Annotated in this window: 53 protein-coding genes and 2 tRNA genes (2 of these 55 cut by a window edge); 31 read left to right on the top strand and 24 right to left on the bottom strand. The window is 44.7% G+C overall.

Going from position 1 to position 57,671, the window contains the following annotated elements; all coding sequences use genetic code 11:
* Positions 1-81 carry the beginning of a serine protease gene (locus L0U89_RS07915; protein WP_234861043.1) on the bottom strand. 486 nt of this gene lie to the left of the window's left edge, so only the first 81 of its 567 coding nucleotides appear in the window; the start codon lies at positions 79-81; its stop codon lies off the left edge, out of view.
* A gap of 402 nt (positions 82-483) precedes the next feature.
* Between L0U89_RS07915 and L0U89_RS07910 the strand changes: the two genes are divergently transcribed.
* The 9 genes from L0U89_RS07910 (at position 484) to L0U89_RS07870 (ending at position 11,673) form a co-directional block, all read left to right on the top strand.
* Positions 484-3,612, top strand: coding sequence for a PKD domain-containing protein (locus L0U89_RS07910; protein ID WP_234861042.1), 3,129 nt, complete (start codon positions 484-486; stop codon positions 3,610-3,612).
* A gap of 126 nt (positions 3,613-3,738) precedes the next feature.
* The gene (locus L0U89_RS07905) at positions 3,739-6,876 is read left to right on the top strand and encodes a PKD-like domain-containing protein (RefSeq protein WP_234861041.1); all 3,138 of its coding nucleotides are present in this window, start codon (positions 3,739-3,741) and stop codon (positions 6,874-6,876) included.
* A gap of 80 nt (positions 6,877-6,956) precedes the next feature.
* Positions 6,957-7,979 (top strand): UDP-glucose 4-epimerase GalE, encoded by a 1,023-nt coding sequence (galE, locus tag L0U89_RS07900; protein WP_234861040.1) that lies wholly within the window; start codon positions 6,957-6,959, stop codon positions 7,977-7,979.
* Between the two features lie 118 nt (positions 7,980-8,097).
* Positions 8,098-8,171 (top strand) — tRNA-Asp (locus L0U89_RS07895).
* 25 nt (positions 8,172-8,196) lie between these two features.
* A tRNA-Asp gene (locus L0U89_RS07890) sits at positions 8,197-8,270 on the top strand.
* Positions 8,271-8,454: 184 nt separating this feature from the next.
* Positions 8,455-9,402, top strand: coding sequence for an acetyl-CoA carboxylase carboxyltransferase subunit alpha (locus L0U89_RS07885; RefSeq protein ID WP_234861039.1), 948 nt, complete (start codon positions 8,455-8,457; stop codon positions 9,400-9,402).
* Positions 9,403-9,483: 81 nt separating this feature from the next.
* Positions 9,484-10,323 (top strand): MBL fold metallo-hydrolase, encoded by an 840-nt coding sequence (locus tag L0U89_RS07880; RefSeq protein ID WP_234861038.1) that lies wholly within the window; start codon positions 9,484-9,486, stop codon positions 10,321-10,323.
* On the top strand, positions 10,313-11,116 hold the full coding sequence (locus L0U89_RS07875; protein WP_234861037.1) for a patatin-like phospholipase family protein: 804 nt from the start codon (positions 10,313-10,315) through the stop codon (positions 11,114-11,116). Before L0U89_RS07880 ends, L0U89_RS07875 begins: the two co-directional genes overlap by 11 nt.
* A complete protein-coding gene (locus tag L0U89_RS07870) occupies positions 11,113-11,673 on the top strand; it encodes a 1-acyl-sn-glycerol-3-phosphate acyltransferase (protein WP_234861036.1) in 561 nt (186 codons plus the stop codon). The genes L0U89_RS07875 and L0U89_RS07870 overlap by 4 nt, the downstream gene beginning before the upstream one ends.
* Here the strand turns inward: L0U89_RS07870 and L0U89_RS07865 are convergent.
* Complete coding sequence (locus L0U89_RS07865) at positions 11,670-12,251, bottom strand: hypothetical protein (protein ID WP_234861035.1); 582 nt, start codon at positions 12,249-12,251, stop codon at positions 11,670-11,672. The genes L0U89_RS07870 and L0U89_RS07865 overlap by 4 nt on opposite strands.
* Positions 12,252-12,382: 131 nt before the next feature.
* On the opposite strand from L0U89_RS07865, the gene L0U89_RS07860 reads away from it, so the two are divergent.
* Positions 12,383-13,252 (top strand): bile acid:sodium symporter family protein, encoded by an 870-nt coding sequence (locus L0U89_RS07860; RefSeq protein ID WP_234861034.1) that lies wholly within the window; start codon positions 12,383-12,385, stop codon positions 13,250-13,252.
* Here the strand turns inward: L0U89_RS07860 and L0U89_RS07855 are convergent.
* Positions 13,239-13,952, bottom strand: a complete 714-nt coding sequence (locus L0U89_RS07855) for a pseudouridine synthase (RefSeq protein WP_234861033.1) — start codon at positions 13,950-13,952, stop codon at positions 13,239-13,241. The two genes, L0U89_RS07860 and L0U89_RS07855, sit on opposite strands and share 14 nt — an antisense overlap.
* Positions 13,953-14,147: 195 nt before the next feature.
* On the opposite strand from L0U89_RS07855, the gene L0U89_RS07850 reads away from it, so the two are divergent.
* On the top strand, positions 14,148-15,629 hold the full coding sequence (locus L0U89_RS07850) for a S10 family peptidase (protein WP_234861032.1): 1,482 nt from the start codon (positions 14,148-14,150) through the stop codon (positions 15,627-15,629).
* Positions 15,630-15,722: 93 nt separating this feature from the next.
* Here the strand turns inward: L0U89_RS07850 and L0U89_RS07845 are convergent, their stop codons facing one another.
* Both L0U89_RS07845 and L0U89_RS07840 read right to left on the bottom strand, forming a co-directional pair.
* On the bottom strand, positions 15,723-16,724 hold the full coding sequence (locus tag L0U89_RS07845) for a helix-turn-helix domain-containing protein (protein WP_234861031.1): 1,002 nt from the start codon (positions 16,722-16,724) through the stop codon (positions 15,723-15,725).
* Between the two features lie 409 nt (positions 16,725-17,133).
* Complete coding sequence (locus L0U89_RS07840; protein WP_008629849.1) at positions 17,134-17,679, bottom strand: ferritin; 546 nt, start codon at positions 17,677-17,679, stop codon at positions 17,134-17,136.
* Between the two features lie 258 nt (positions 17,680-17,937).
* Here L0U89_RS07840 and L0U89_RS07835 point away from each other — a divergent pair, with 258 nt between their 5' ends.
* Complete coding sequence (locus tag L0U89_RS07835; protein WP_234861030.1) at positions 17,938-19,278, top strand: Gfo/Idh/MocA family protein; 1,341 nt, start codon at positions 17,938-17,940, stop codon at positions 19,276-19,278.
* Between the two features lie 3 nt (positions 19,279-19,281).
* On the opposite strand, the gene L0U89_RS07830 is transcribed toward L0U89_RS07835, so the two are convergent.
* From L0U89_RS07830 to L0U89_RS07820, 3 genes are read right to left on the bottom strand one after another with little or no spacing between them, the layout of a single operon-like run.
* Positions 19,282-19,890 carry a hypothetical protein gene (locus L0U89_RS07830; protein ID WP_234861029.1) on the bottom strand — a complete coding sequence of 203 codons (609 nt, stop codon included), beginning with the start codon at positions 19,888-19,890 and terminating at the stop codon, positions 19,282-19,284.
* Between the two features lie 17 nt (positions 19,891-19,907).
* Positions 19,908-20,468: a GNAT family N-acetyltransferase gene (locus L0U89_RS07825; protein ID WP_234861028.1), complete on the bottom strand. Its 561-nt coding sequence runs from the start codon at positions 20,466-20,468 to the stop codon at positions 19,908-19,910.
* 1 nt (position 20,469) lies between these two features.
* Positions 20,470-21,594 carry a pyridoxal phosphate-dependent aminotransferase gene (locus L0U89_RS07820; RefSeq protein ID WP_234861027.1) on the bottom strand — a complete coding sequence of 375 codons (1,125 nt, stop codon included), beginning with the start codon at positions 21,592-21,594 and terminating at the stop codon, positions 20,470-20,472.
* A 225-nt stretch (positions 21,595-21,819) separates the two neighbouring features.
* On the opposite strand from L0U89_RS07820, the gene L0U89_RS07815 reads away from it, so the two are divergent.
* Complete coding sequence (locus tag L0U89_RS07815) at positions 21,820-22,611, top strand: hypothetical protein (protein WP_040481021.1); 792 nt, start codon at positions 21,820-21,822, stop codon at positions 22,609-22,611.
* A gap of 64 nt (positions 22,612-22,675) precedes the next feature.
* Here L0U89_RS07815 and mgrA read toward each other — a convergent pair whose 3' ends face one another.
* The 5 genes from mgrA to topA all read right to left on the bottom strand — a co-directional run bounded on the left by mgrA (position 22,676) and on the right by topA (position 29,609).
* Complete coding sequence (gene mgrA / locus L0U89_RS07810) at positions 22,676-23,695, bottom strand: L-glyceraldehyde 3-phosphate reductase (RefSeq protein WP_234861026.1); 1,020 nt, start codon at positions 23,693-23,695, stop codon at positions 22,676-22,678.
* A 52-nt stretch (positions 23,696-23,747) separates the two neighbouring features.
* A complete protein-coding gene (locus L0U89_RS07805) occupies positions 23,748-25,088 on the bottom strand; it encodes a YfcC family protein (RefSeq protein ID WP_234861025.1) in 1,341 nt (446 codons plus the stop codon).
* Positions 25,089-25,113: 25 nt separating this feature from the next.
* Positions 25,114-26,448, bottom strand: coding sequence for a flavin-containing monooxygenase (locus L0U89_RS07800; protein ID WP_234861024.1), 1,335 nt, complete (start codon positions 26,446-26,448; stop codon positions 25,114-25,116).
* Positions 26,441-27,133: an SIR2 family NAD-dependent protein deacylase gene (locus tag L0U89_RS07795; RefSeq protein WP_234861023.1), complete on the bottom strand. Its 693-nt coding sequence runs from the start codon at positions 27,131-27,133 to the stop codon at positions 26,441-26,443. The genes L0U89_RS07800 and L0U89_RS07795 overlap by 8 nt, the downstream gene beginning before the upstream one ends.
* A gap of 148 nt (positions 27,134-27,281) precedes the next feature.
* Complete coding sequence (gene topA / locus L0U89_RS07790) at positions 27,282-29,609, bottom strand: type I DNA topoisomerase (RefSeq protein WP_234861022.1); 2,328 nt, start codon at positions 29,607-29,609, stop codon at positions 27,282-27,284.
* 151 nt (positions 29,610-29,760) lie between these two features.
* On the opposite strand from topA, the gene L0U89_RS07785 reads away from it, so the two are divergent.
* Positions 29,761-30,234, top strand: a complete 474-nt coding sequence (locus L0U89_RS07785; protein ID WP_234861021.1) for a SixA phosphatase family protein — start codon at positions 29,761-29,763, stop codon at positions 30,232-30,234.
* 26 nt (positions 30,235-30,260) lie between these two features.
* Here L0U89_RS07785 and L0U89_RS07780 read toward each other — a convergent pair whose 3' ends face one another.
* The 3 genes from L0U89_RS07780 to L0U89_RS07770 form a co-directional block, all read right to left on the bottom strand.
* The gene (locus tag L0U89_RS07780) at positions 30,261-31,799 is read right to left on the bottom strand and encodes a M56 family metallopeptidase (protein WP_234861020.1); all 1,539 of its coding nucleotides are present in this window, start codon (positions 31,797-31,799) and stop codon (positions 30,261-30,263) included.
* A 4-nt stretch (positions 31,800-31,803) separates the two neighbouring features.
* On the bottom strand, positions 31,804-32,169 hold the full coding sequence (locus L0U89_RS07775) for a BlaI/MecI/CopY family transcriptional regulator (protein WP_008629829.1): 366 nt from the start codon (positions 32,167-32,169) through the stop codon (positions 31,804-31,806).
* A gap of 298 nt (positions 32,170-32,467) precedes the next feature.
* Positions 32,468-33,217, bottom strand: coding sequence for an acyl-CoA desaturase (locus L0U89_RS07770; RefSeq protein ID WP_234861019.1), 750 nt, complete (start codon positions 33,215-33,217; stop codon positions 32,468-32,470).
* Between the two features lie 306 nt (positions 33,218-33,523).
* Between L0U89_RS07770 and L0U89_RS07765 the strand changes: the two genes are divergently transcribed.
* Positions 33,524-33,868 (top strand): phage holin family protein, encoded by a 345-nt coding sequence (locus tag L0U89_RS07765; RefSeq protein ID WP_234861018.1) that lies wholly within the window; start codon positions 33,524-33,526, stop codon positions 33,866-33,868.
* Here the strand turns inward: L0U89_RS07765 and L0U89_RS07760 are convergent.
* Positions 33,828-34,289, bottom strand: coding sequence for an AlbA family DNA-binding domain-containing protein (locus L0U89_RS07760; protein WP_234861017.1), 462 nt, complete (start codon positions 34,287-34,289; stop codon positions 33,828-33,830). The genes L0U89_RS07765 and L0U89_RS07760 overlap by 41 nt on opposite strands.
* A gap of 128 nt (positions 34,290-34,417) precedes the next feature.
* On the opposite strand from L0U89_RS07760, the gene L0U89_RS07755 reads away from it, so the two are divergent.
* From L0U89_RS07755 to L0U89_RS07720, 8 genes are all read left to right on the top strand, one after another.
* Complete coding sequence (locus L0U89_RS07755; protein WP_008629822.1) at positions 34,418-34,978, top strand: hypothetical protein; 561 nt, start codon at positions 34,418-34,420, stop codon at positions 34,976-34,978.
* Positions 34,979-35,043: 65 nt separating this feature from the next.
* Positions 35,044-35,946, top strand: coding sequence for a histone deacetylase family protein (locus L0U89_RS07750; RefSeq protein ID WP_234861016.1), 903 nt, complete (start codon positions 35,044-35,046; stop codon positions 35,944-35,946).
* Positions 35,947-36,107: 161 nt separating this feature from the next.
* A complete protein-coding gene (locus L0U89_RS07745; protein ID WP_234861015.1) occupies positions 36,108-36,731 on the top strand; it encodes an OmpH/Skp family outer membrane protein in 624 nt (207 codons plus the stop codon).
* 98 nt (positions 36,732-36,829) lie between these two features.
* Positions 36,830-37,801 (top strand): deoxyhypusine synthase family protein, encoded by a 972-nt coding sequence (locus L0U89_RS07740; RefSeq protein ID WP_234861014.1) that lies wholly within the window; start codon positions 36,830-36,832, stop codon positions 37,799-37,801.
* A gap of 2 nt (positions 37,802-37,803) precedes the next feature.
* Positions 37,804-39,528 (top strand): OmpA family protein, encoded by a 1,725-nt coding sequence (locus tag L0U89_RS07735; protein WP_234861013.1) that lies wholly within the window; start codon positions 37,804-37,806, stop codon positions 39,526-39,528.
* Between the two features lie 193 nt (positions 39,529-39,721).
* Positions 39,722-40,747, top strand: coding sequence for a LacI family DNA-binding transcriptional regulator (locus L0U89_RS07730; protein WP_234861012.1), 1,026 nt, complete (start codon positions 39,722-39,724; stop codon positions 40,745-40,747).
* Positions 40,748-41,141: 394 nt separating this feature from the next.
* Complete coding sequence (locus L0U89_RS07725; RefSeq protein WP_008629807.1) at positions 41,142-41,267, top strand: 30S ribosomal protein THX; 126 nt, start codon at positions 41,142-41,144, stop codon at positions 41,265-41,267.
* 172 nt (positions 41,268-41,439) lie between these two features.
* Positions 41,440-43,449: an alpha amylase C-terminal domain-containing protein gene (locus L0U89_RS07720; protein WP_234861011.1), complete on the top strand. Its 2,010-nt coding sequence runs from the start codon at positions 41,440-41,442 to the stop codon at positions 43,447-43,449.
* A gap of 274 nt (positions 43,450-43,723) precedes the next feature.
* Here the strand turns inward: L0U89_RS07720 and uxuA are convergent, their stop codons facing one another.
* The 3 genes from uxuA to uxaC form a co-directional block, all read right to left on the bottom strand.
* Positions 43,724-44,902 carry a mannonate dehydratase gene (gene uxuA / locus L0U89_RS07715; RefSeq protein WP_234861010.1) on the bottom strand — a complete coding sequence of 393 codons (1,179 nt, stop codon included), beginning with the start codon at positions 44,900-44,902 and terminating at the stop codon, positions 43,724-43,726.
* A 229-nt stretch (positions 44,903-45,131) separates the two neighbouring features.
* On the bottom strand, positions 45,132-45,944 hold the full coding sequence (locus tag L0U89_RS07710) for an SDR family oxidoreductase (RefSeq protein WP_234861009.1): 813 nt from the start codon (positions 45,942-45,944) through the stop codon (positions 45,132-45,134).
* A gap of 2 nt (positions 45,945-45,946) precedes the next feature.
* Entirely contained in the window at positions 45,947-47,368 is a 1,422-nt protein-coding gene (gene uxaC, locus L0U89_RS07705; RefSeq protein ID WP_234861008.1) for a glucuronate isomerase, read from the bottom strand.
* Between the two features lie 191 nt (positions 47,369-47,559).
* Between uxaC and L0U89_RS07700 the strand changes: the two genes are divergently transcribed.
* Positions 47,560-48,576: a LacI family DNA-binding transcriptional regulator gene (locus L0U89_RS07700; RefSeq protein WP_255777851.1), complete on the top strand. Its 1,017-nt coding sequence runs from the start codon at positions 47,560-47,562 to the stop codon at positions 48,574-48,576.
* A 24-nt stretch (positions 48,577-48,600) separates the two neighbouring features.
* Here L0U89_RS07700 and L0U89_RS07695 read toward each other — a convergent pair whose 3' ends face one another.
* Together L0U89_RS07695 and L0U89_RS07690 are read right to left on the bottom strand one after the other, a co-directional pair.
* The gene (locus L0U89_RS07695; RefSeq protein ID WP_234861006.1) at positions 48,601-49,257 is read right to left on the bottom strand and encodes a metal-dependent transcriptional regulator; all 657 of its coding nucleotides are present in this window, start codon (positions 49,255-49,257) and stop codon (positions 48,601-48,603) included.
* 386 nt (positions 49,258-49,643) lie between these two features.
* The gene (locus tag L0U89_RS07690) at positions 49,644-50,759 is read right to left on the bottom strand and encodes a glycosyltransferase (RefSeq protein WP_234861005.1); all 1,116 of its coding nucleotides are present in this window, start codon (positions 50,757-50,759) and stop codon (positions 49,644-49,646) included.
* Positions 50,760-50,785: 26 nt separating this feature from the next.
* Between L0U89_RS07690 and L0U89_RS07685 the strand changes: the two genes are divergently transcribed.
* Both L0U89_RS07685 and L0U89_RS07680 read left to right on the top strand, forming a co-directional pair.
* Positions 50,786-51,601: a 2,3,4,5-tetrahydropyridine-2,6-dicarboxylate N-succinyltransferase gene (locus L0U89_RS07685; protein WP_234861004.1), complete on the top strand. Its 816-nt coding sequence runs from the start codon at positions 50,786-50,788 to the stop codon at positions 51,599-51,601.
* A 10-nt stretch (positions 51,602-51,611) separates the two neighbouring features.
* The gene (locus L0U89_RS07680; RefSeq protein WP_234861003.1) at positions 51,612-52,214 is read left to right on the top strand and encodes a tetratricopeptide repeat protein; all 603 of its coding nucleotides are present in this window, start codon (positions 51,612-51,614) and stop codon (positions 52,212-52,214) included.
* A gap of 82 nt (positions 52,215-52,296) precedes the next feature.
* On the opposite strand, the gene L0U89_RS07675 is transcribed toward L0U89_RS07680, so the two are convergent.
* Positions 52,297-53,046, bottom strand: coding sequence for a tetratricopeptide repeat protein (locus L0U89_RS07675; protein ID WP_234861002.1), 750 nt, complete (start codon positions 53,044-53,046; stop codon positions 52,297-52,299).
* A 193-nt stretch (positions 53,047-53,239) separates the two neighbouring features.
* On the opposite strand from L0U89_RS07675, the gene L0U89_RS07670 reads away from it, so the two are divergent.
* The 5 genes from L0U89_RS07670 to L0U89_RS07650 all read left to right on the top strand — a co-directional run bounded on the left by L0U89_RS07670 (position 53,240) and on the right by L0U89_RS07650 (position 57,347).
* A complete protein-coding gene (locus L0U89_RS07670) occupies positions 53,240-53,692 on the top strand; it encodes a hypothetical protein (protein ID WP_234861001.1) in 453 nt (150 codons plus the stop codon).
* A gap of 26 nt (positions 53,693-53,718) precedes the next feature.
* The gene (locus tag L0U89_RS07665) at positions 53,719-54,126 is read left to right on the top strand and encodes a DUF4332 domain-containing protein (RefSeq protein WP_234861000.1); all 408 of its coding nucleotides are present in this window, start codon (positions 53,719-53,721) and stop codon (positions 54,124-54,126) included.
* 96 nt (positions 54,127-54,222) lie between these two features.
* Entirely contained in the window at positions 54,223-55,758 is a 1,536-nt protein-coding gene (locus L0U89_RS07660; RefSeq protein WP_234860999.1) for a helicase HerA-like domain-containing protein, read from the top strand.
* Positions 55,759-55,770: 12 nt separating this feature from the next.
* Complete coding sequence (locus L0U89_RS07655; protein WP_439651550.1) at positions 55,771-56,979, top strand: BaiN/RdsA family NAD(P)/FAD-dependent oxidoreductase; 1,209 nt, start codon at positions 55,771-55,773, stop codon at positions 56,977-56,979.
* 2 nt (positions 56,980-56,981) lie between these two features.
* The gene (locus tag L0U89_RS07650) at positions 56,982-57,347 is read left to right on the top strand and encodes a hypothetical protein (protein WP_234860997.1); all 366 of its coding nucleotides are present in this window, start codon (positions 56,982-56,984) and stop codon (positions 57,345-57,347) included.
* On the opposite strand, the gene gap is transcribed toward L0U89_RS07650, so the two are convergent.
* Positions 57,348-57,671, bottom strand: partial view of a type I glyceraldehyde-3-phosphate dehydrogenase gene (gap, locus tag L0U89_RS07645; protein ID WP_234860996.1) — the 3' end only. It continues 672 nt past the right edge of the window; only the last 324 of its 996 coding nucleotides appear in the window; the start codon falls outside the window, past its right edge — the gene reads right to left on this strand; its stop codon occupies positions 57,348-57,350.

Genomic DNA, 57,671 nt, shown 5'->3' with positions numbered 1-57,671 from the left:
GATTAGGAATACAAGCGAACTCGGGATCGCGATGTACCAGAACACTTTGAGCAAGGGCTCCATTTCATTGAACATTTCCATATCTCAAATTTTAGTTTTCTAAACTAGGTAAATTACCTTTTGACGCAAAAAGTCTTCGAGAATTTTTTTTCCGACAGGCCAATCCCCGAACTATTTTCCTATGAATCCAAACTCTAAAGGGTGCTTAAACAAGAATCCAATTTTTGCTCTTGACAAGTTGTAGGTTCCAAATCAATTGATCCTAAAAAATTACGATTCGGGAAAGGGAAAACCGTCAAATTGTTTTAAACATAAATAGCTGAAAATCAGTATTTAAAATACTAAATGTAATTCAATTTATAGCTTTTATTTATTTTTTATCATTAAAGACAAGCTTCTTGTATGTTAAAAACTGTATTTCATAAAAGAAAAAGTTTTTATAGCAAATCCAAAAGCTTATATTAACCTCGAATTTGGAGTATTATGGTTAGTTTTTATCGTCCCGGAAAAGTCAGTGCAGTAGCTTTTTTGCTTCTCCTCATTTTTTTTAATGCTCAGGGACAAGTCACGACGATGGGCAAAGAGTTTTGGTTTGGCTTCATGGAAAACAACGGCGTTCCTCCTGACGCGCCGGATAGGGGAGTCGTGGTTATCACTGCTGCAGAAGCTGCTACCGGGACGCTAGAATATGATGGAAGGACGGTCAACTTTTCATTGAATGCCGGTCAGCAGTTCATGTACCAAATCAACGATTCTGACATGCTGCACAGAATCTCGGGGATGGTCCAAAACAAGGGTTTGTACATCCAATCCTCTGGAAATGTATCCGTGTATGCCTTCAATGAGCGATTTCGCTCGGCTGATGGCACGGTTGTGCTACCGGTTCCGACATTGGGGAAGGAATACCTCGTGACATCCCATTTTGAAACGATGACCTACCCAGTCAATTACAATGCCAATGCCAATAATGAAAGTCTGCTGCTCGTAGCGGGAGTGGAAGACAATACCAAAATAGAGATCATACCCTCAGTGTGGACATGGACCGGCCAAGCTCCGAATGTTCCCTTCACCATTTCCCTCAATCGGGGACAAAGCTACCAAGTCAAGGCAAGAGGCGACCTTACCGGTACCCGAGTAAGGGTAATCGGCGAAAACGTGGAAGAATGTAAAAATATTGCGGTGTTTGGAGGCAACAAATGGACCAGTGTAGGGGACTGCGGTCAGGCAAACGACCACCTTTTTCAACAAGCCTATCCGATCAATACTTGGGGTTCTGAGTTTTTTCATATCCCCTTGGCCGGAAGAAGCTCAGGTGAGCTTGTTAAAGTCCTTGCTTCTGAAGACCAAACCCAGGTATGGGTCAACGGGGTAAATCGGGGCACATTGAATGCGGGTAAGTTCATGACCTTGAATTTCCAGCAAGATGAGGTAGCTTCCATCAAGACAGATAAGCCATCCGCTGTGACGGTTTTTGCAAAGAGCCAAAACTGTAATGACCGAAATCAGCCCTTTTTCGACCAAGGTGATCCTTTTATGATCACCTACAGCCCAAATCAACAGCTACTCACCAGTATCACGTTCAATGCACTCCAGTTGCCGTCAATTGTAAATCACTATGTCAACGTGATCGTCAAGACAGCCGAAGTGGATGCCACCCGGCTAGATGGCAACAACATTGGAAATCGGTTTTCTCCGATTCCCGGAAGTTCCGAGTATTCTTATGCAAGAATCAACATAGGCGCGGGTGTACATTCTTTGAATAATAGGGGAGGTTTGATAGCCTATGTGTACGGCTTTGGATATATTGAGTCTTATGGATTTGCTGTGGGCGCGAGTTTGGACAATTTGAATTTCCTAACGGACAGCGAATATGAGTTTGATGTCGTTGGAGAGCGTGTAGCCTGCCTTGGACAGGAAGCAGCCTGGCAAATCGTACCTGACAACGAACTTTTTACGTTTTTTACCTGGGATTTTGGTGACGGTACCGCTGAGAAAAAAGGGAAGGAAGTGGATCATGTTTTTTCCACTCCAGGTGAATATGAAGTAAAAGTAATAGCGGCAGTCAGCGAAAATTCCTGCGATCAACAACAGGAAGTCATCTTCAAGGTGAAAGTCGAAGAAGTAACCGGTGAAATAAGAGGCATTGCCAAGGTTTGTCCCAATGTCGAGGAAATCACCTACGGACTGCTGACCGAAGCTGAGATTTCAAAAGTCGATTGGGAGGCAATAGGAGGAGAGATCATTTCAGAAGACCCGGCCAATAATCGTGTTACGGTACTTTGGGGACCAGCAAATCCGGCAGCCCAGATCATTGCGAAACCTTACAATATTGAAGGTTGTCCAGTAGCCCCGATTGCCATGACTGTAGTTATCAATCCATTGATTGAGGCACTTGTACCGGTCGGGAAAACTGAGATTTGTTTTGATGCTGAAGCGGAATGGACATATGAAGTTGGTACTTTCACGAGCGGACGAGGATACGAATGGTTTATCGAAGGAGGGGAGTTCATCGGTTCCAATGAGCTTAACACGGTGAAGGTAAAATGGAATAATCCTGGCGTAACGGGTCAAATCTGGTACCTGGAGTATAGCCTCAAGGATGATTTTTGTGAAGGGCTTTCGCCAAAGCTTTCTGTGTTGGTAAATGCGGAGTTGTCAATTGCGCTTCAAAACAAGCAGGATGTCATATGTTTTGGAAGTCAAACCGGAGAGATATCTGTTCTTGCAACAGGTGGAAAACCACCTTATGTCTACACTTGGAGTCACAACACTAATCTGAATAATGGGACGGCTGGAAACTTGGGAATTGGTAACTACTCAGTTTCCGTCCGGGATGCATTTGGGTGCAATGTTGAACTAACAGGAATATCTATAACCCAACCGGACCTTCTAACCATTGCAAACATCAGAACAGAACCGACTTCGTGCTTTGGAAGGCCCGACGGCAATGCACTGGTTGAGGTCAAAGGAGGCGTACCTCCGTATTCAATCGACTATGATGAGTTCAGCTTTGGAAATTCCGAGATCGCCCTTAACGGATTGGAGGGGCGGAATTATACCTTTATCGTAAAGGATGCCAACGGTTGCTCGATTCCTGCGAATTTTCGGATCGAGTCCCCAATGCCGGCTGAGGTCGACGTGAGAATGGTTAAGGCCACCTGCCCGGGCGGTTCTAATGGGGAATTGGTGGTCGGGTCGGCAAAAGGACTGGCTCCGTTCAGCTATGTTTGGGCATACGATAACTCCACCGGTACCAACCTGACCGGATTACCAAAAGGTCGGTATGAGGTAAAAGTAAGGGACGGATTGGGGTGCATCAGCATTGGCTCTGGGGATCTGTATGAGGAAGTTCCTAAAGCGCGCATGCCGACCGGATTTGATCCACGGGACGGGAATTTTGGCCCAGTAGCCAATTGCGAAGTCAATTATACGTTAAAGGTTTTCAATAGATGGGGTGGAATGGTTTATTCAGGACGAGAAGGCTGGGATGGGACCTACAATGGTGAGGATGCGCCACCCGGCACCTATACCTACCAAATCGTATATGAGGCTACTGTCAACGGAATATATACAGTTGATGAACAAAGGGGAGTCGTGACACTACTTCGATGACAACCTCAATAGACAAAACACTTTGGTTAGACAACAATCTTGCTAAACAAACCCTTTAAACAAAAACTAGTCTGGATAGACAAAATTTATTGATAAATTAGGAAGTTTAGAAATCACCGGGTTTGGATGCGTACTGCCATTAAAGTCCTTGTTTTGATTTTGGGAATTCAGGTTGTTACTGTCTTTCAATCTCCGGTATTTGCCCAACTCTCGACGATAGGGAGGGAATTTTTTGTCGGTTTCATGGAAAACAACCGAATTGTTCCTAATCGCTTGGATCAAGCCACGATTATTATCTCGGCTGCGGAAGACGCCAATGGATTTATTCAATATGCTACCGGCACCCATATGTTTTCGATAAAGGCGGGCGAACAGTACGTGTATGATTTCCCAAAAGACGGGTTGGATGTAATTCACCGTTCCTCCGGGCAGGTTGAAGATTTGGGTATTTATGTTTTTTCCGATGGCAACATAGCCGTTCATGCCTTCAATTTCAGGGAGCGAAGCGCGGATGGCACGGTTATTTTACCCTTGTCTTCACTGGGAAAGGAATATTTTATTACGGCACATCACGAGGATTTTGCTCCTGACGTCAACCCTGGAAGCAACGTCAATTATGAAAGTTCGATGCTCGTCGTGGCGGTGGAAAATGACACAGAGATAGAAATTGTGACCACTGCCCCAACCATCAATACCATTCCGCCCGGTGCACCCATCAATGTCAAACTCAACAAGGGACAATCCTACCAAATCAAAGCTAAGGGTGATTTGACAGGGACAAGGGTAAGGGTTTTGGGTAGTCAGGATGGTGACTGCAAAAACATAGCGGTTTTTGGGGGCAACAAGATGACAGCCATTGGACGGGACTGCGGCGGTACGACGGGTGACCATTTGTTTCAACAAGCCTACCCTGTATTCTCTTGGGGAATGGAATACATCCACATGGCATTCAAAGGACGTTCGTCGGGAGAAATGGTCAAGGTATTGGCTTCAGACAACAATACAGAGGTCTTTATCAATGGCGTTTCTCAAGGAAAAATCAATCGCGGTAAGTTTCTCACTTTCAATTTTGGCGAAGACGAAATCGTCAACATCAGGGGCTCAAAACCCATAGCGGTCACCACTTTTGCGAAGAGTCAATGGTGCAACATCCAAAATGGCCCATTTGCCAGTAACGGCGACCCTACAATGGTGACGCTTAGTCCAAATAACCAACTGATAAAAAAGGTTGCTTTTTCGGCAGTGAGGGTCGTCGGGATTGTCAACCATTATCTGAATGTAATCGCAAAACGAGGTACGGAATCACTCACATTCCTTGACGGAGTGAATGTGGGCAACCAATTCCAGCCAGTCCCAGGCAATTCCGATTTCTCATACGCTCGAATAGAGATATCCCAAGGCCCACATACACTTTCCAACCTGGAAGGAATCATCGGGTATGTATATGGTTCGGGATTCATTGAGTCCTATGGATATTCGGCGGGGGCAAGCCTTGCCAACCTCAATTTCAGGACGGAGGTCGACTATGAATTTGAAGTTGAAGGAGACAAAGTAGCTTGCCTGGATAAACTTGGAACATGGAATGTGATCCCTTTTGATCCGAAGTTCCAGATATTCGAGTGGACTTTTGGTGATGGTACTCCGATGCAGGAGGGAAAAGTCGTTGATCATAAGTTTGAAAAACCAGGTAAGTATGAAATCCGAATCACCGCTTTTACGGGAGACAGGGCTTGCGACCAAATTCAGGAAGCGGTATTCGAGGTAGAGGTCGTAGAATCCCAAGGTTTATTAGAGGGCCCAGATACGGTTTGTCCCCTGATTGATGTGGCAACGTACACGTTCGAAAATATCGAGAACACGGCAAAAGTGCGTTGGGAGGTGAGCGGGGGACAGATTGTCCAAACTACTGACTACACCGCCCAAGTGAGATGGGGAGCGCCAGACCCCAACGCAAAGGTAGTGGCCTTTCCCATGACAAAAGAAGGTTGTGAGGGTGAGCCTTTGGAAATCAAGGTATTGATCACCGAGTCCATTCAGCCGGGTGCGCCAAAAGGAAAATCGCAAATTTGCTTTGGTGAAGCGGATACCTTCAAATACCAGGTAAAGGACCTTCTTCCCAAGCGAGGCTATGAGTGGTTTGTAACTGGCGGGGAAATCATCTCGGGACAATCCACAGCTGAGATAACTGTCAAATGGGGCGGAATCGGGTCCTCTGGCGAAATTTGGTACCGTGAATACAGTTTGGAAAACCCCACTTGTGATGGATTTTCCACTCGTCTGCCCATCAATGTCAACCAACCTTTGGCTTCCTCGCTAAAGACGATGACTACCGAAATTTGCGAAGGATCCACTTTTGGACGAATTGAAATCGAGTCTACCGGTGGTACGGGTGATTTCACGTACAAATGGTCCCACAGTACTACACTGAATGCTCCGATAGCCGAAGGCTTGCCCACTGGGATATACGCAGTGACGATTACGGATAAAGGAGGATGTGAGATTGTTATTGAAAATCTTGAGATCAAAACTTCGATACCATTTTCCCTACTCGGCCCGCCGAAGATCACCAATGCAACCTGTTTTGATTCAAATGACGGCTCGGTTTCGTTTGAGCTGGTTGGCGGAACGAAGCCTTATAGAATTGAGGGATTTGAATCCACCATCACGGGAGGCAAAGTTGACGTCAGTGGCTTGAACAGGGGTCAATATGATCTGGAGGTGAAAGATGCTGTCGGATGCTCGTTTTTTGTTCCGGTCAAGATTGAATCTCCGGAGCCCATCTCTATCGAATTTGAGATTGAGCGCTTCGCATGCGGTGGCTTGGCAAACGGCACGCTGCTGTCGATTCCAAAAGGAGGCGTTTCTCCTTATATATTATCTTGGGAAGCGGATGCAAGTTCCGATATACGCCTCAGCAACATTGCCTCTGGCAGATATGGCTTGCTGGTAGAAGATCAAAATGGCTGTCAATTGCGTGCCTTTGGAGAAATGCGGGACGGCGCACCCACATTGCGAATGCCAACTGGATTTAATCCCTCTGATGGGAAATTTGAAGGAGTGAGCAATTGCCAAATCAGTTTCGAACTTTGGGTCTACAACAAATGGGGCCAATTGGTGTACGCAGGTGCAGACGGCTGGGACGGTAAAATCAGGGAGTACGATGCGCCCGCCGGAACATATACTTTCATGATCGAGTACGCCTTTGAAATTGACGGAAAAAAAGAGAAACTCCAGCAAAGAGGGGCTTTCACAATTGTAAGGTAATTTTTCAAAAATTTCCCCAACAATTGCTGCCAATTCACATTTAGGCTTATAATTGCACTGCATTTTTAAATTTATCACCTATGAAAAAAATTTTAATCACCGGCGGAGCGGGTTTCATCGGCTCCCACACGGCAGTTTCCTTGGTTCAGTCTGGCTTTGAACCTGTTATTTTGGATAATTTTTCCAATTCCGATCACTCAGTCATCGGTAGTCTCGAACGAATCTTAGAAACAAAGATCAAATGGTATGAGGCAGATTGCTTGGATAGAGATTCGGTCAGGGAGATTTTCTCCGAGAACGAATTTGCCGGTGTAATTCACTTTGCTGCGTCAAAAGCAGTTGGAGAAAGTGTAGCCAATCCTCTGAAGTATTACCGCAACAATGTGGAGTCATTGCTTATTCTACTTGACGCAATGGCTGAATACGGGGTTAAGGATTTGGTTTTCTCATCCTCCTGTACCGTATATGGGCAGCCTGAGATACTTCCAGTTTCGGAATCAACGCCAAGGCAAGAGGCTGAAAGTCCTTATGGTAACACCAAAAAAATATGTGAGGACATTCTCAGGGATTACATCAAGAGTGGCGCAAAATCAAGAATAGTCGCTTTGCGCTATTTCAATCCAATCGGTGCGCATCCTAGTTCCGAAATTGGTGAATTGCCAAAAGGCGTGCCGGCCAATTTGGTACCTTTCATTACGCAGACCGCAGCAGGCATAAGGCAGCAGTTGACAGTGTTTGGTGATGATTATGATACACCTGATGGTACATGCGTGCGGGATTATATCCATGTTTTGGACCTTGCGGATGCCCATGTGAAGTCAATCCAGTATCTTTTTAAGCAGCAAGATACCTTCTACGATGTTTTCAATGTCGGGACCGGCAACGGCAATACAGTGCTTGAAGTAATCAAAGCCTTCGAGAAAGTATCGGGGAAAAAATTGAATTACCGCATAGGCCCGCGGCGGGAAGGAGATGTCGTGAAGACCTGGGCTAATACGGATAAAATCAAGAATCTGCTTGGCTGGACTCCCAAATACAGCCTGGAAGATTCGATGCGGGATGCTTGGAATTGGCAGGTGAAGCTGGGATCGGCCGGGAAGTAAAAAAAATATGTTTCTGAGATAGAGGCAGGTAATTTGCCAGACGGGAAATTTTCTTGCTCGATTTTGCAAAACACGTTCAATTCCCTACATTTGCACCACTTCAAAAGAGAAGGGTCACGGAGTGGTAGTTCAGCCGGTTAGAATGCCTGCCTGTCACGCAGGAGGTCGCGGGTTCGAGTCCCGTCCATTCCGCTTTAGTTTAAGAGTTTCAGTTATTGGAGTGGTAGTTCAGCCGGTTAGAATGCCTGCCTGTCACGCAGGAGGTCGCGGGTTCGAGTCCCGTCCATTCCGCAAATAGCCTCAGCAAATGCTGGGGCTTTTTTTTTGGCTTATTGTAAATTTTCAGGCACCGGAATCGATGGTGATAAGGGTTGATCGGCCCGAGATTGGGCTTGGGGCTGATGAAACAATAGACATCGTCGGGTAGCGGTTAATCATATTATTTCTATCTTTGCCAAAGCCAAAAAAACCAATTATGCTGTTAGAATTCGAAAAACCGATTGCTGATTTGGAGTCCAAACTTCAGGAAATGAAGGATTTGGCTAAGGGAAAAAGCATTGATTTGACCTCAGATATTCATTCCTTGGAAGAGAAGATTCAAGCCCTGAAAAAAGAGACTTTTCAAAACCTTACCCGATGGCAACGGGTACAGCTGTCTCGCCATGCGGATCGCCCATATTCCCTAGATTATATCTATGAAATGACCAATGATTTCATCGAGTTGCACGGTGACCGCACAGTCAAGGATGATAAGGCCATGGTTGGGGGATTGGGAGATATTGATGGGCGAACGGTAATGTTCATTGGTCAGCAAAAAGGAAGAAACACCAAACAGAGACAGGAGCGAAACTTTGGGATGGCAAATCCCGAAGGATACCGAAAGGCCCTTCGTCTCATGAAAATGGCTGAGAAGTTCAATAAACCAATCATCACGCTGATCGATACTCCGGGTGCATTTCCCGGCTTGGAAGCTGAAGAGCGGGGGCAGGGTGAAGCCATTGCCCGCAACCTCAAGGAAATGTTCATGCTGAAGGTCCCGGTCATTTGTATCATCATCGGTGAAGGTGCCTCAGGTGGTGCTTTGGGAATCGCGATCGGCGACAGGGTATATATGCTTGAGAATACCTGGTATTCGGTCATTTCGCCCGAGTCCTGCTCTTCCATCCTATGGAGGTCTTGGGACTATAAGGAACAGGCCGCCGAGGCCTTGAAACTGACCGCTTCGGACATGCAGAAAAACGGTCTGATTGATGGAATTATTGAGGAACCGCTTGGAGGTGCCCACAAGGACTTGAAATCGATGGCAAAAACCATCAAGGCAACAATTATTCAAGCATTAAAGGAATTAGATAGCATTAATCCAGAGGACAGGATCAACCAAAGGATCGACAAGTTCTGCTCCATGGGCGTTGTTGTCGAGTAAATATTTACAAATCAACCGCAGAATCAGGGTTTTCCATATTTGGATTCCTGTTTTTGCGTTTTTTTTTTTGAGCATCATTTTATGAATCTATATACAGTCAATACAGGATTCTTTAAGTTGGATGGAGGCGCCATGTTTGGTATCGTACCGAAGGTGATTTGGTCACGCACCAATCCCGCCGATGAAAACAACCTCTGCACTTGGGCCATGCGTTGCTTATTGGTTGAAGACAATGGGCGTATCGTACTGATTGACAATGGGATAGGGGATAAGCAAGATGCCAAGTTTTTTTCCCACTATTTTCTCCATGGAGAAGATAGTCTCGCCAAGAGCCTTAGAAGTCTTGGCGTCGGTTTCCACGATATCACAGATGCCTTCTTGACACATTTACATTTTGACCATTGTGGCGGCGGAATCAAATATGGCTCCCATGGACAGTACGAACTGACATTTCCCAGAGCCACGTATTGGTCCAATTCTGATCATTGGAATTGGGCGACGGTGCCAAATCCACGGGAAAAGGCATCTTTTCTCGAAGAGAATATCCTTCCCATTCAAGATCATGGAGTATTGGAATTTGTTGATTTGAATAAAAAAAGGCTTTTTGAAGGATTTGAGATCATTACGGTAGATGGCCATACCGACAAGCAGATGCTTCCGAAGATAGAATACAAAGGCCGAACTGTTGTCTTTGTGGCTGATCTATTGCCTTCTGTGGGACATATTCCATTAGCCTATGTTATGGGCTACGACACGAGGCCTTTGATTACCCTCGAGGAAAAGCGACTGTTTTTGGAGGAAGCGGCCCGCAACGAATGGGTGCTTTTTTTGGAACATGATCCAATCCACGAGTGCTGTACCGTAAAAATGACCGAAAAAGGCGTACGTTTGGATCAAACATTTGCACTGCATGAGCTCTGATCTTAAGATAGGCATCGCACTTTCCGGAGGGGGAGTACGAGGAGTGGCCCACTTGGGGGTGCTCAAAGCCCTCAATGAGGCGGGTATTTTCCCCAACAGATTTTCGGGAAGCAGCGCTGGTGCTATCGCGGGTGCGCTCTATTGCAGTGGGCATTCGCCGGAAGAAATCCTCGAGATTATCCTCAAGACCAACTATTTCAAGTTTTTGAAGCCAGCTATTTCTTGGACCGGAATCTTGAAAATGGACCTGGTCGAGGAGTTGTATCATAAATACCTGAAATCCAATAGTTTTGAATCGCTGCAGATTCCACTAAGCATAGCGGCAACTGACGTCCGGCGTGCCAAAGCGGTTTACTTTTCTGAAGGTGAATTGATCAAGCCGTTGATGGCCTCATCCTGCATTCCCGGCATGTTTGACCCGATTTTAATAGACAACCATTACTACATCGACGGCGGTGTATTGAACAATCTGCCCGTCGAGCCATTGGATGGTGTTTGCGATGTTGTCATTGGCGTAAATTGCAACCACCTTCCTGTTGAACACAACATCAAGAACATTAAAAGTCTGATCGAACGGTCTATCATCATGACGATGAACTACAACGTGTACAGTCGAAAGCATGTATGCGACTATTTCATTGAGCCACAAGGGCTGGCGCGCTACGGTGTATTTGATACCAAAAAGGCAAAGGACATTTTCCAAGCTGGATACGAGACCGCCGTCAAATTTTTAGAGGACAATCCGAGTATTTTAGAATTGAAATCAAAAACAGGCAAAAAGAAAATCAAATGATGAAGTTCCTCTCCAGATTGGTATTTTGGATTTCTGGCTGGTCCCTGAATGTCGGTTGGCCGAAGGACCTCAAGAAGGCGGTGTTGATTGCCATTCCCCATACAAGCAACTGGGATATTTTATATGCGCGGGCAGCATTCTTTCTAATGGATATTCCCGTGAAATTCACGATAAAGAAAGAAGTGATGGTGGGCCCATTGGGCTGGTTGCTAAAAGGACTCGGCGGAATTGCCATCGACAGGCAGCGTATTCCTGGTGGAAGGAAGCAAACCTACACCGAGGCGATGACCAGAATGCTCAAGGAATCGGATGAACTGGTAATCATGGTCACACCGGAAGGAACCCGCAGCTATGCTCCAAAATGGAAAACAGGCTTTTACCACATCGCTTTGGGTGCAAATGTCCCCGTAGTCATCGGGTATCTGGATTACAAGAAAAAAGAAGCAGGCATAGGGCCCATCATCTATCCCGATGGAAACATGGACGCCCAAATTGAAGAAATGAAGGCTTTTGGCAGAACCGTCACAGGTAAACATCCCGAAAAAGGGATCCGTTAATCCACCGTCAAGGTAATATCATCGAAGTAAACTTTTCCGGATGTTCGCGGCGCCATAGCCAGGTAAACGACTAGGTACTCGACTTCGGGTGGCATATTGTTGAGCACCAACTCGATCGGTCTCCACGTAAACGTGCTGTCTACAATGATCCGCTCCTGAGAGGTGATGTACCTGCCTGCAGTATTGCCGTTGCTGTCCTCGACCGGAAACGCCCGCAAACTGATAAAAACATTGCTTCCCGGGGCAAACCTCTTGATTTCTTCTCCTTTCAAATAGGCTCGCAGTGTAAGTTTTTGGCCCTCTCTGGGCAATGGGGAATTGATGGTCTGTCTCCAAGTGGTCGGGTCGATATTGGTGCTATCGCGACTTTCGATAAAAAGAGAGGCCGAAGCTGACCTGAATTCATCCCTACTCATTCCAAGTAGAAAACCTGGACTAGTCACCGAGACCCAAGGTTGTGGCGAATTGGGGGATGAAATATCCGAATTCCTCAACAACTGAGTTCCGGCAGGCACTTGATCGTCCAGTTGATTGCATCCGAGCAGGGAAAGGAAAATGATGAATAGCGTACGACGCATGAAACGGGGAGTTCAAAGTTTGATACGAAACGATTTGCCTTAGGTTGGCAATTCAAATTTGGGGGAATGGTTTGAATTCGAATAATTTTCTTAAATTTTAAAAAAACATCCCAAAAGAACCGACCACCAACATGCAAGAAAGTATCCTCACTTCTGTCTTCCTACCCCTAGCCTTGGCATTTATCATGCTCGGCATGGGACTCTCCCTTACGATTAAGGACTTCAAGAATATTTTCGTTTACCCCAAAGCCATGTTCTTGGGCCTATTCAACCAATTGATCTTGCTTCCAATATTTGGCTATGCATTGGTTCAATTGTTTGGTTTGACGGGTGCACTGGCTGTAGGCGTGATGATAATCGCCGCCTGCCCCGGAGGCGCAACATCCAACTTGATCACCCATCTGTCCCGGGGGGATTTGGCTTTATCGATCTCTTTGACGGCGTTCAGCTCCTTCCTGACAATCTTTACGATTCCTTTGATCGTGAACTTTGCGATTGCTCATTTTGGGGAAGCGGGTTCGGTGTCACTACCGGTTTTTGAAACAATCGTCCAAATCGCCGGAGTAACAGTTATTCCTGTTTCGATCGGAATGTTGCTTCATTATCGCTTTCCGAAGTTGTCCAAAAAAGCAGATAAGCCAGTCAGAATTGCTTCTGCCGTGTTTTTTGTACTTATTCTCCTTGCAGCGATTTTGAAAGAAAGGGCAAACATCATCGATTATTTTATTATTTCCGGCCCGCTCACCTTGCTGTTGAATCTTTTGACGATGACCGTTGGCTTTTTCCTCGCCGGGACATTTCTCCTTTCCAACAGACAGCGGATTACCATCGCCATCGAGTCCGGAATCCAAAATGGAACCTTGGGAATCATGATTGCTGCGACGCTGCTGAAAAACTCAGAAATGACCATCCCAATCGCAATCTACAGCTTGATCATGTTTATGACTTCTGCACTGGTGGTTTTTTTGGCCAATAGGAATAAGGGACTTATAGAGGCTTAAATTCCAAAGAAAGCTTCTGAAGCATATCCGTAAAATGGGTTGGCAAGTCTGCTGTTATGTCTATTTGTTGCCCTGTATTTGGCTCCTCAAAAGCCAACTTCCAAGCATGGAGGTACATTTGTGTTGAACCGAAGCGATCTCTAAAGAAATTGTTCTGTTTGTTATCGCCATGCGTAGTATCACCGATCACATAATGCCGCGCCTTTGCCATGTGGCGACGGATTTGGTGCATCCTGCCGGTGTGAGGATAGACTTTCAGTAGGGAATATCGACTGGTCAAATACCGATCGGATGAAGAAAAAGGAATCTCTGTCTCCGACAATGTCCAGAACTCTGTCCTAGCCTCCCGTAGTTCTCCCTCCAGTTTTTTTGATAAAGGAAAATCCAAAATGCCATGCGCCGTTGGCATATGTCCCCGGACTATACATAGGTAGAGCTTTTTCACCTTTTCGGTGGTAATCTGGGGCTGGAGTGCTGAGGCAGCATCAGAAGATTTTCCAAAGAGCACAATTCCAGAAGTTGGCCTATCGATACGATGCAGTGGAAAAACCTTGAAACCAAGCTGCTGCTTCAATATCCGCTCGGCGATCAATGCATGTTCTTCAAAAGCGATATTTGTCCTGTGTACAAGCATTCCGACCGGTTTGTTGATGGCGAGGTAGTTTTCGTTTTCAAAAATGATGTCAATCGATTCTTCCATAATAGAAATGAGCTGCCCAATTTCAGATTCCAAACAAACAGGATTCAACATTGATATCCAAATGCGACGCAGGTTTGCAACGGCGTTCACTCATGCTTGCTTCCATTTATCCTTTCCTAAGGATATTCATATAAATCGAAAGGTTGAAGCTGGCAAATACCGTAAATTCCCGTACTAACCAATCGGAATATACCCATGAAAAAACCATTACTGTTGCTATTCATTTTGGCTTTTACTTGCCAATTGGCCTGGTCCCAAGAAGAGAGGGCCATCAAAATCGAATCATCCTCCGTGACCAACGGTGAAGTCACCATTAAGGGAAAACGTGTACCCTATAAAGCTACAGCAGGGACCATGCCTGTGTGGAACGAAGCCGGAAAGCCGATTGCCACGCTGTTTTTCACTTATTATGAAAGGACCGAGATCAGTGATAAAGCAAGCCGTCCACTTGTATTTTCCTTCAATGGTGGACCAGGTTCCGGCTCACTTTGGATGCATTTGGCGTACACAGGCCCTTATGTGCTGAATATTGATGAGGAGGGATACCCACTTCAGCCCTATGGCGTCAAGCAAAACCAACATTCAATTCTAGATGTAGCTGACATCGTCTACATCGATCCTGTAAATACCGGTTATTCAAGAATCGTGGATAAGGATGTTCCGCGAAGTACATTCTTTGGCATCAATGCGGATATCAAATATCTGGCGGATTGGGTAAAGTCATTCGTCACCCGTCAAAATAGATGGGCTTCTCCAAAATACCTGATAGGGGAGAGTTATGGTACAACCAGGGTGGCCGGTTTGGTCCATGAGCTTCAAAATGCCCATTGGATGTATTTCAACGGAGTGGTGCTGGTATCACCGACAGGTCTCGGTTTGGATCGGGCAGGTGCGGTCGCCAAAGCAAACTATTTGCCTTACTACGCAGCGACTGCTTGGTATCATAAGGTGCTTCCCGCTGAGTTGCAGAGTAAAGATTTGGACCAAATCCTTCCCGAAGTGGAGAAATACACGCTTGAGGTCGTGATTCCCGCCATTGCCAAAGGTGGTTCCCTCAGCGCTTCCGAACGCGCCCAGATCGCCAAAAAAATGGCGTATTATTCTGGATTGAAAGAAGAAGTAATTTTACAACATGCTTTGGCAGTACCAACGAGCTTCTATTGGAAGGAACTATTGCGTGATCAAGGTATGACCGTTGGTCGCCTTGATAGCCGCTACAAGGGAATTGACCAGACGGATGCAGGCGAAAGGTTTGATTTTGATCCGGCTCTGACTTCTTGGAACCACGCGTTTTCTCCTGCAATGAACATTTATGCCAAAAACATCCTAAAGTACGATACCGATCTGACCTATTACTTGTTTGGCCCTGTGCAGCCTTGGGACCGCACCAATGAAAACACAGGCAACCAATTGGCACAAGCAATGCTCCAGAACCCTTATCTGCATGTATTGACCCAATCCGGTTATTTTGATGGAGGTACCGACTACTTCAACGCCAAGTACAATATGTGGGCTTTGGATCCTGCAGGAAAGCTTCAGGACAGGCTTTCATTCAAGGGCTACAGAAGTGGACATATGATGTACCTGAGGGCGGAAGACTTGGCGACATCCAACGAGGATATACGGCAGTTTATCCAAAAATCCTTACCTGGTAAAGGTGTCCCGGCAAAGAATTAAATTTGAAAGGATAACAAGCGAAAAAGCCACCATTAAAATCGGTGGCTTTTTCTTTGGTAAGCTAAATTAGAATCGAGCAAGCTTTTTTGTGCATTATACCAGAAGGTTCATTTTTTCCTCAATTTTTCTGCGGAGACGGTTAAAGAACTGACGGCGTTCCTTTTCACCCACCGAACTAATGAGCGTTGATTTTTTCATCAAGTTATCAAGGTTAAAGAACAATGCATCGTTGAATTTCGGGTCCATCGAACCGATAAAGTACATGACCGAATGGTTGAGATATGTGATTCGGAAATTGTCCAATTGAGCCAAAAACGTGTTGTCCCCAATTACCATTTCATTTACAAACATGTTATAAGGTGCAGAATCGTTTGTTGGCTGCTTTCCGATATCGAATTTTTTGCCTGATTCGGCCATTTTCTCGAGGTGGTTGACCAAATCCGTCAGTTGACTATAGAGCAATCTAGCGTCATCGGCTGATTGGACAATCCCCATTTCATAATACATAAATATCTGCTTGATCGTCACGTTGATCCCCTCTTCATTCCAAATCTCAGTAGTCGGAATCATGTTGTAGACTTGGATGATTTTAAGTCCGGTTTCTTTCAGAGGCTGAAACATTGGATTGTTCATCGAGAACCTCTCATTCCGAAGATTTTCGAGGTTCAAAATCGACTTCATCCAAAAGAAATACTTAAATGAGGCCAACTCCGGATAGTAGAACTGATAGAATGGCGGCATGTCCTTTACAAGGTAATAGATATGCTTGCTCTTTTGCGAGTAAATGAACTGAAGCTGCTTCAGCGCATCCGCCAACCAATCCCCAAAGCTATCCTTTGTAAATGAATTGAGTTTCCCATGAAAAACGATAGCGTTGCTTTCCAAGTTAAAAACCTGGTCAAGAGAAATGTTAAAGTGTTGGCTGATTTTTTTGATTTCTTCCAGATCAATGAACTTCTCGCCGCGAATACGTCGGTAAGCCGAATCATTGCTGATCTCGAGCAAATCCGAGATTTCATCCACGAGGGATTTATAGGGAGGGAGAAGGTTTTTGACATGTTGAAAAAACTGTACTTGAATTTCCGAGGTACCCATAGTTCAAAAGATTTACAGCATTATTTGTTAAAAACAGACGGTAAACATTAGTTGGGCTAGTCAGATGGGGAGCCTACTTGCGTCCGGCCCAGATTTTATGACTAAGAATTTCCAGCTTGGATTAAGTTACAAAATTCAAATTCAAATTTCCAAAAAATCGCTAATAGTAGCTATTCGATTTTTTTATCCAATTATTGGATAAATCAAAAAATAATATTGTAAAAAATAGAAAAATCTATATTTTAATCTCTATGGCTTCAAATGGTATCATTGATTTTTAGTTAAACAATTTATTTTTTTTTGACTCAAGGTGTTCACGTCGCTTTTTTTTTCGTGTTCCACGGCGAAATAGCAATCTTCAACAGGATTATCATTTTTTAAAAAAAAAGCGGGATTTATCCCGCTTTCATTAAGCTCCTTCTGCAGCAGCAGCGGAATGCAATTTGCCCAGTTCTTGGTCAATCGTCCAAAGGCCGATGCCTTCCTCTCCGATAATGTCAAACAACTCCAATGCCCTACGGGACATGGTTTCTTCTTCCCGCTGTTCAGTCACATACCATTGCATAAAGCTGAATGTGGCAAAATCTTTCGCAGAAAAAGCATGGTCAACGATGGCGTTGATGGACTTGGTCACTTTGATCTCATGCTCAAGGATCAATTCGAAGACTTCCCTCAAGGAGTTGAAGTTATGGCGAACGCCAGTAATTTCGGGCTGGATTGCATGGCCACCTGCTTCGTTCACATAATGGAAAATCTTCATCATGTGCATTCTTTCCTCGTCGGCATGAGTGTAGAGGTACTTTGCAGCGTTGGCATAGCCCATCATATGACACCATGATGCCATCGATAGATAGTAGGCAGAAGATTTCCCCTCCATTTCTATCTGTTGATTGAGGAGTTTTTCGGTATCGTGTAGCAATGAACGCTGTAGCGTTACGATTTCTTTCTGTTTCATAGCAAATACAGTTTATACACAAACTTAACCCAAAAATGGCGAGATGGTTCCCAATAACCGCGTAATCGAGAAATTTAGATTTGGTATAAGTAAAAATCTAAAAACCCGAGTAAGGGTGGACTATTCATTTACTTTGGTGACATCGCCTGATTTTTGACCGATGGTTTTTCCATTGTTAAAGTTTAGGCCTATTTTTATTCTTGACCAATCGTTCAAGAAATTTTCTAAAAAACAATAAACCTGAAAACCTATCAATTCATGGCAACAAGAAGAGATTTTATTCAAAAAAGCATTTTAGCCGGTGCGGGGATTAGCCTTTCGCCCTTCGTCAGTGCCGAGTCGCTTCATTCATTTTCAAATCGAATTGCGCCTTCCGACCAATTGAACGTGGCGGTAATCGGCTGCAAAGGTATGGGCTGGTCCAATATGAATGCCCATTTGAAAATTCCAAATGTGAATTGCATCGCCTTGGCGGATATCGACCAATCAGTGCTGGCACAACGGTCGGAAGATGTAAACAAACTTCGGGGCAAAAAGCCTCAAGTGTATGGCGATTATCGAAAAATGCTGGAAAATAAGGACATAGATGCGGTCATTATCGGCACGCCGGACCATTGGCACTGCCTCAATATGGTGGACAGCCTATCCGCAGGCAAGCATGTGTATGTCGAGAAACCAATCGCAAACACCATCGAGGAATGTAACCTGATGGTGAAAGCCAAGCAGCGCTATGGCAAAATGGTACAAGTGGGGCAGTGGCAGCGGAGTGGTTCGCAATATGCCGAAGCTATCGCCTATGTGAAGTCAGGCAAATTGGGCCAAATACGCCTCGTGAAGACTTGGGCATACCAAGGCTGGATGAAGCCCGTGCCGAAAGTAGCCGATGGTCCTGTACCCCAGGGAGTCGACTATGACATGTGGCTGGGTCCTGCGCCTAAACGTCCATTCAATTCGAATAGGTTTCATTTTAACTTCAGGTGGTTTTGGGACTACGCAGGTGGATTGATGACTGACTGGGGCGTGCATGAGATTGACATTGCACTCTATGCCATGGGGGTGACTGCGCCAAAATCAGTGATGGCCTCAGGAGGGAAATTTGCATACCCTGATGACGCCTCTGAGACACCCGATACCCTCCAAACCGTGTATGAATACGATGGATTCAACATGCTTTGGGAACACGCGACCGGAATTGACGGTGGAAATTATGGAACGACAGAAGGTATTGCCTTTATTGGTAACAACGGAACACTTGTTGTCAATAGGGGTGGATGGAAAGTCATTCCCGAAACGGAAAACAAAGACGGTCAGCGGGTAAACAAAATAGAGGAAGTACCGCATACACGTCCGTCAGGAAGTGCGCTGGAGCTCCATGCACAGGGATTTGTCAATTCAATTCTGCAAAACGACGCATCCAAACTGACCTGTGGAATCGAAACTGGAAGTATTGCCGCAATAAATGCACAAATGGGGAACATTGCCTTCAAAACGGGAAAGAAAGTCTACTGGGATGCAGCCAAAGGTCAATTCACGGACAACGAAGCCAACCAACTCATGAAGGCAAACTATCACAATGGATGGAAGCTTCCAAGTGTATGATTTTCATTGATTAAATGAACTGAGGTTGAGCGGTAGCGTATTGCTGCCGCTTACCCTGGTACCTTCTGCCGTGAGGTAGTCATAGGTGATTTTCACCAAAGAAGTTCTTACATCAAACAATAGCTGAATCGTCCCTGATGAGGATTCATGCACTGTGCCAAAACTCGTCAAATTAGGCTTGTAGCCTATGCCGATCGAGGGGCCGTAGCTGAAGCTCGTACCTTCTAAGGTTCCGATGATATTGGGATCGGAAAATCCAGTTGGTGGAAAGACATCATAGATCCCATTTGCCAAAGGGAATTTGGGAAGGTCAAAACCGGTGTTCACAGACATCAATGTAATCGACATGATGTTGGTGTTTTCTCCGAATGGTTCCTGGAAAACGGGAGCGCTTGAGAGTTCCAGCTTGGCACGTACGTGGGAATTCACTCCTGTAATATTTGCAGGTCCTGTGATAGAAAGCCTTGCTGACTTAAAATCCAAAATCTGCGTTCCAACAAACACCGCGTTCAAATTCTGCAAGGGATCGGTTCCTGTATCTTCTATGGTACATGAGACCATTGACGACAAAAGAAAGGTTGCGACCACAATATTCAAGAGGACTTTTTTCATTTTTCGATTGAATCTACCTACCACTCATTTTCACGTTTTACAAACTCCCATTCATTTTTCAAAATGCTATAGTAGATCGTGTCCCGCCGTCGTCCTTTTGTCATCAAAGTATGACTCCGCAAGACACCTTCTTCTATGGCATTGATGTTTCTAAGCGCCTTTCTTGCTGCCATATTCAACACATCCGTTTTGAATTCTACCCGTTCCAAACCCAGCGATTCAAAACAATAGGTCAGCATCAGTTTTTTCATGGATTGGTTGAATCCACGTCCTTGGTAACTTTTTCCAAGCCATGTCCATCCAATTTCGATGCGTCCATCCCTCGGTGAAAAATTGCCCAATGCACTGCTGCCGATAATTTTGCCGGATGTTTTATCTATTACGACAAATTGGAGGCGATCTGACAGAAATGCAGGCAAACACCATGCCTCAAGTTCTTCCCTTTGGGACAAATCATGAGTATAATATCTCCATAAATCCGGATCGGATGCAAGTTCCTCCAATTCCCCAATGTCTTCTCTCGAAAGCGGACGTAAAACTACTTTGTCGTCCTCCAGCTGAATATTAAAATCAAGCATATCAGCTCAAAATTTCCCTGAGGGCAGCAACGAACATTTGGACTTCTTCCACCGTGCCTGTGCTGACGCGGCACCAGTCATTCAGTGGGGGGAAAGGACGGCCGACAATGATGCCTTTTGCGGCCATCTGAGATGCAAGTTCCTTAACATCCCGGTTGGCATGAAAAAACACAAAATTAGCCTGGGAAGGCAAATAGGTCAACTTCAATTCGTCCAAGGTTTTTTCGATGAGATTTCTGCACTCCAAATTCTTTTTCAGGCTAAACTGATAGAATTCGTCATCCTTCAATGCTGCCTTTCCTGCCTCGATTGCCATGATATTCGTATTGGCCACGACCCTATCGGATAGCTTTTTGGCAATATCTGGCCTAGCAACCATATATCCCAACCTAATCCCGGCAAGTCCATACACTTTGGACAAAGTCTTTGAGACGATCACATTTTTTCCCTCTTTGACCAGCTTGACCATGGAAGGGTAATTCTTGTCCTCGATATAGTCGCAATATGCCTCATCGCTGAACACCATCGTCTTTTTACTCACCGTTTCACAAAAATCGAGTACCTGATTCGCAGGAAGTAGTTTTCCCGTCGGATTATTGGGATTGCAGAGAAAAACGAGTTTGGTCTTTTGGGATACACGTTTTTCAATTTCGGGTAGATCATAATTCAAGTCCTTATCCAAAGGCACCCAATTGATGCTGGCGCCCCAGATTTCCGCATATGTCATCATCGACAAGAAAGTAGGCAATCCGGAAATGATTTCATCTCCCGGGCCGGCAAAGGTGATACCAGCAACCTTCAAGCCCTCCGTGGAACCTGCGACCAACACAATATGGTCAGGGGTGACACCCTCACGCTCGGCGATCATTTTTTGAAGTTCCGAATTGTAGGCCCAAGGGTACCGGCATCCGAGATCAAAGCCATCCTGCATTGCCTTGCGCACCTTTTGGGAAGGTCCGTATGGGTTTTCATTGGAACCAAGTCTAACGGGCGTATTTAGGGGTCTGGGATTGAATTTCTTGATTTCCTCCTCAGTCAAGGAGGCGAATGAATTCGTTCCTGACAGCAGCGCAAAGCCACCTGCCAAGGATGCGCTTCTCAACCAATCTCTTCTCGAAAATTTCATTTTGACACTGATTTTTGGTCAAAATCTACTAAGTATTGGCAAGCTTTCCTAATCGAGGTTTCTATTCTAGGGCAAGATGGGTAGTTTCTACCAGGCAGGACGACCCTTTTACCATTTTTCCAATGGAGAGAAAAAATCTTCCTAGAATATTGCCAAAATCAAAATAAAATTCCTAAATTTTAAAGAAAACTTACGAGTTCAATTATTTCCCAAAATAACAAAACCATGAAAAAAATATTATTGCTTCTGGTTTTGGGTATATGGAGCCTTTCATTGACTCATGCCCAACAAACGCGCTATTTGGTCTTTGAATTTATCAAGGTGGAATCGAACCAAACGTACGACTTCATAGAATTCAAGGATTTTATGGAAAAGGTCTACCGCGTGGCGATCAACGAAAAGAAGATCCAAGGATGGGATTTCTGGTCTTTGCAGTCCGGTGCGGATCCAAGTGAATTCCAATACATTACCATCATTTACTACAAAGACCCCGTCTCAATGATGAACGGTATCTCTGAAGAGGAGATGATCCGCTATTCAATGGCTGCCTTCCCCGACCTAAAGGAAGCCCAAATCAGGGAGAAAATCGCCAATGCGGCACAAAGTAGGGATTTGGCGCAACGGGCTTATATGGTCGAAATCGCCTCTACGAAAGACAATTTTCAAATGAAAAAGGGCACTCTTGCCTCATTTGACATAATGAAAGCCGCGGAGGGACAGTTTCAGGCTTATGAAAACGCCGAGAAGGAGGTTTTCCTTCCTATTCACCAAAAGAGGATAGAAAAAGGCCTTATGGGTAGTTGGTCCTTTTTGAGAACTGCATTGCCGCTGGGGAGCGAAGCCAAACTCACCCATATGACAATGAATATTTTCAAGGACTATATGCAGTTTTTCAACAATCAGCAGTACGAAGACATGGAATCCACAGCGGAACAGAAGGCAGCAGTAGAAAAAGGCCTGAAGGCCCGCGACCAGAAAAATATTTATCTGTCCACCTTGGAAACAGCACTGCGGTAGGAAGTCTTTTGATGAAAAAGTCCCGTCCTTCTGTCTCATTTGAAACCAGAAGAACGGGATTTTTTTATGCTTCTATAATTGCCTTGATCTCGGCCAATTCGCCCGCACTGAAGCTGGTATTTTGAACCGCCTTTACATTGTCTGCGAGTTGTTCTGCTCTGCTGACCCCAACAAGCACGGTCGTGATGCGAGGATCCTTTAGCAGCCAAGAAATCGCCATTTGCGCCATGGTTTGTCCTCTCTTCTTGGCAATCTCATTGAGCGCGGTCACTTTGTCGATCACCTTTTGGGAAATTTGATCTTGTTTCAGATATCGGCCGTCCTTTGCGACACGACTGTCTGCCGGAATCCCCGACAAATACCGATTTGTCAAAATACCCTGTTCCAAGGGAGAAAAAGCAATTGAGCCGACACCTTTGTCGCCCAATACATCTAGCAATCCGTTTTCCACCCATCTATCAAGCATGCTATATCTGGGCTGATGGATCAATAGCGGTGTCCCCAGACTCTTCAACATTTCATATGCTTTTGCAGTGTCTTCAGCATTGTACTGTGAAATTCCCACATAAAGTGCTTTTCCCTGCCTTACGATATGATCCAAAGCGCCCATTGTTTCTTCCATAGGCGTCTCAGGATCTGGCCTGTGGTGGTAGAAAATATCCACATAATCCAAACCCATTCTTTTGAGACTTTGATCCAATGAAGCGATCAAATATTTTCTCGATCCAAGATTTCCGTATGGACCCGGCCACATATCCCACCCAGCTTTGGTGGAAATAATCAATTCATCACGATACGGTCTGAAGTCCTTGTGCATGATTCGACCGAAATTTTCCTCAGCCGAGCCGTAGGGAGGACCATAATTGTTGGCCAAGTCAAAATGCGTAATTCCAAAGTCGAAAGCCTGACGCAGGATTGTTCTCGCATTTTTGAAATCAGCGTCATGCCCGAAATTATGCCAAAGGCCCAAGGAAATCATCGGTAACTTGATGCCGCTTTTTCCGCACCTCCTGAATGGCATTTGCTCGTATCTATCTTCTTTCGCCACGTAGGATGTTAAGGGTTGGTGGTCATTGATGCGCATAGGGATATTGTTGATTGGTTTAAATCGTCAATTTAGAAATTTCGGGGGAATTTTATTGGAAATACCAAACGGCGCAAACGATAGACAGGGCTCCAAAACCAAACAATACCAAGATCGGTTTCCAAGCCTGTTTGATCCAATCGTTGTAGGAAATCTTTGCAGCCGCCAATATCGCCATGATCGCTCCGTTACTCGGGGTCACCAAATCCATCAGCCCGGCGCCATATTGATAGGCCAGGACAACTACTTGCCTTGACATCCCAGTCAAATCCGCAACCGGCGCCAACAGCGGCATCGTCAATACCGCTTGTCCCGAAGTGCTCGGGACTGGAATATGGAGAAGTGCCTGTGAAGCCATCATACCCAGGCCTGCGGCACTTGCAGGGAGGTTTTGAACAGGGGTAAAAAGGCCATAAATTATCGTATCGATAACTTGACCTTCGTTCAAAACCAGATATATACTCCGAGCTAGCCCTACTATAATCCCAGCGAAAATCATCTCGGAAAAGCCCTCAGAATAAGCCTTCGCTGTCCCATTGACACCCAATTTTCCAATCCAACCTACCAAAAGTCCCATGGCAAAAAAGATCGCAGACATCTCATTATAGCCCCAATTCCAATTGCTGAGTCCAACGATCATAATGGCGAACGTCGCAGCAACCAGCAATAGAATCAACTGATGAAATGGAGCAAGCTTGGTTGATTTCAATTGATTTCCTGAAATTGGATTGACACTATCTTTGCCTGTCCGTAAAAAATAAACAATCCAGAACCCAAGTGCCAAAACAAGAAATACCATCCGAAAAACGCCACCAGAAAAGACCTCAACACCCGCGACTTTTTGGGCAATCAAGACAGAAAAGGGATTCGACGGACCAAACGATCCGCCGATGACGGCGCTTCCAAGGGAAATTGCAATGACGGAAATTGAACTGTAGCCGATATTTCGGGCTAAAATCATCAAAACGGGTACCATCGCGATGATTTCCTCCTGTAGGCCGTTCAACGCACCGGCAGCTGCAAAAACAATTCCCAACATAGACAGCAGGAGGGAAGTCGCACTTTCAAACCTGGTGACGAGGAATTCCAAGCCAGCCTGAAAGGCCCCTGTCTTATCAACAATATAAAACGCCCCGCCCAATATCAGGATCAACACGACGACGTCGGCACCTGCGATAATGCCCTCGGGAACCTTCACCAGCATACTCCAAAACCCAACGGGACGGCTCTCCGCTTCGCGATAGCTTCCAGGGATTACGATTTCACGTTCCGTAGTGGGGTCGAGTCTTCTTTCAAACTTGCCCGCAGGAATCACATAGGTGAGTATTGTCGCCAAGACGACAAAAGCCAACATGATAACCATAGGGTGGGGGAAAGTCGCTTTTTTTATCATATTGGGTTTGTTTCGGGGAAAAGGACTAGGCGGTTTCCAGCTCCTTTTTTGTAATTGGCTGTTTTGAGGTATAGTTTTTCGGCAAATGCTTTTTCAATGCTTTCTTAAACAAATGAAAATCCACCGTGATCGTGTGTCTAGGGGTATCCACTTGCCGGTAATGGGGATGAGTCACCTCACGTTCACACAGCTCTCGAATATTTTTTGGCCGGGTCCATTTTCCCGCAATTTCACTTGCCATGATTTTGGCTTGTAATTCAGCGCCTGGCCAAATACAACCCAAGGGCTGGAACATGCCGATAAAATAGAGGTTAACAAACTCGGGATGGAACATCTTGAGGTACAATGGTACTGGACCTGAACTGTAGTCAATAAGCTCTTTACCAAAAAATGGATGAGAAAGAAAATATCCCGTACAAGCGATGATGGTATCGTACTCTTCCTCAAGCCCATCTTCAAAAACAACTTTCTTTCCGTCAAAAGATTTGATATCCAATCTGGGTTTCACCTTTCCATGTCTAATCTTGTAAAGGAGTTCATCATTGATGGTAGGGTGGGTTTCTCCAAATTTGTTGGTGACTTTTCTGAGTCCATACAGATTGTTATCTCCAACCATGATTTTAAGCAGCAGGTCAAAGAGAAAATTTCTGATCGGAAGGGGCACCCATTTACTTCTTTCGCCGATTTTATCCGAAGGAAGGCCAAAAAAGAATTTGGGAATGATCCGATAGCCCCGTCGCCAAGAGATCGCTGTAATTTCGCTTACCCGACTAGTTTCAACAGCCACGTCACAGGCAGAATTCCCGCCTCCTATCACGAGTACTTTTTTGCCGCGAAATGGCTCGGCTTTTTTGAAATTGTGTGAATGCAGCATTTCTCCAGAAAAAGTGCCTGGATAGCTTGGCCAGCGGGGATTCCAATGGTGGCCGTTGCAGACGACTAAGTCGGTAAAAATGGTGGTCGATTGAATCCCTTCTTTTTCTGTGGTTATTACCCAATTGCCCTCTGAATTCCTTTGACAGTCCAAGACCATCGTCCCAAAATGTATGTAGGGATACAAATTAAAATGTCGGGCATAAGCCTGAAAATACCGCCTCAGTTCGTCATGAGAAGGGTAATCGGAGATTGAAGGATCAAAATCATCGAAGGTGAAGTCCTCGTATTGGGACAGCGTTTTGGAACTGATAATATGTGTCGTTTCGAAAACGCTCGAGTGGCTTTCCTTTTCTGTATAGATCCAGTTTCCGCCCACATCGTGGTTTCTGTCAAATGCCACAGCATCGAGTCCTTGGTCCAATAAGTTCTTGAGTGCAGTGATTCCGGACGGACCTGCACCTATGACGGCGATTTTCCTATGCATATTTCCGAATGATTTCTTTTGCCATGATTACCGTACCAATGGTAGCAGGTTGCCTGATTTTCTGAAGCATCGGATCAGGATTGACGGCAGGTATTTGCTTATCGATGATGTATTTGGGGATATTTTTTTGCGTGTATTCGATCAGTCCAGCTGCGGGATATACGAGCAATGAAGTACCAATCACCGCAAATATATCGGCGGACAGGGCATGTTCAATGGCGGATTCCATCATTGGGACCATTTCCCCAAACCAAACGATATGTGGACGAAGTTGACTCCCTTTCTCGCATTTGTCGCCTAGCTTCAATTCCCAACCATCCAAGTCGTATATCAGGTTAGGGTCAAGTGTGCTGCGTACCTTGAAAAGCTCGCCATGTAAATGGATAACTTTGGATGATCCGGCTTTCTCATGTAAGTTGTCCACGTTTTGGGTTACAATCGTCACTTCAAAATGCTCCTCCAGTCGGGCGAGCTCGAGATGGGCTGCGTTGGGTTCACAGGAGAGTGCTTGTTTTCGACGCTGATTGTAGAAATCGAGTACGAGTTCTCTGTTTTTTCTCCAACCTTCGGGCGATGCGACTTCCATCACATCATGACCTTCCCAAAGTCCGCCGCTGTCCCTAAAGGTGCTGATGCCACTTTCAGCTGAGATACCCGCACCTGTCAATACAACCAGTTTTTTCATATTGCTAACCGATCCAATTTATCGGTCATCGATTGAATTTCAAAATCATTTTGGGTTTCAATTGCGTGGGTGATAGATGTACCAAACTTTTGATTGGGCTATCCGAATGCCTTAAAAATAAAAGGCGGGAAATTAGTCCCGCCTTTGCTCATGCTTTCTTTTTGACGAATTTCCCTTTCTTCTTGGAGGTATCTGGCTGTTTTTCAATGATTTCAGTCACCTCTGCGAAAGTAATACTTTCAGGTTCGGTGCCTTTTGGTATTTTGAAATTTTCTTTGCCAAACTTGATGTAAGGCCCCCATCTGCCGTTTAGTATTTGAATATCTGGATTTTCAGAAAAGGTTTTGATCATCTTCTTGTCATCAGCGTCACGCTTGTCGAGGATCAATTGGATTGCTTCACTCTCGCTAATACTCAGAGGGTCCATTTCTTTTCCGAGAGAAACAAATTTGTTGTCGTGACGGATATAAGGCCCAAACTTCCCGACACCGGCTACGATTTTCTTGTCTTCAAAAAAGCCTACGTCCCGAGGAAGTTTGAAAAGTTCCAATGCTTCATCCAACGTAATGTTCTCGATGAATTGGCCTTTCTTCATACTGGCAAACTGCTTGGCTTCATCGTCTTGTTCACCGATTTGCACCAAGGGACCAAATCTCCCCAAACGTGCCACCACTGGTTTTCCCGATTTAGGATCTATACCCAAATGCCGCGAACTGTTTATTTCCGAACGGTTGACGGTGGCTGTAGCTTCCACTTTGCTATGGAATTTTCCATAAAAAGAGTCAATCATATCCTGCCAATCTTGACCGCCGTGGGCTATGTCATCAAATTCCTTCTCTACTTTGGCGGTGAAAGAATAGTCGATGACATTTGGGAAATGCTCAACGAGGAAATCGTTGACGACCATAGCTATGTTTGTCGGAAACAACTTGCTCTTGTCAGCCCCTGCGATCTCCATTTTTGAATCCTTTCGGAAGTTCCCTTTTGAAATCTTCATTTCCACGTATTTCCTTTCCTGGCCTTCTCTCGATTCCTTCACGACATAATCCCGCTTTTGGATCGTGGAAATGGTCGGCGCATAGGTTGAAGGTCTGCCTATTCCCATTTCTTCAAGTTTCTTGACAAGGGAAGCTTCCGTATATCTCGGTGCTGGCCTGCTGAATGTCTGCCTGCCTTTCATTTCGGTCAAATTCAGGGCTTGACCTATAGTCAATGGGGGAAGAAGCCCTTTGTTTCCATTTTCCTCATCATCCGGTTCGTCGTCCGTATCTTCCAAATAGACTTTAAGGAAGCCTTCAAACTTGATCACTTCTCCTTGGGCAATCAATTTCTCAGGCACAGTCGAAATGCTGATGGTCGCAATCGTCCTTTCCAACTGGGCTTCGGCCATTTGCGAAGCAATCGCACGCTTCCATATCAAGTCATACAGGCGCTGCTCGTTGCGGTCACCCGAAACCTGTTGTTTTGAAAAATCGGTTGGACGGATCGCTTCGTGCGCTTCTTGGGCACTTTCAGACTTTGTTGAAAACTTGCGCTGTTGGTGGAAATCAGGCCCAAAACTACTCAGGATTTCCTTTTTGGCTCCCGCCAATGCCTCTTCCGAAAGGTTGACACTATCGGTTCGCATGTAGGAGATTTTCCCCGCTTCATAAAGTTTTTGGGCTACAGACATGGTTTGCGCTACAGAAAAACTCAACTTCCTGCTTGCTTCCTGTTGCAGCGTGGACGTGGTGAATGGTGGGGCAGGGGATTTTTTGCTCGGTTTTTTCTCAAGATTCTCAATATTGAAAACAGCACCGATACAGTTTTTCAAAAATTGTTCAGCGTCTTCTTCTGTTTCAAACTTTTTGGGGAGTTCAGCCGAAAGCGTTTTTCCGCTTACATCAAAAAGCGCTGTGATTTTAAATGATGATTTAGACTTGAATTTTTCAATTTCCCTTTCTCGCTCCACGATCAACCGGACGGCAACAGACTGCACCCTTCCAGCGGAAAGTCCTGCCTTTATTTTTTTCCAAAGAATCGGGGACAGTTCAAATCCAACCAAACGGTCCAAAATCCTTCTTGCTTGCTGGGCATTGACCAAGTCTATGTCTATCTGACGCGGACTTTCAATTGCCTTTAGGATCGCATTTTTGGTGATTTCCCGGAACACGATTCTTTTGGTTTGGGAATCTTTCAGATTAAGTACCTCTTTGAGGTGCCAGGAGATGGCTTCTCCCTCACGGTCATCGTCACTTGCGAGGAAGATTGTCTCTGCATCTTTGACTAGGCTTTTTAGCTGTTTGATGACTTCCTTTTTATCTGGAGTGATTTCGTATGTCGGCTTGAACCTGTTTTTGATGTCGATTGCATTGTCCCCCTTTGGAAGGTCCCTAACGTGGCCATAGCTGGACGCCACTTTGAAGTCCTTTCCCAAGTATCCTTCGATTGTTTTCGCCTTGGCGGGGGATTCTACGATTACAAGATTCTTCGACATACTTCTAAATTTTAAACAATTGAACGCTTAAGCGCTCCAAATAAAGCGCTAAAAATAGAATCCATCTACATGCCATCCAAATAATCCTTTTATTCATCTTTTTAATTGCCACCAAATTCCCCAACTTTCGGTGGTCTAGATCTATGCCAGCATGCTTGCTTTATACCTTTTAAGACATGGTGAATCCACGCCGGTAAACAGTGTTTCGGGCGATATTGGCCGGAATTTGACGTCTACAGGGAGGGAAAAGTTATTGCAGCTTGCAAAACTTTTGAAAAGGAAAAATATAAATTTTGATCACTTGTTGGTGAGTCCAGCCAAGAGAACTATGGAAACCAAATCTGTCTTGGAGTCAGAATTGGGTGATTTGGACTTCGAAATAGATGAGAGCCTATATGAAGGAATTCCCCGTGCACTCATTGACGCGATTTGTAGGCAGCCAAAGGAATTTAAGTCAATCCTACTGGTTGGGCACAATCCCGGGATATCGGCGGTTGCCTCTTATTTTTCAGGAGATAATTTTATCAGCTTGTCGCCTGGGATGATGGCAATAATCTACTTCAATTTGGAAGATTGGAAAATGCTGTCGGCAAATTCGGGTACCTTGATGGAAATTTTGCATTGACAAAAAGAGTCAAGATCCAGTGATGGTCAATAGGAGCTCGGATAAAATCCAAAACTAACTGATTGAACAGATTTGACAGGCGTATTTTTGTAAATGGCTGGCTTCCAACGCGGCAATTTTGAATCCAACAAAGCATCGAGGAACTGCGAGTCCAATCCACCACCTATACTGCGTTTGATGATTGGATCGGTAATGCGTCCATCTCTTTCGACCACAAATTCTATCTCAATCACTCCGCCCAATCCCATCTTGAGTTCCCAGTCCGGCAAATTGACCATGTCCAGCACTCGTTCCTCCCATTCACCTGGCTTACCGGGGAAATATGCACTTTGGTCGATAGGTCCGTGTGGTCTCAAAATTTCGTCATCCAAAGGAAGGAGGCTGTTTTCGCGAAGCCTATCAATCAACTGCCTCACTTTCCGATAATCGCCCTCACTTCGTATGCCATCAAAAGCATATTCGAACATGCCGATCTGTGCGACGATTTTTTGCCCCTCCAGTTCACTGATGTATTCAAAATGTTGCGGATCAGTCAATTTCTTCATCTTGATCCCAATCGTCAGGCTATCCTTTGATATGAGGAGTTTCTGCTTTATTACATCGATCGTAGATGTAAGTCTGTCCGGCATTTGACGAATATCCTCCGGTGCCCGTAGTGAAATCAAACCCATCAAAAGCACCGTGATTGGAAGAATCGCGATCAGCTTGATAAGACTTATGTTTTTCCCGTTTTTGATCATTTGAATTCGGGAAAGTGTCAAGGATTTTGCAAAATGACTCCCAACGGAGAATTCTATGCCGCGAATTGCCTGCGCAGCGATTAACTTGATATAGGAGTTGGTCTCATCGTTCCGTTTCACCATTTGATCGTCAGCGAGATATTCATGCAGTTCGGTAATGGCGAGACGCATGAGGTGGATGAATGGATTGAACCAAAACAGGACACTGAGCACCTGGAAATAGACAATATCCCAAGAATGGCGTTGTCGTATGTGGACAAGCTCGTGCCTGTAAATCATCTCCTTTTCCCGGGGTTCCAGATCGGCGGTATCGTCCCAAAATAGTCTGTCAAAAAATGAAAACACGGGACTTTTCCCGAAAGTAGGAACGACCAGGCATTTGTTAATACTGTCATAATGTGACTGAAACCAACCACGCTGATACAGGGTTCTGATTTGCGCAAGACCCCAAATCAACCTCGTCAACAGCACCGTTACAACAAAAATGTAAGCAAGAAGAAGATAATCCTTAATCTCCAGAATGAGCGGCAATTTGGTGCTGTGTACCGTTACCTCAGGAAGCCCATAAGTGGCTACAAAAACTTCGGGCGCCTCCTGTTCGGAGAGCGCCCGGAAAAACTCAGTCTGATTGAGAGAAATACCTGGCTTTTCAAATTCGACCGGTATATTGATCAAAGGACATATCAACGCGATAATTGGGCTGATTATCAGGTACGCCCTAGATACGTTAAATGCTTTTTGTTTTTTCAATAAAACCAAATAGACTCCATAAAAGACGAGGAGACCGAAGGTCGATTGCCAGATATAATCAATCAAAACAGCCATAAGGCTATTTTTTCACGTCTTCTTTCACTTCAGCCATGATCTTGTCAATTTCTTTCAGATCAAGGTTTTTGTCTTTAGCGAAGAAAGAGGCAAGCTTGGAGAAAGATCCACTAAAATATCCAGTGAGGAGATTTTTAATGGAGAAGCTCCTATACTCGTCTTTCGATACAATCGGGAAGTACTCGTGGGACTTTCCGTAGGCTTTGTGATTGACGAATCCTTTTCTTTCCAAAATCCTTACAATGGTCGAAACCGTATTGTAAGCTGGCTTTGGTTCGGACATTTTCTCAAGGATATCTTTGACGAAACCTTTCTCGATATCCCAAAGGATTTGCATGATTTGCTCTTCAGCACGGGTTAGTTCTCTCATGATTGTGTTTAAGTTTAAATTCGTTTCCAACTTATCCATTTAGTTCCTTAATTCCAAACATGAATGCCAAATCTTTTTATCTGAAATGCGATTTTTTTTTTCAAAGGTAAAAAGCCGAAAATTGGGTTTGAGACTGAATTTACACAATCGATTGAATATGTGTGAATTAATGTTTTTGCTTGCAGTTTTGTTGCAAAATAGCATGATTAGATATAAACTTTTGATCTTTTGGGTTTCTATCAACTAACAATCGGACCAAAAAAAAGAAGCCCCGAGGCCGGGGCTTTATTTGCTGGTGTCATGCAGTCCTCAGGCGGATGATCCCTGAGGCGTGAAGCAGCTTTACCACTGGATAAGTCGGATCAAACTCGTACCATTTGACCGCGAAGTTCGCCCGGTTGGGGAGTTTGTGGTGGTTATTTTGGAACAATTCTCCCAACATAAGTACGTCAAGCAGGAGGCTGTTTTTGGACATGTCATTGTTGTCAAAGTTGGCGTATCCATATTTATGCCCGCTCCAGTTGACTATCGCACCATGCACAGGGCCCATCAGAAAATGGATTGGCAACAGGAAATACATCCACCAATGAGTCCCCGGAAGCTCAAAAACGGAAATACTCAACACATATATAAGTACATAAAAAACTCCCCATCCAACCCTTACGGTCATTGAATCGGCAAAAAGATCAAACTTGCCCCAATCAGGAACATCCTTTGAGAACCTGTCCTCTGGCTTAAGCTTAAAGGAGAAATAGTCGTTGTAGATGTTTTTTGTTTTCCACATCATGGTGAATAGATTCTCGGTATGGTGTGGACTATGGGGATCTTTTGGCGTATCACTGTAGGCATGGTGCATTCTATGGAGAATAGCATAAGCCCTGGGTGACAGGTATGAACTGCCTTGGCAAATCCATGTAAATACGTAGAAGAAGCGCTCCCAGAACTTGTTCATGGAAAACATTTGATGGGCAGCGTAGCGGTGGAGGAAGAAACTTTGGCAAAACAAGGAGAAATACCAATGCAGCAGGAAAAGGACAATCAGAACCACGTTTTTTTATTCTTTTAATGTTAATCTGTCCAAAGATAGAGGCATAAATCTGAAACTTGAAAATCGAAAAGGTAAAATCACTACCAAATGTGATAAATATCAGCTTTTGGGATTAGGATGGTCGGGAATCTCGGTTTCAGGCATTTTGATATTCGATATGTATGAAAAACCTCCACAATGGGCATGGGGCATAATCTAGGCTCAAAATTACTTAGCAAAGAGAATCTTAGCATTTAGTCTTTAAAATATCACTAACTTCCCCACGTAAATCTCCCTATAGGAATCATGGCAAAAACTCATCAGGCAATGAACATTTTGTTACAATTGGTGCTTGGCGCAGTAGCTGTACTTATCGTTCAGTACATTCTTCCAGGTGTCGTGGTGAAGGATTTTTGGACAGCTTTGGTAGTCGCTGCGTTGATAGCGCTTTTGAACATGACTGTCAAACCACTCCTTATTATATTGACCATCCCGATCACGGTGCTGACACTTGGGCTTTTTCTCCTTGCTATCAATGCGATATTGATCCTGCTGACTGCCGAATTGGTTCCAGGGTTCTCTATTGATGGATTTTGGTGGGCTTTGGTGTTCAGTATTTTACTCAGCTTGGTCAATTCTCTGCTTGGGGTGAATTTGGGTCCGAAGGCATAGGCACCATAGCATTTCGGTCACCGATTCGATGGAATAAGGAAAGGCTTCCGTCAGGTGCTTTGAAGAAGCATTTGTTTTTCGATTTGTCAACCCTGATCAGGAGTAGGTTTATGTCTTCTTCAGATTCACCATAGTCTGCAGCCATTTCAAAAACTTCATATTCTAGCCCTAGACTGGGCGACAGAAATGCGGCATTGGCAAGCTCCACCATATGCATTTCCTCATCCACGTCGACGCCGATGATTTTTCTCTGGTCGTTGATTCCTACCAAGATGATTCCGCCTGAGGTATTGGCAAAAGCAGCTAGTGTTTTTGCAATTTTTTGGGGGCTATTGATTGCCATTTTGAAGTCGAGGTTTTCACCTTCGCCCCGTTTGATCAGGGCTTTGATAATATCATCGTTTTTTTTCGGGATAATCATTTTTTTTTATCCTAATTACTTGTATTTTAAATACTTAAATTCAAAAAACAAAAATTACATCTCTCCTCGCTTTTATGTTAGGCAAAAGGATTGTATGTTGTTATTCTTTCCACCAATTTTTGATTGTTATGTACCCAAATCAAGGTTTCAACCCTGAGGTCATAGAAAACCTCAAAAAAGAGCTTGCCTCGAGCAGGAAAAGTTACAAAATCGTCGAAAGTGAGGACAATTCTGATGAGTTTGTCAATTTTTATTTCGTAGGAATGTACGAAGGCCGTGAGGTCATTTATGACGCAGCATTGTATACCTTGAGATTGCATCATTCCTCAGAGGTTTACGACATGGCGGAACACCTTGCAGCAAAGAAGTTTCCCAACTTTAAGGGTATAAAGTATGAGGAGGACGAAAACGGAAACCTAAAACCGCTTACCAGCGAAGAGGAGGAAATCGGCTGGTTTATGACCGAGATCATCATGGAGATTGAAGAAGAAGAATCTGTGAAGGTTCAGGAGTTTGTTGACATCGACACCAACCATGACTACGGCATTGGCTTGGACGCGGCTATCAATGTGGAAGAAATCAATGACAAAGTCATCAGCAAGTTTGTGAAGGAATTCAACGAAGATACATTGGTGCTTGACGACACACTTTATACTTTTCAATCGGAGGAAGAGGACGTGGACGATTAGTTCGATCTCCGACAAAACATTTTCTCCTAACTTGCGCTTGTCCAAAAAACAAGCGCTTTTTGTTGATGCTGAAAATTGCCTGGTCACAACATTATTGTCATCCACTTCCTGCCGGTCATCGCTTTCCGATGGAAAAATACGATTTGCTTCCAGAGCAGTTGCTGTATGAAGGGACAGTGAAAGAGGAGAATTTTTTCCAACCGGCGAAGCTTGATGACCGATGGATCACAAATACCCATTGCAGCACCTATTTGGAAAAACTCAGGAATCAATCGCTTTCGAAGTCAGAGATCCGGAAAACCGGATTTCCGCTCAGCCAGCAGTTGGTCGAGCGCGAGGTCCATATTATGGCAGGTTCGGTACAGGCTTCGCTTTATGCATTGGAATATGGAATCGGGATGAACATAGCGGGCGGAACGCATCATGCCTACGCGGAAAGGGGAGAGGGATTCTGCTTGCTCAATGATATCGCCATTTCAGCCAATTATCTTTTGGACAATGCATTGGCAAATAAGGTACTCGTTGTAGATCTTGACGTCCACCAAGGCAACGGAACTGCCAAGTTGTTTGAGGAAAATACCAGCGTGTTTACGTTTTCTATGCATGGCGCGGCCAATTATCCCATGCACAAAGATAAGTCTGATTTGGATATCGGTCTGCCGGATAAGACTGGTGATCAGGTCTATTTGAATATTCTTTCCGAAAACCTCAAAAGGCTTATCGACAAGTTTCAGCCAGATTTCATGATTTACCAATGCGGTGTCGATGTACTTGAGACCGATAAAATCGGAAGGCTGGGGATGTCGATTGGCGGGTGTAAGCAACGCGATAGAATCGTGCTCGAAGCTGCAAAAGCCAACCAAATCCCCATTATGTGCTGTATGGGTGGCGGATATTCGGAAAAGATCAGCCATATCATCGATGCGCATGCCAATACTTTCAGGCTGGCCCAGGAACTCTATTTTTAGATAAGGCAAAATAGATTGGTTAAAATTGGCGGCTCTGGACAAATGGAATTGGAAATTATCCTGCTAACAGCATTAACCGAATTTAACATGGTGCATTTCAAATAAAATTTGCATAAATCTAACTTTGTTTATATTTGCGCCATTCAAAAAGACAAACCCACGTGAAAAAATTACTCAAATCATTGGTTATCGCGGGAGTGGCTGTTTTCGCCATTTCTGCTTGTAATAAAGCTACTCAATCTACTGACACAGCGACCGCCGAGGAAACTGCTGCTGCCGCAAAAACCGATATTAAAATCGCTTACGTGCAAACTGATAGCTTGATTGCCAAATTCAGTTTCTACAAAGAGAAGTCGGGCGAAATCACTGAAAAAGGAAAAAGATATGAAAGCGAATTGGGCACAAGGGCACGTGGCTTTGAACAAGAAGTTGCAAATTTCCAACAAACGGCTACGTCAATGACCATGAATCAGGCACGTGCCAAAGAAGAGGAACTTGCCAAGAAGCAAAACAACCTTGTCATGTATCGTGACAACTTGATGCGCGAACTTTCAGAAGACGAGGCTAAATTGTATGCAGATGTGTATGACCAAGTACAAGCATACTTAACAGAATACGCAAAGGAAAACGGAATTGACATGATCCTTTCATACACCAGAGGCGGTGCAGTTTGGTATTCGGATGCTGCTTTTGACGTCACAGAGAAAGTTTTGGAAGGGCTAAACAAAAAATATGAGGCTTCCAAGACTGCGCCTGCACCCGCCGCAACCCCGGAAAAGAAATAAGCAATAACGGCACAAGACCAAAAGCCCGGAGTTCCTTCGGGCTTTTTTTATGTCCTTGATTTTGGTACTTTTGCCCCCGAAAATCAACAACAGGATTCATGAAAATCACAGAATTTTTGAAGCACAACTTCCGTCACTTCAATGCTGCGGCCTTGATTGACGCTGCTGAAGGGTACAAAGCCCATTTGGACAACAACGGTAAAATGATGGTGACCCTGGCAGGGGCGATGTCCACGGCGGAGTTGGGGATTTCACTGGCCGAAATGATCCGTCAAGACAAAGTGCAGATCATATCATGTACGGGTGCCAACTTGGAGGAAGACGTTTTTAATCTTGTAGCGCACAATTATTACGAAAGAATTCCGCATTACAGGGATTTGTCCCCAGAACAGGAACAGGATTTGCTAGACAGGCACCTAAATAGAGTGACCGACACATGTATTCCAGAAATGGAAGCCATGAGACGCATCGAAAACGTTATTTTGGAAGAATGGGTGAAGGCTGACAAAGCGGGAGAAAGATACTTTCCGCATGAGTTTTTCTACAAAATTCTCCTATCAGGAAAAATGGATGAAAGTTTCCAGATAGATCCGAAAAACTCATGGCTGCTTGAAGCTGCGAAGAAAAACCTGCCAATGATCGTACCGGGTTGGGAGGATTCTACCTTGGGCAACATGTATGCCGGCCACGTCATTTCGGGAGATATCAAAAACGTGCACACAGTCAGGACGGGAATTGAGTACATGATGTTCCTTGCCGAGTGGTATACAGAAAACGCGAAGGACGATAGCACCATCGGTTTCTTCCAGATTGGAGGCGGTATTGCCGGAGATTTTCCAATCTGCGTGGTACCGATGCTTCACCAAGATCTACAGAGGGACAATGTGCCACTTTGGGGATATTTCTGCCAGATTTCGGATTCGACCACTTCTTATGGATCCTATTCGGGTGCAGTTCCAAATGAGAAAATCACTTGGGGCAAGTTAGGATTGGACACTCCTAAATATATTATCGAATCAGATGCGACCATTGTGGCGCCACTGATTTTCGCCATTGTCCTAGACCAATAAAAATGTACGGAAAGAAACGTCAAATTACGAAAAAAGCAAGCGGGCTCGCCCTTCTTGCTTTTTCCTTTTTCTCAGGTGTTGTTGCTCAGCAAATAACACCTCTTAAAGTACTCAATAGTCCCTATGATGAGCAGCATCCCGTTTTTTCACCCAACGGAGAGTTGTTTTTTACCGTGGGCTTTCATCCGCAAAATACCGGTGGGGCCACTGATTTCGGTGATGTTTGGACGAGCTCCAAAGATGCACAGGGAAATTGGCTCGCTCCGAAAAGAGTGGAAGGATTATCGACGGCTGGAAATGACGTGGTCGTCGGTTTTACTGACGCCTTGACGATTCTTGTTTACCACAGCGGAGGACCGAACATGAGGCAAGGAATCCACCAATATGCGAGATTCGGCAGCACATGGAACTACGTCAGACCCTTGGAGATTTCCAATTTCAAGAATAACTCAAGCTACTTCAGTGGCAGACTTTCCCATGATGGAGAAGTCATCGTGATGTCTTTGTCATCGTTTGGTACTTACGGGAATGAAGATATTTATGTCACAATCAAAAAAGAAGACGGAACTTGGACTGCGCCATTGAACCTTGGCTCTTCGGTAAATTCCTTTGCCCAGGAGCAGACTCCATACCTATCCAAGGATAACATGACGCTGTATTTCGCGTCCAACAAACTTGGAAACAGACAAGGAAAAGATATTTTCTATTCACAAAGAAGTGGTTCAGGTTGGGAAGATTGGGCAGAACCGATACGTGTGGAGGCAGTTAATTCACAGGGTTCTGAAATGAGCTATGTCACCTATGGCCCAAATCCAGCCATGGCGCTGTTTTCAACGACTCAAAACAGTGAGGGCTTTGGAGATTTTATGTTGTCTGATTTCCAGAAAGTTGAACCGCTCAATGCACCCGATACCCAGGCTGAAGTGGCTGAAATTCCGGCGCAGGAGGAACTCCCACCAGCTGTGCAAGAGGCGGCAGTGGTCACTGCAGCGGTTGCTGAGCCAGTGGCACAACAGCCCGTAGCCGAGGTGAAGCCAACCGTGGAAGAAGAAGTGAAACCCGCTGTTGTCCAAGAAGCAAAGCAAGAGGTTGCTCCTCCGAGTTTGGAGGTAAATGAGCCTGTATACACAAAGAAAGAATGGCTGTCGGTGAAGGTAGTCGACGCTTTTACCAACGAAGAAATTGGCTATCAAATAGAAGTTTCCAATGAAAGGGGAGTCAAAAAGGCAATTTCGACCCAACAAGAATGGCTTGAACTCGCAGAAGACCCACAGTGGACGAATATCCTGATACAATCTAAAGGCTTTATCCCACAACTTTTGTCAAAAGAAAACTGGGAAAGCCTGCAAGGCAAAGAGTTGGCACTGAAGCCTGCGAAAGCGGGTTCGTCCATCGTTTTGGAAAACATCCAATTCAATCGGGGCACCTCTGATTTTGCAGATGCGAAGTCGATACAAGTATTGGATAACCTGGTGGGCTTCATGAAGGAAAACCCTGCCATTAAAATACGTTTGGAAGGCCACACTGACAATGCGGGTGACCCAAGCCTGAATAAAGACCTTTCCATGAAAAGAGCCTCCAAAATCCGTGGTTATTTGACCATTAACGGAATCGAATTTGAAAGAGTAAGGATATCAGGTTGGGGAGGTACGAGGCCTGTCGCAGATAATAATACGGAAGAAGGTCGCGAAAGGAACCGACGCGTAGAGATGGTGATAGAGAATTGATACAACGGCCCATGCTCATATAAAAATCATGGGCCGTTTTCTTTTTACTTTAAAACAGGATGCGGCCTAGTTGATTTTGGCGCATCATTTTTTTCGTGATTCAATACGACGTGCAGGTTGTGATTTAGATTTTGACTTCAAATTCCTATCTTCCGAAACATTGACCCAAAAAACCCATAACAAGACATCTGTCATGTTTGAAAAGAGAAAGATCACGCTCAAGGATATTGCCAAGGATCTGGGAATTTCTGTTTCTACCGCCTCCCGCGCGCTACGGTCCCATCGCGATATTAGTCCCGAGACGATCAAGATGGTCAAAGACTATGCTGAGCAGCATCACTATGTTCCCAATTTTCAAGCTGTAAATTTCAGGAAAAGCAGGACCTTTTCAATTGGATTGATTGTGCCGGAGCTGGTTCATCATTTTTTTTCGACCGTAATCAGTGGTGCTATCAGTGCGGCAGGCAAACGTGGATTCAACGTACTCGTGAGCCAGTCAAACGACACGCTTGAGGGCGAAATCGTCGCTGCCCGTTCGATGTTGGCGGGAAGCGTGGATGGCCTATTGGTCTCGATATCAAATGAGACTTTGGAAGGTGCCCACCTCTTGGAGTTTTTAGAGGAGGGAAAGCCGGTGGTACAATTTGACAAGATATCTGGCCATTTGCCGACGCCCAAGGTGACGGTCGACGATTTCGAAGGTGCCTATCAAGCCGTTTCGCATTTGATCCATCAAGGGTTTTCAAAAATCGCGCATATCCGTGGACGGCTCGACGTAAAAAACTCCATTGATAGATATGAAGGATACGTACAAGCATTGATCGATAAAACATTGGAATTCAATGAAGAATGGGTAAAAGTTTGTAAGGATATTTCCGAGGAAGAGGGCTACCTATTTGCCAAAGAGTTAATGGAAACCGAAAATCCTCCGGATGCAATTTTTTGCATCACCGACTTGGTTGCCTGGGGTGCGATCAAATATTTGAAGAAGAAGGGATTCGAGATTCCCGCACAAGTTGGCGTAGTCGGTTTCAGTAATTGGAAACTCGCCGAAGTGATGAGTCCAAGCCTGACGTCCGTAGACCAACATGGCTTTGCGATAGGCGAGCAATCAGCACATGTGCTGATTGACCTGATAGAAAGCCAAAACCTGGAAAGTCAAGAAACTCATCAAATAAAGACCAATCTAATCATTCGTGAGTCGTCCAAACGACGTTGAGATAACATTATGTTCATTTTTGCTTCACATTATTTTAATATCTGTTGGTCTTTTTGGTTTTCAAATGTATATTTGTGTATTCAAAATGCATTATGGAGACTTTCTTTTCGCTTGTGATCCTCACGGTTTCGTATAGCCTCCTGATTTTGGCGATTTTTCCGGAAAAATATCTCAGAAAACTCAGCCACATACTTCATCATAGAAATTCACCAGACTACATCAAAGTTTCCTTGGCAGCGCCGATATTTTTTTCATTTCTTATAGGGTATTCCCTTGCTTCCACCATGCTTTACCTATTCATTTATTGATATTAATTCGCATTTTCATTGGACTTCATTTCCAATAATTTCTATTTTAGAGGTACAATAAGCTCAATAAAAATCAATAAACAACCATGGGAAAAGGTGATATCAAATCCCGTAAGGGCAAAATCAACAGAGGCTCATTTGGGGCCAGCCGACCAAGGAAAAAAAGAAATGTGGCGACCAGAAAAGCCAAACTTGGAATGGCCAAGAAATAAAGTCCCAAAACACCGCAATGCGGTGTTTTTTGTTTTTGGCGGAATGGGAATTTACCCAAACTGTGTTTCACGTTTTGCTTGGGAGCCTCCAAATTAGTTTCTCTAAGTTTTGTATCCCTTTTGATTGGCAGCCAATATTTGCCTATTTTAGTCTCAACCAATTTGATTTTTCGTGGATAAATCCCTCATTCCCCAACTCGTCAAAGATTCTCCTTGGCTGGAGAAGTATGCATCAAATATTTTAGACAGGCTTGAAATGTACAAGGCCACCTTGGGCCATGTAGAATACGAATATGGTAGCCTTTTGGAGTTCGCCCGGGCGCATGAGTATTTCGGAATCCATTTTGAGCCTTTCCGAAATGGGTGGGTCTACCGTGAATGGGCACCACAAGCGTACAATATCTTCCTAATGGGTGATTTTAACGGCTGGAATAAATACAGCCATCCCCTCAAGAAAGACGTGCGCGGCTATTGGGAGATATTTCTCCCTTATGAGCAATACAAGGACAGTTTTGTTCATGGAAGCAAAATAAAAATCCATGTTGAAGGAAAAAACGGTGCGCTTGACAGAATCCCTGCCTACATCAGAAGGGTCATTCAGAACGAGGAAACCCATGATTTTGCGGGTCAGCTTTGGTTCCCAAAAGAAACGTTTAAATGGACAGACCAAGATTTCGACCCGCGTTCAAATTGTGCGCAACCTTTGATCTATGAATGCCATGTAGGTATGGCCCAAGAAAAAATGGGCGTCGGTACCTATATGGAGTTTGCTGAAAACATTCTTCCTAGAATCAAAAAGGCGGGCTACAACACCATCCAAATGATGGCCATCATGGAACATCCCTATTATGGATCGTTTGGTTACCATGTTTCGAATTTCTTTGCACCGACATCAAGATTTGGTACACCGGAGGAACTCAAGTATTTGGTTAACAAAGCCCATGAGATGGGAATTTCCGTGATCATGGATTTGGTACACTCACATGCGGTCAAAAACGTATATGAAGGCTTGAATGAATTTGACGGTTCGGACCACCAGTATTTTCACCCAGGGGAACGGGGATACCATGAGGGATGGGATTCAAAATTGTTTGATTATGGAAAACACGAAGTGCGCCATTTTCTTCTCTCCAATGTCCGCTATTGGTTAGAGGAGTTTCATTTTGATGGTTTTCGCTGGGACGGAGTGACGTCAATGGTCTACCTTCATCATGGACATGTGTCTTTTGATGATTTGGGAAAATATTTTGATGCCGGAGTTGATGTAGACGCACTGATCTACATGCAGTTGGCAAACAAGCTGATCCATGATTTTTCGCAATTTGCCATTTCCATTGCAGAGGAGGTGAGCGGCATGCCCGGACTTTGTAGGCGGCAGTCAGAAGGCGGAATTGGATTTGACTTCAGGTTGGGAATGGGCATTCCTGATTTTTGGATCAAGACCCTCAAACACAAGCCCGACGAGCATTGGGACATGTTCGAGATGTGGCATGAATTGACCAATCGACCAAAGCATGAAAAGACCATAGCCTACGCAGAATCCCATGACCAAGCTTTGGTAGGGGACAAGTCGATCGCATTTTGGCTGATGGACAAGGAGATGTATTCGAGTATGTCCAAACTCCAAACGAGTTTGGTGGTCGATCGGGGAGTAGCCCTGCATAAAATGATTCGGATGATCACGATTTCTTTGGGGGGAGAAGGTTACCTCAATTTTATGGGCAACGAATTTGGGCATCCCGAGTGGGTTGATTTTCCACGCGCCGGAAACAAGTGGAGCTATCAATACGCCCGTAGACAATGGACATTGGTGGACACGGAACACCTGAGGTACCATGACCTTTTCGAATGGGACAAAGCCATGATTAGCCTCATCAAGGAAAATGGGGTGCTCGAAGCTGGCTTTGCAAACCAACTTTTCTTGGAACCGGATAAAAAAATAATTGCCTTCGAAAGAGGTGGATTGGTGTTTGTGTTCAATTTTCATGTGACAGAATCCTTTTTTGGATTCAAATTGCCTGTTCCACAGAAAGGCAACTATCATATCGTGCTCCATTCGGACGAGAAAAATTTTGGTGGATTTGAAAGGATAGAAGGAAATCCAATCTTCCTGACCGATAGAAAAAACAATATCCAAATCTATTTACCCAACAGAACCTGTATCGTTTTTCGCAAAAAATAAAAGGAAAAGGGGCTTTGCGCCCCTGTTTCCAACCATACAATGACATCTATCAACCAAACTAAAAGAGAAAAGCCTTACTCTCCGTGTGAGCAGTAGGATTTACCCCTGCCATTGCATTTGAAGAGTATAACGACCCCAAAAAGTGTTGGTTTTCTTAAAAATCCTAATTGGCAGAATAATCGGTTGGGCGGTCAAATACCTCAAGGATAGGCAAATTTTATTTGGCCTTGCTTCGCCGCATTCCCATCAAACTCATAATTTGGAATAGACCCTTCTACACTGCTCCAGCCCAAATCAAGCCGGCTTCTACACCTCGGATTTCCGCGAGTCCCTTTAGCCTGCCAATAGCAGTATAACCAGGATTCACGATAGGTTTTGCGATATCATCCAGCATCTGATGACCGTGGTCCGGACGCATAGGAAGAGAGATTTTGCGGTGCTTTTGGACTTTCAGAATTTCGGCGATTACTGCCTCCATCGGTACGTCACCCGTCAAATGGTCATCCTCATAAAAATTGCCTTCTGCATCCCTACGAGTGGCACGGAGGTGAATGAAGTGAATATGGTCTCCAAATTCTTTGACCATTGCCGGCAAATCATTGTCCGCCCTAACGCCATAGGAACCGGTACAAAATGTAAAGCCATTGTTTGGACTTGGATTGTCCTCGAGTAGCCGCTTCATGTCCTTAGCCGTGCTCATAACCCTCGGCAAGCCAAAAATGTCAAATGGCGGATCGTCTGGGTGGATAGCCATCCTGACTCCGTTCTTTTCAGCTATTGGCAGGATTTCGTCCAAAAACAACCTCAGGTGGTTTTCAAGCTCACTGTGACCAATGCCCTTATAGGTATCCAAGGCGTTTTGAAACTGCTCCATCGTATAACCCTCTTCAGAACCGGGGAGGCCTTTCAATATATTGTCCTGTAACCGCTTTAAGTCGGCTGGTGAAGCGTTCTCGAAAAAATCCCTCGCACGTGTGATTTCCTCGGCTGAGTAATCCAAATCTGCGCCTTTCCTTTTGAGTATGAGCAAATCAAATGCAACTACCTCCTTTTTTTCAAATCTCAAGGCTTTTGCGCCATTGGGAAGTGTCCAGGCCAACTCGGTGCGGGTCCAATCCAAGATAGGCATGAAATTATAACAGACTGTAAATATTCCCTCGGCCGCAAGGTTGGCTAGGGTCTGTTTGTAATTTTCGATGAATCGCCTGTAATCTCCAGATCGGGTTTTGATGTTTTCGTGAACAGGAACCGATTCGACAACCGACCAAACAAGCCCTCCTGCCTCGATTAATTCTTTTCTTTTTCTGATTTCATCTCGCGACCAAACCTCGCCATTTGCAATATGGTGAAGTGCGGAAACGATACCCGTAGCGCCAGCTTGACGGATATCCATCAAACTTACCGGGTCTTTGGGACCATACCAGCGCATGGTCTGTTCCATTTTATATGCCATAGTTTTTTAGATGTGAGAGTTGAGAAAGGAGAACCAAGAACCAAGAGACAAGAAGCAAGATGAGAGCTCATCATTTAAATGTCTCAAGATTGACGATTCACGAATTTCCACATATCCTTTCCAATCCAATTGCTGATTCTATACTTGGTACCAATAACAAATAACGTAATAACCACTAACAGTCTCAAATCTTGAGTCTTATGTCCTGTTTCTTATGCCTTGCGTCTTGCTACACTCCAGAATAAGCGGAAAAACCGCCATCAACTGGAATGATTGTACCAGTTACAAATTTGGAAGCGTCTGAGCAAAGCCATTGCAGTACTCCCAACAGGTCATCTGGTTTACCAAATCGATTCATGGGGGTATGGCCGATGATCTTTAGGCCTCGGTCAGTGAGACTTCCATCGGTTTTTGTCAGTAGGTTTCTGTTCTGTTCGGTTAGAAAAAACCCGGGAGCGATAGCATTTACCCGGAAATTTTCCCCATGCTTTTGGGCAAGTTCCACTGCGAGCCACTTGGTTAAGTTGTCGATCGCCGCCTTTGCCGATGCATAACCGACTACTCTTGTCATTGGCCTACTGGCAGCCATAGAGGATATGTTGATGATATTTCCAGCCTTATTTTCAAGCATCAATGGAAATAGACACTTTATCGGTACCAAAGTACCCTGATAATTCAAATCCATCACTTTACTTACAGCCTCGACGGACAAATCGGAGAGTACTTGCTCAGGCCCGACGATTGCCTGGGGCATATTTCCCCCTGCTAAGTTCACCAAAATATCTATGTAAACATGTTTTTGGCCAATCTGCGAAGCGACCGATTCCACCTGCTTTTCATCCGTCACATCCGCAATAAATCCTTCGGCTTGACCACCTGAAACCCGGATAGATTCGAGAAGCGCATTGATCTTATCGGGGGTACGACCAATGATCAACACTTGCGCTCCTTCGTTTGCCAAATGTTTGGCCATGGACTCGCCCAATACGCCCGTAGCACCGGTGATCGCGATTTTCTTATCCTTGACCGAAAACATCCCCATGATTATGTGTTTGGGAAGCCAAAATAATTCTTGGCGTTGAAGTAACAAATATCCTGAACAATCTTTCCAATCCAAGCTTCATCGAGGGGGAGAAGCCCGTTTTGCATGTCTTTCCCAAATAAATTACAAAGAATCCTACGGAAATACTCGTGCCTCGGAAAAGAAAGGAAGCTCCTGGAATCCGTGAGCATGCCGATGAAACAGGAAATCAGCCCCATGTTGGAGAGGGTATTGATCTGTGCTTCCATTCCGTCCTTTTGGTCCAAAAACCACCATCCTGATCCAAATTGGATTTTGCCTTTCACCGAACCGTCGTTGAAGTTTCCAACCATCGTAGCAAATACCTCATTGTCCGAAGGATTCAAATTATAGAGGACAGTTTTTGCAAGTTGATCTGTGTTGTCCAGTTCGTTAAGAAACTTCGAAAGCGCTTGTGCCTGGCTGAAATCACCAATTGAATCAAAACCTGTGTCAGGACCCAATTTTGCCAACATACGGGAATTGTTGTTGCGCAGTGCTCCCAAGTGAAACTGTTGTGTCCATCCCTTTTGATGGTACATGCGGCAGAGTTGCAGTAAGACCGCATATTTGAAATAGGCCGCCTCTTCCGTTTCGATCCGCTGTCCATTCTTTGATTTTTCAAAAATCAATGCCTCATCATGCACACCAGATTCAAACCAATAAAGTCGCTCCATGCCATGATCGGAAAGCCTACATTGGTTTAGATGAAAAAAATCAATCCTCTTTTGCAAGGCCTCCAAAAGCGCTGGATAGTCGACGATATCCACCCCCGAAGAAGTACCCAATCTTTCCAAGTATGTCCAGTATCCAGGCTGATCGATCGCGAATGCTTTGTCCGGCCGAAATGCTGGGAACATTTTGAAATTCTCAGATCCTTTGGAAAAAGATTGGTGATGCTCCAAACTATCGGCAGGATCATCTGTGGTGCACACCACTTCGACATTCATCCTTTCCAACAACCTTCTCGTACTGAAGTCGGAGGAATTTGTAAGCTCGGAACACTGGTGATAAAGCTGGGTTCCGTTAGTCGGGCCGAGGAGCTGATTGATGGCGTAATATCGCGACAACTCCATGTGAGTCCAATGGTAAAGCGGATTCCTCAGGGTATATGGGACAGTTTCGGACCACTTCTCAAACTTCTCCAGATCACTTGCATCGCCTGTGATATACTGCTCCTGAATCCCCAAAGTCCGCATCGCCCGCCACTTGTAATGGTCCCCGGCGAGCCAAATTTGGGTGATATTTTCAAATATGCGGTTGGCAGCGATTTGGTCCGGTGGGAGGTGGTTATGGTAATCAATGATCGGAAGTGATGCGGCGAAATCATGGTAAAGTGTCTTGGAATACTTGTTTTCCAATAAAAAATCTTCGTCCAGAAATGAATTGGGATAATCCTTGCTCATGTATCGCGGCATTAGGATTTAATAGGTTAAGAGATACTTAAAATTAGGCGAATAATGAGGCAGTCGACTTACCGGAGTTGGAAAAGCATGCAAACGTTTTCGAGATTTCGTTTTTTTCAATTCCCTGTTTCATTCAAGAAAATAAAATTGAATCTTAGGGCACCGAATGCGATTTGTACCTATAAGCCACCATGTCCGAAATCAATATAAAACACCTCGCGAAAATGCTCAATTTGGCCCCATCGACCGTTTCGAGGGCTCTGAATGACAGTTACGAAATTTCGCAGGCGACCAAAGACCGTGTACAGGCGTTGGCAAAATCGCTTCACTACCAACCCAATCCGTTTGCAAGAAGCCTCCGAGCCCAAAAAAGCAAAACGATCGCCGTCATCATTCCCGAGCGTATCAACAACTACTTTTCGCAAGTAATCGAGGGGATTGAATCCATTACCCAGGAATTTGGCTACCACCTGCTTGTGTACAGCACACATGAAAATTTGGATACAGAAAAAAAGATCCTTTCCTATCTGGTGAATGGGCGGGCGGATGCCATTGTCATGTCCGTTTCGAGTCAAACAAGGGAGATTGACCATCTTGAAAATGTCTTCCAAAACAAGGTTCCCATTATATTTTTTGACCGGATTTGCAGGGAAATACCGACTACAAAATTCATCACAAACGACTACCAAAGCGGCTACAATGCCACGATGCACTTAATTGAAAAAGGTTGTAAAAAGATCTTTTTCCTGCTTTTGTCCCGAGATATCTCGATAGGAAAGGAGCGACTTCGCGGCTACATAGATGCAGTTAAGGACTCAGGTTTGGCCTTCTCGGAATCTTGGGTGGTACAATGTTCCCAAGATGAGGCAGGCAATTTGGCATTGATCAAGCGATTCCTTTATGGGATGGATCGTCCGGATGGGATACTCGCTTCGGTTGAGAAACTGGCAATTTCGACCTATCAAGCAGCCAAGGAGATGCGTTTGAACATGCCCAAGGATTTCAAGATGATTTCCTTTTCAAACATGAAAATTGCGGGCCTACTCAATCCGCCACTTTCGACCATTTCACAGCCGGCATTTCAAGTCGGTGCAGAATGCGCCAAACTGCTGATGCAAAAGCTCACCAAACCAAAACAGCCGCCCTTGGAAGACAGAGTCATCGAAATTCCCTCAAAAATGGAACTCCGGGAGTCATCAGGGGATTAGATTAATCCATGCAAATGATTTTGGCTATTGCATCACCAAAATATTCATTGCCACATCCTTTGACATAAAGATGGATTTTTTGCCATCGACCAAGATCTCAACCGAGCCGTCAAATTCAACTTTGTCCAAAACCTTAATGCGCGCGCCGATGTACGCGCCAACCTTGTCCAAGTATTTCAGGAATGCGGCACTGCTGTCCTTGACCGCTACGATCTGCCCCGATGCACCTACCTCCAATTCCGAAAGGGGGAACCGAGGACGAGATTTCACTTCGCCAAACTCGTCAGGTATCGGATCTCCGTGGGGGTCAAACTTTGGATAACCCAAATATTCGTCGAGCCGCTGCACAAGGATTTGTGACCGTACATGCTCCAGTTCATCGGCGACCTCGTGCACCTCATCCCAGGAGAATTTTAATTTTTCTACCAAAAAGACTTCCCAAATCCGCTGTTTTCTGATGGTTTGCAAGGCTAGTTTTTTTCCATCTTCAGTAAGGTGGACGCCGTAATATTTCCTGTATTCGATGACGCCTTTTTCACCTAGTTTCTGCATCATATCGGTCACGGAGGCAGGTTTTGTGCGCATCGCATGCGACACGTCATTGGTAGCGACACCTTTTTTTCCGCCATCGGATAGGTGATAGATCGCCTTCAGATAATTCTCTTCTGCAAAAGTCAGCACAGGTGGTTCAATTTGGAATTATGGCAAAAATACCATTTTAGACTATACTAAAAAATAATTTTCTTCAACCTAATTCGGGTGTGGATAAGTCAGCATAGATTGTGGGGTAGGTTTTAGAATTGGGTAAAAATATTTTTTGGATTGGCTAAAAAATGATCCATATAATTGTATTTCAAATATTTATGAATATAAAGGGCATTTGAAAACTCGAAATTTCACGAAGTGATGGCAGTTTCCGTGCTAGCAAACCCAGTATCCACCGCGGGGTATTTGTGGATATCTTTTTAAACCGAGGATATGGAACTGGCAAAGGCACCATTGGGAAACAGTGCCTTAGAACAGGAGACGCGATCAGAAAGAATTCTTAACTATTACGAGTCAAGGATTCACTTCACAAAAGATGCTATTGTGTCTAAAAATTCGGTTTCCTGACTTTTCCAAGTAAGGCTCACGTCAGGATTTTTAGTGAAAAATGAGCGGTTATCCAATTCAAGAACTACATTCGGAATACCTGAAAAATCTCGGAAATCAACAGCAAAACCTCCACCAAACGATTTTACAATTTCATCCCACTTTGGATTCGGGCTGAATAGGCAAATTTTTCCAAGCGCCAGTGATTCATACAGCTTGCTTGGAACCTTATCCCGTATGCTTTCGATTTGCCAATAGGGTAACAACACAATGTCTGCTTGATGGTAAGCATTGAGTATCCGCTCATAGGGAATAGGGCCGGATGAAATTTCCAAAGTCAATCCAACAAAAGGCATCTCCTCTTCTAGCTTTTCCTGAAAGCTTTGCTTCGGGCAGTGTCCGATCACATGGAGTTCACTATTTGGCCTCCGCTTTTTGAATTCCTTAACCCATTGAATTCCGGTCAAAGCCCCATATACCTCTGTAATTGTACCAGAAATTAAAAAGCGAAGAGGACGTTCTGTTGAAAGTTGATAGGATTGGATCGATACGACCGGCTTAAAAAACCTATTCTCCAATACCGTGGCGGGCCTAAATTTTGGCAACTCTTCCAAATAACAGCGTTCTGCCAAAAAGAAATGGTCCACAAATGGCCTCGAACATGATTCAAAAATTCCAACAATCGCCGTTGAAATCGACCTTGCAAAGCCGCCAACTGTTCTGTTTTGACTAATGTTCAAAATATAATTTTCCTGTACATCGTACACCAATTTGTACTTGAGTATCCACTTTGCCAGGACGGAGACGGGCAAGAGTTCATAAGTGGTGACGATTAGAATTTCAGGCCTTATTTTCCAGATTTTCACTAGAAATGCCCATGAAACCAATAGCCTTTTGGGGTGGGTTCGTTGCTTTGAAAATAAAGTTTGAAAATGGATGTCTCCCTCGGGCGGTTCACTTTTTGAAGAAAATCCTATGATGTTAATCTCGTATTTATTTGTTTCACGCAGCGAAAAACCAAACCTGAAGTAGGCCCGGGGGTCTTTGACTGGTTTCAGGACCGAGGCAATCGCAACGCTGTTTTTTCGCATGTAAAAGTTTCGAATCAACCAAAAATATGGATTTACAATCGATAATTGAAAACGCTTGGGTAAACAGGGATTTACTGAAAGAGAAGGATGTCGAAATCGCCATCAAGACTGTCATCAATGAATTGGACACCGGCATGCTGCGTGTGGCCGAGCCTTTGGAAGACGGTTCTTGGAAGGTAAATGACTGGGTCAAAAAGGCCGTAATTCTCTATTTCCCGATCCAAAAAATGCACACAATCGAAGTCGGCCCATTCGAATTCCACGATAAAATGGCTTTGAAAACCAATTACGCCAAGCAAGGTGTTCGGGTCGTTCCCCACGCGGTAGCGCGTTATGGGGCATTCCTTGCAAATGGTGTGGTGATGATGCCTTCCTACGTAAATATCGGCGCATACGTCGATAGTGGCACGATGGTTGATACGTGGGCAACCGTTGGTTCCTGCGCCCAAATTGGGAAGAATGTGCATCTCAGCGGCGGGGTCGGCATTGGCGGGGTTTTAGAACCAGTCCAAGCAGCACCGGTAATTGTGGAAGACGGCGCATTCATCGGGTCAAGGGCCATCATCGTCGAAGGCGTGAGGATTGGAAAAGAGGCAGTAATCGGAGCCGGGGTCACATTGACTGCGAGTTCAAAGATCATTGATGTGACTGGACATGAACCCGTGGAGCACAAAGGATATGTTCCGCCACGTTCGGTGGTCATCCCTGGTTCACTGACAAAAAGATTTCCGGCCGGTGAGTTTCAGGTGCCATGTGCCCTCATCATCGGACAGCGAAAGGCTTCTACTGACCTCAAGACATCCCTCAACGACGCGCTGAGAGAAAACAACGTGGCAGTATAAATATCAAAGAATGAAAGTATCACATTGGGTTTTTGCCGCCCTGATTGGCATCATGAGTTTGGTTTCTTGTTCTGAAAACCTTTCCAATAAAGGCGATCAATTGTACAGTGAGGGAAAATTCCAAGAAGCAGTCATTGAATATGACAACGTCTTGAAAAATAAACCCAAATATGTGAAGGCGCTTTACAACCGTGGTAGGGCCTATGAGGAAATGGGGGATTTTTCCAAAGCGGAGAAGGATTTCTTGGCAGCATATGCGCAGGATACTAAAAATACCCAAGTACTCTTGAGCCTTTCCAACATTTACCAAAAACAAAAAAACCATAACTCAGCCCTCCTATATGCGGATGCTGCAACCCAAGTACCCGGGGCTCCGGCCATGGCGTTTTTTATGAAAGGCCGCGCACTCCATCAAATCGGAAGCACCGAAGATGCGATGAAGGAATACAGCTTGGCGATACAGATTGACAAGGATTTTGGTCAAGCTTACTATTACAGGGGCATGCTCAAAATCGCGACGGATCGAAAAAGGTCAGGCTGCGAGGATATTCGAGCTGCGATCAAACTTGATTATCCGGATGCTAAACCCGCATTGGAAAAGTACTGTAAGTGAGGGCAAAAAAAAGCCTGAATCGTTAAGATTCAGGCTTTTTTAATCAATTGATTTTTTGATACTTATATAATATTAACCAAACTTATGGATGAAGTGAATTTCGCAATTTTTCAAATCCATTGAAGTACCGGGGATTGTTCGATGGTTGGTGGTTGCAGAGTTCTTCTGTCACCAATCTGCCTTCACCTTTGCAGGTTCTACAATCGGATTTTTCGGTCAGCGTTCCCTCGCATTTTGGACAGGTAACTTTGCCTTTTCCTTCGCATTTGTCGCAGTCATGGTATTCGACGATATTGAAAATATTGCGCACCTTCACGATTCCCGTACCCATACATTTATTGCAGCCGACCATTCCTATTTGGCGACAAAGGCTACAGGTTTGCTGAATTTGGCGGTCACCATGGCAGGTAGGGCAGTACTCGTACCGATATCCGCGACGGTCGCAAAGTCTACATTCTGCTATCGCTGCCAAATGGGATTGAAGCACGGCTTCAAGGTTTTTTGCCTTTTCATAATTGTCACCGCGGAAGCCATTGATTTCGAGATATTTATTTAAAAATGCGGCTGAATTATCGTATTGGCCAAGTTCAAAGAGTGTTTCCGCGAAAAAGTACGGCATCTCCGGAGGAATCGCCAATCCATTTTCGATGATTTGTCTGAAGTAACTGTTGGCTTTTTCAAAATTCCCCTTTTCCATTTCCGCAAGTGCGCTGTTCATCAAACGCGTGGAGTTGCCGAGATTTGGCCTCACTTGTGAAAACGCCAAATCAGGGCTACAAAACAGGATAATAGACAATAAGAAATAAACAACGGGTCTGGTAACTCTATGCATGCTAAGCTTTTCCAGCGAGACTGATTTGTCCGAAAATTGAAAGATTTTGTTCACTATTCCTAACCACAGGAAAAATTCCGGTTTTTCAATATTTTTTTGTTAATTGAGGATAGTTCGGGGAAAAAACGGGGAATTTCACTAGATGGAACCGAGCTTGGTGGATTTTTCATGTAAAAACCAAAAATTAATTATTATGTTACAGGACATCATTAATCAGACAGCAGACGGCTTGCTTTCGGATCTCAAGGGCAAAATCGGCTTGGATGAGGACAAGGCAAAAGAAACATTAAATGTCTCAAAAGACAGCCTGATTTCCTCTTTGGGAAAAGAGGTCGGGTCGGGAAATATCGACGGGATACTCAATATGCTGAATGCAGGACCGGGGGCTCAGAATACCGATTTGTTCAAAAACCTGATGGCGGGACTGAACTCAAGCTATATTTCCAAACTAGGCATAAGTCCTGAAATGGCTTCCAAAATTGGAAACTTGGTCTTGCCAATGATCGTCTCGGCGATTTCGGGATCCAAATCGGGAGAAATCGGCAAAGTCGATCTGATGAAAATGTTGGGCGAGGGATTCGGCGGGTCCCTAATGGGGAAAGCAGGTGACCTACTTAAAGGAGGACTTGGAAATTTGTTTAAATAATCACTTCACTCTTAAATTTAATAATCATGTCAAAAACAATCACCATGATCGAGGGCATCGGCCCTGCTTACCAAGAAAAACTTGCTGGTGCAGGTATAAAGACCGTAGAAGCGCTCTTGGAAAAAGGTGCCTCAAAAAAGGGAAGGTCGGAAATTTCAGCTGCCAGCGGAATCAGCGAAACATTGATTTTGGATTGGGTCAATATGGCCGATCTGTTTAGGATCAACGGCATTGCCAGCCAATTTGCGGAGCTCTTGAAAGCAGCAGGCGTCGACACAGTCAAAGAACTGAGAACCAGAAATCCGGAAAACTTACACAAAGCACTCACGGAAACCAATGAAGCGAAAAAATTGACTAGGGTGGTTCCCGCTTTGTCCCAGGTAGAGGACTTCATCAACCAAGCCAAGTCTTTGGAACCTGTTGTGACACATTGATGATTGAAACCAGGAAAATAATAAAGCCTGAACACCGATTAGAAGTGTTCAGGTTTTTTTATTTTGCTTCCATAATTCCCTTTTTATTCTTCGACAATGAGCAAATCAGACGAATTCAAGCAGCACTTAGAGCAGGGCTATACTTTCAAAGGCCCGTCCATTATTTTGGGAACGGGAATCCTCAACAACGAGCCGATCTCCCATGCCCAAGTCAAAATTCCGCTTAAAACCCTCAACCGACATGGTTTGATTGCCGGTGCAACGGGTACCGGAAAGACCAAGACGCTCCAAGTGATTGCCGAACAGCTTTCACTCAATGGTGTGCCCTCTGTGCTGATGGATTTGAAGGGTGACCTTTCAGGCATTGCGATGCCAGGTTCTGTTAATCCCCATGTCGAAAAGCGCCGTGACCTAATTGGTATCGACTATAATCCGACCGGACTTCCCGTTGAGTTGATGACCATCAGCCACGAGAATGGCGTGAAGCTTCGGGCAACTGTTTCTGAATTTGGGCCCGTTCTTATGTCCCAAATCATGGAATTGAACGATACCCAGCGGGGCGTGATGGCATTGGTGTTTAGATATTGTGACACCCATCATTTGCCCTTGCTTGATCTGAAGGATCTGAAAAAGGTCCTGCAATACGTCACCAATGAGGGCAAAGAGGAAATTACAAAGGAATTTGGTGCAGTATCACCAGCAACGGTAAATACCATCATGCGAAAGATCATTGAACTCGAACAGCAAGGGGCGGAGGATTTTTTTGGGGAACCTTCCTTTGAAGTAGAGGATTTTGTGCGGACGGTGGATGGAAAAGGAGTCGTGTCAATCATTAGATTGACCGATATTCAAAACCGCCCGAAATTGTTTTCCACCTTTATGCTCAGCTTGTTGTCTGAGATTTATGAGACATTTCCAGAACAGGGCGACGCGGAGAAGCCCAAACTTTGTCTGTTTATTGACGAAGCACATTTGGTTTTTTCCAACGCCTCAAAGGATCTTTTGGAAAAGATCGAAGCAATTGTCAAGCTCATCCGTTCCAAAGGAGTTGGAGTGTTCTTCTGCACCCAAACGCCAACAGACGTTCCGGACAGTGTCTTGGGGCAGTTGGGCTTGAAGGTGCAGCATGCACTAAGGGCATTTACCGCCAAGGACAGGAAGGATATTTCAAAAACAGCCGAAAACTATCCGATTTCCGCATTTTATAAAACAGACGAGACATTGACCTCCATGGGAATAGGGGAGGCTTTGGTTACGGCATTGAACGAAAAAGGAATTCCAACACCCTTGGCCCATGTGCTGCTGCGTCCGCCAGTATCAAGGATGGATGTTTTGAGTGATCAGGAAATCCAAACTTTGGTATCTAAGTCTCCTTTGGTGAGGAAATACAATGTCGAACTGGATCGAGACAGCGCTTTTGAGTTGTTGGAAAAGAAAATCAGCAGGGCAGAGGCTGCTGCTGAACAGGCTTCCGCACCCATTCCAAAGAAAACCACGTCAGCAAGAGCTGCCAAAGAGACATCTCTGATTGATGAACTCAGCAAAAACACAATGGTGAGGCAAATCGGCAGAACCATTTTCAGGGAATTGACGCGGGGAATTTTAGGTTCTTTCTCAGGCAAAAAGCGATAATCCTTGGCCAAGATAAAAATAGGTGTGATTGGTGCGGGTGCGGCGGGATATTTCGCTGCGATTCATGCATCCTCATCCAATTCGGAAGTCACCATTTTGGAAAAAACATCCAAGTCACTCGCCAAGGTGAAAATCTCGGGAGGGGGCAGGTGTAATGTGACCCACGCTGCGTTTGAGATTAGCAAGTTGGCAAAGAACTACCCAAGAGGGGAAAAATTCTTGAAGAAAGTATTTCGGCATTTCGCCGTGAGCGATACCGTCGAATGGTTTGAATCAAGAGGCGTGTCGCTAAAAACTGAGGCCGACGGGCGAATGTTTCCTACCACTGACGATTCCCAAAACATCATCGATGCACTTGAAAAAGAGGCTTCTGAAAAAGGAGTGAAATTGGTTTTCAAATTCCCGGTCCAACAAGTAAAGAGAGTTGCCAAGGGATTTGAAGTTCATGGAAAAGACCACAGTTTTGTATTTGACAGAATTATTGTGTGCACAGGTGGGAGCCCAAAAATCGATGGATTCAATTTTCTTAAATCATTGGTTACCAATATAATAAATCCAATACCTTCACTATTTACTTTCAATACTCCGACCGAGCCAATTCGCAGATTCATGGGCCTTTCGGTACCTGATGCCCATATTAGATTGGAAGGTACCAAACTTGCCTACCGTGGCCCTTTACTGATTACCCATTGGGGTCTAAGCGGTCCCGCTGTATTGAAGTTATCTGCATTTGGCGCGGATTGGCTTCACGCGCAACAATATGTGGCAAATGCCCATATTCGTTGGCAGGCAGATTGGACGGAAGATTTCCTGGCAACCCAAATGGGTCAATTCCAACAAAATCATCCAAAAAAGAGAATAAGTGGCAACCCGCTTTTCGGAATTCCTGCAAGGCTTTGGGAACATCTTGTAGATAAATCAGAAATCTCCGAGGAACTTCTATGGCAAAACCTTCCGAAAAAGAATTTTCACAAACTGCTTCAAAATCTTTTTTGCTATATTGTCCACATAGAGGGCAAGACAACCTTCAAGGATGAGTTTGTGACCGCAGGGGGAGTTGATTTGGCTGAAGTTGACCCAGACACGATGATGAGTCGTACCTGCCCGAACCTTTTCTTTGCCGGAGAGGTTCTCAACATCGACGGAATTACCGGGGGCTTTAACTTCCAAGCTGCCTGGAGTACCGGTTATCTTGCGGGAAAAAGCGCTTTATCAATCTAAATATGTCAACCAATCCACCACCTGTAAATTTCGAACGCGTAGAGGAAATGGCCGAAGGAGACGCTGATTTCAGGGCTGAACTGATATCTGCACTTTTCAAATCACTTTCGGAATTAAAGGAAAAATACCTGGAAGGCGCAGAAAAGCATGATTTGGAAATTCTTTCCCAAATCCGCCATAAGGTGAAGCCTGCTTTGGCATTGTTTGAGATCCAAACCGTCGAGGGAATCATCCAGGAAGGAAAGCAAATTCTTCAGGAACAGGGCTTTGGCGAGGCTTTTTTGGAGCATTTGAGTCAATTTCTTGATGCCATTGATGATGCGGTTGCCGTGGTCGAAGCCGAATTGGGAAATACTCCCGAAGCCTAATCAGGCAATTTTTTCGACCAAATCGACTAGGCGGTTGGAGTAACCCGCCTCGTTGTCATACCAACCAACCACCTTGACCAAATTTCCCTTTGCAGAAGTCAGGCCAGCATCCAAGATGCAGGAATGTGGATTTCCGATGATATCAATCGAGACAATAGGCGCAGTTTGGTATTCAAGTATACCTTTCAGATTGTTCATCGAAGCGGATCTGAATGCGGCATTCACCTCTTCAGTGGTGCATTCTCTTTTCAACAATACAATGAGATCGGTCAGCGAACCATCTGGAACGGGCACTCGCATGGCCGAAGCCTCGATCTTGTCTTT

This window comes from Mariniradius sediminis, from assembly GCF_021491425.1.
Lineage (GTDB): Bacteria > Bacteroidota > Bacteroidia > Cytophagales > Cyclobacteriaceae > Mariniradius > Mariniradius saccharolyticus.
Note: the sequence above shows the minus strand (reverse complement) of the source record. Positions and strands in the feature narration are given on the sequence as shown.

Excerpts from the sequence above, each read along its gene's own strand:
- L0U89_RS07910 (WP_234861042.1), top strand. The coding sequence starts at position 484 with ATGGTTAGTTTTTATCGTCCCGGAAAAGTCAGTGCAGTAGCTTTTTTG.
- L0U89_RS07905 (WP_234861041.1), top strand. The coding sequence starts at position 3,739 with ATGCGTACTGCCATTAAAGTCCTTGTTTTGATTTTGGGAATTCAGGTT.
- galE (WP_234861040.1), top strand. The coding sequence starts at position 6,957 with ATGAAAAAAATTTTAATCACCGGCGGAGCGGGTTTCATCGGCTCCCAC.
- L0U89_RS07885 (WP_234861039.1), top strand. The coding sequence starts at position 8,455 with ATGCTGTTAGAATTCGAAAAACCGATTGCTGATTTGGAGTCCAAACTT.
- L0U89_RS07880 (WP_234861038.1), top strand. The coding sequence starts at position 9,484 with ATGAATCTATATACAGTCAATACAGGATTCTTTAAGTTGGATGGAGGC.
- L0U89_RS07875 (WP_234861037.1), top strand. The coding sequence starts at position 10,313 with ATGAGCTCTGATCTTAAGATAGGCATCGCACTTTCCGGAGGGGGAGTA.
- L0U89_RS07870 (WP_234861036.1), top strand. The coding sequence starts at position 11,113 with ATGATGAAGTTCCTCTCCAGATTGGTATTTTGGATTTCTGGCTGGTCC.
- L0U89_RS07865 (WP_234861035.1), bottom strand. The coding sequence starts at position 12,251 with ATGCGTCGTACGCTATTCATCATTTTCCTTTCCCTGCTCGGATGCAAT.
- L0U89_RS07860 (WP_234861034.1), top strand. The coding sequence starts at position 12,383 with ATGCAAGAAAGTATCCTCACTTCTGTCTTCCTACCCCTAGCCTTGGCA.
- L0U89_RS07855 (WP_234861033.1), bottom strand. The coding sequence starts at position 13,952 with ATGGAAGAATCGATTGACATCATTTTTGAAAACGAAAACTACCTCGCC.
- L0U89_RS07850 (WP_234861032.1), top strand. The coding sequence starts at position 14,148 with ATGAAAAAACCATTACTGTTGCTATTCATTTTGGCTTTTACTTGCCAA.
- L0U89_RS07845 (WP_234861031.1), bottom strand. The coding sequence starts at position 16,724 with ATGGGTACCTCGGAAATTCAAGTACAGTTTTTTCAACATGTCAAAAAC.
- L0U89_RS07840 (WP_008629849.1), bottom strand. The coding sequence starts at position 17,679 with ATGAAACAGAAAGAAATCGTAACGCTACAGCGTTCATTGCTACACGAT.
- L0U89_RS07835 (WP_234861030.1), top strand. The coding sequence starts at position 17,938 with ATGGCAACAAGAAGAGATTTTATTCAAAAAAGCATTTTAGCCGGTGCG.
- L0U89_RS07830 (WP_234861029.1), bottom strand. The coding sequence starts at position 19,890 with ATGAAAAAAGTCCTCTTGAATATTGTGGTCGCAACCTTTCTTTTGTCG.
- L0U89_RS07825 (WP_234861028.1), bottom strand. The coding sequence starts at position 20,468 with ATGCTTGATTTTAATATTCAGCTGGAGGACGACAAAGTAGTTTTACGT.
- L0U89_RS07820 (WP_234861027.1), bottom strand. The coding sequence starts at position 21,594 with ATGAAATTTTCGAGAAGAGATTGGTTGAGAAGCGCATCCTTGGCAGGT.
- L0U89_RS07815 (WP_040481021.1), top strand. The coding sequence starts at position 21,820 with ATGAAAAAAATATTATTGCTTCTGGTTTTGGGTATATGGAGCCTTTCA.
- mgrA (WP_234861026.1), bottom strand. The coding sequence starts at position 23,695 with ATGCGCATCAATGACCACCAACCCTTAACATCCTACGTGGCGAAAGAA.
- L0U89_RS07805 (WP_234861025.1), bottom strand. The coding sequence starts at position 25,088 with ATGATAAAAAAAGCGACTTTCCCCCACCCTATGGTTATCATGTTGGCT.
- L0U89_RS07800 (WP_234861024.1), bottom strand. The coding sequence starts at position 26,448 with ATGCATAGGAAAATCGCCGTCATAGGTGCAGGTCCGTCCGGAATCACT.
- L0U89_RS07795 (WP_234861023.1), bottom strand. The coding sequence starts at position 27,133 with ATGAAAAAACTGGTTGTATTGACAGGTGCGGGTATCTCAGCTGAAAGT.
- topA (WP_234861022.1), bottom strand. The coding sequence starts at position 29,609 with ATGTCGAAGAATCTTGTAATCGTAGAATCCCCCGCCAAGGCGAAAACA.
- L0U89_RS07785 (WP_234861021.1), top strand. The coding sequence starts at position 29,761 with ATGCTTGCTTTATACCTTTTAAGACATGGTGAATCCACGCCGGTAAAC.
- L0U89_RS07780 (WP_234861020.1), bottom strand. The coding sequence starts at position 31,799 with ATGGCTGTTTTGATTGATTATATCTGGCAATCGACCTTCGGTCTCCTC.
- L0U89_RS07775 (WP_008629829.1), bottom strand. The coding sequence starts at position 32,169 with ATGAGAGAACTAACCCGTGCTGAAGAGCAAATCATGCAAATCCTTTGG.
- L0U89_RS07765 (WP_234861018.1), top strand. The coding sequence starts at position 33,524 with ATGAACATTTTGTTACAATTGGTGCTTGGCGCAGTAGCTGTACTTATC.
- L0U89_RS07760 (WP_234861017.1), bottom strand. The coding sequence starts at position 34,289 with ATGATTATCCCGAAAAAAAACGATGATATTATCAAAGCCCTGATCAAA.
- L0U89_RS07755 (WP_008629822.1), top strand. The coding sequence starts at position 34,418 with ATGTACCCAAATCAAGGTTTCAACCCTGAGGTCATAGAAAACCTCAAA.
- L0U89_RS07750 (WP_234861016.1), top strand. The coding sequence starts at position 35,044 with ATGCTGAAAATTGCCTGGTCACAACATTATTGTCATCCACTTCCTGCC.
- L0U89_RS07740 (WP_234861014.1), top strand. The coding sequence starts at position 36,830 with ATGAAAATCACAGAATTTTTGAAGCACAACTTCCGTCACTTCAATGCT.
- L0U89_RS07735 (WP_234861013.1), top strand. The coding sequence starts at position 37,804 with ATGTACGGAAAGAAACGTCAAATTACGAAAAAAGCAAGCGGGCTCGCC.
- L0U89_RS07730 (WP_234861012.1), top strand. The coding sequence starts at position 39,722 with ATGTTTGAAAAGAGAAAGATCACGCTCAAGGATATTGCCAAGGATCTG.
- L0U89_RS07725 (WP_008629807.1), top strand. The coding sequence starts at position 41,142 with ATGGGAAAAGGTGATATCAAATCCCGTAAGGGCAAAATCAACAGAGGC.
- uxuA (WP_234861010.1), bottom strand. The coding sequence starts at position 44,902 with ATGGCATATAAAATGGAACAGACCATGCGCTGGTATGGTCCCAAAGAC.
- L0U89_RS07710 (WP_234861009.1), bottom strand. The coding sequence starts at position 45,944 with ATGGGGATGTTTTCGGTCAAGGATAAGAAAATCGCGATCACCGGTGCT.
- uxaC (WP_234861008.1), bottom strand. The coding sequence starts at position 47,368 with ATGAGCAAGGATTATCCCAATTCATTTCTGGACGAAGATTTTTTATTG.
- L0U89_RS07700 (WP_255777851.1), top strand. The coding sequence starts at position 47,560 with ATGTCCGAAATCAATATAAAACACCTCGCGAAAATGCTCAATTTGGCC.
- L0U89_RS07690 (WP_234861005.1), bottom strand. The coding sequence starts at position 50,759 with ATGCGAAAAAACAGCGTTGCGATTGCCTCGGTCCTGAAACCAGTCAAA.
- L0U89_RS07685 (WP_234861004.1), top strand. The coding sequence starts at position 50,786 with ATGGATTTACAATCGATAATTGAAAACGCTTGGGTAAACAGGGATTTA.
- L0U89_RS07680 (WP_234861003.1), top strand. The coding sequence starts at position 51,612 with ATGAAAGTATCACATTGGGTTTTTGCCGCCCTGATTGGCATCATGAGT.
- L0U89_RS07675 (WP_234861002.1), bottom strand. The coding sequence starts at position 53,046 with ATGCATAGAGTTACCAGACCCGTTGTTTATTTCTTATTGTCTATTATC.
- L0U89_RS07670 (WP_234861001.1), top strand. The coding sequence starts at position 53,240 with ATGTTACAGGACATCATTAATCAGACAGCAGACGGCTTGCTTTCGGAT.
- L0U89_RS07665 (WP_234861000.1), top strand. The coding sequence starts at position 53,719 with ATGTCAAAAACAATCACCATGATCGAGGGCATCGGCCCTGCTTACCAA.
- L0U89_RS07660 (WP_234860999.1), top strand. The coding sequence starts at position 54,223 with ATGAGCAAATCAGACGAATTCAAGCAGCACTTAGAGCAGGGCTATACT.
- L0U89_RS07650 (WP_234860997.1), top strand. The coding sequence starts at position 56,982 with ATGTCAACCAATCCACCACCTGTAAATTTCGAACGCGTAGAGGAAATG.